The organism is Micromonospora cabrerizensis, assembly GCF_022230955.1.
In the GTDB taxonomy this organism is placed as follows: domain Bacteria; phylum Actinomycetota; class Actinomycetes; order Mycobacteriales; family Micromonosporaceae; genus Micromonospora; species Micromonospora cabrerizensis.
In genome coordinates this window covers 1-55,932 of sequence record NZ_JAKKFI010000034.1, presented here as the reverse complement: position 1 = coordinate 55,932, position 55,932 = coordinate 1, and the positions used below count along the sequence as shown (strand labels likewise).

54 protein-coding genes (1 of these 54 only partly in view) are annotated in these 55,932 nt (G+C 71.5%); 30 read left to right on the top strand and 24 right to left on the bottom strand.

The window, feature by feature from the left end:
* Both LADH09A_RS03530 and LADH09A_RS03525 read right to left on the bottom strand, forming a co-directional pair.
* On the bottom strand, window positions 1-681 hold the 5' portion of the coding sequence (locus LADH09A_RS03530) for a questin oxidase family protein (RefSeq protein ID WP_238643284.1). 360 nt of this gene lie to the left of the window's left edge; 681 of the gene's 1,041 nt are visible here — the first part of the coding sequence; the start codon lies at window positions 679-681; the stop codon falls past the left edge of the window.
* 33 nt (window positions 682-714) lie between these two features.
* Window positions 715-1,266: a phosphoribosyltransferase family protein gene (locus LADH09A_RS03525; protein ID WP_238643283.1), complete on the bottom strand. Its 552-nt coding sequence runs from the start codon at window positions 1,264-1,266 to the stop codon at window positions 715-717.
* A 187-nt stretch (window positions 1,267-1,453) separates the two neighbouring features.
* Here LADH09A_RS03525 and LADH09A_RS03520 point away from each other — a divergent pair, with 187 nt between their 5' ends.
* The 4 genes from LADH09A_RS03520 to LADH09A_RS03505 all read left to right on the top strand — a co-directional run bounded on the left by LADH09A_RS03520 (window position 1,454) and on the right by LADH09A_RS03505 (window position 5,847).
* Complete coding sequence (locus LADH09A_RS03520) at window positions 1,454-2,086, top strand: septal ring lytic transglycosylase RlpA family protein (RefSeq protein ID WP_238643282.1); 633 nt, start codon at window positions 1,454-1,456, stop codon at window positions 2,084-2,086.
* Window positions 2,087-2,190: 104 nt separating this feature from the next.
* Entirely contained in the window at window positions 2,191-3,315 is a 1,125-nt protein-coding gene (locus tag LADH09A_RS03515) for a PP2C family protein-serine/threonine phosphatase (protein ID WP_238643299.1), read from the top strand.
* Between the two features lie 130 nt (window positions 3,316-3,445).
* Entirely contained in the window at window positions 3,446-5,302 is a 1,857-nt protein-coding gene (locus tag LADH09A_RS03510; protein ID WP_238643281.1) for an acyl-CoA dehydrogenase, read from the top strand.
* Between the two features lie 275 nt (window positions 5,303-5,577).
* On the top strand, window positions 5,578-5,847 hold the full coding sequence (locus LADH09A_RS03505; RefSeq protein ID WP_030332052.1) for a DUF6458 family protein: 270 nt from the start codon (window positions 5,578-5,580) through the stop codon (window positions 5,845-5,847).
* Window positions 5,848-5,893: 46 nt separating this feature from the next.
* On the opposite strand, the gene LADH09A_RS03500 is transcribed toward LADH09A_RS03505, so the two are convergent.
* Window positions 5,894-6,433 (bottom strand): SixA phosphatase family protein, encoded by a 540-nt coding sequence (locus LADH09A_RS03500; protein WP_238643280.1) that lies wholly within the window; start codon window positions 6,431-6,433, stop codon window positions 5,894-5,896.
* A 112-nt stretch (window positions 6,434-6,545) separates the two neighbouring features.
* Here LADH09A_RS03500 and LADH09A_RS03495 point away from each other — a divergent pair, with 112 nt between their 5' ends.
* A complete protein-coding gene (locus LADH09A_RS03495; protein ID WP_238643279.1) occupies window positions 6,546-6,833 on the top strand; it encodes a DUF6458 family protein in 288 nt (95 codons plus the stop codon).
* A 197-nt stretch (window positions 6,834-7,030) separates the two neighbouring features.
* Here the strand turns inward: LADH09A_RS03495 and trhA are convergent, their stop codons facing one another.
* Window positions 7,031-7,708 (bottom strand): PAQR family membrane homeostasis protein TrhA, encoded by a 678-nt coding sequence (gene trhA / locus LADH09A_RS03490; protein WP_238643278.1) that lies wholly within the window; start codon window positions 7,706-7,708, stop codon window positions 7,031-7,033.
* A 107-nt stretch (window positions 7,709-7,815) separates the two neighbouring features.
* Between trhA and LADH09A_RS03485 the strand changes: the two genes are divergently transcribed.
* Genes LADH09A_RS03485 through LADH09A_RS03475 form a run of 3 tightly spaced genes read left to right on the top strand, consistent with a single transcriptional unit; the run spans window position 7,816 to window position 10,062 of the window.
* Complete coding sequence (locus LADH09A_RS03485; RefSeq protein WP_238643277.1) at window positions 7,816-8,469, top strand: 5-oxoprolinase subunit B family protein; 654 nt, start codon at window positions 7,816-7,818, stop codon at window positions 8,467-8,469.
* Complete coding sequence (locus tag LADH09A_RS03480; protein ID WP_238643276.1) at window positions 8,466-9,329, top strand: 5-oxoprolinase subunit C family protein; 864 nt, start codon at window positions 8,466-8,468, stop codon at window positions 9,327-9,329. The genes LADH09A_RS03485 and LADH09A_RS03480 overlap by 4 nt, the downstream gene beginning before the upstream one ends.
* The gene (locus tag LADH09A_RS03475; protein ID WP_238643275.1) at window positions 9,313-10,062 is read left to right on the top strand and encodes a LamB/YcsF family protein; all 750 of its coding nucleotides are present in this window, start codon (window positions 9,313-9,315) and stop codon (window positions 10,060-10,062) included. The genes LADH09A_RS03480 and LADH09A_RS03475 overlap by 17 nt, the downstream gene beginning before the upstream one ends.
* A 30-nt stretch (window positions 10,063-10,092) precedes the next feature.
* Here LADH09A_RS03475 and LADH09A_RS03470 read toward each other — a convergent pair whose 3' ends face one another.
* The 7 genes from LADH09A_RS03470 to pdhA form a co-directional block, all read right to left on the bottom strand.
* Window positions 10,093-11,931: an NHL domain-containing thioredoxin family protein gene (locus LADH09A_RS03470; protein WP_238643274.1), complete on the bottom strand. Its 1,839-nt coding sequence runs from the start codon at window positions 11,929-11,931 to the stop codon at window positions 10,093-10,095.
* Window positions 11,932-12,338: 407 nt separating this feature from the next.
* A complete protein-coding gene (locus LADH09A_RS03465; protein ID WP_238643273.1) occupies window positions 12,339-12,725 on the bottom strand; it encodes a hypothetical protein in 387 nt (128 codons plus the stop codon).
* An 82-nt stretch (window positions 12,726-12,807) separates the two neighbouring features.
* A complete protein-coding gene (locus LADH09A_RS03460) occupies window positions 12,808-15,528 on the bottom strand; it encodes an LppU/SCO3897 family protein (protein WP_238643272.1) in 2,721 nt (906 codons plus the stop codon).
* A 343-nt stretch (window positions 15,529-15,871) separates the two neighbouring features.
* Window positions 15,872-16,009, bottom strand: a complete 138-nt coding sequence (locus tag LADH09A_RS03455; protein WP_165435866.1) for a hypothetical protein — start codon at window positions 16,007-16,009, stop codon at window positions 15,872-15,874.
* A 218-nt stretch (window positions 16,010-16,227) separates the two neighbouring features.
* Window positions 16,228-17,691 (bottom strand): dihydrolipoamide acetyltransferase family protein, encoded by a 1,464-nt coding sequence (locus LADH09A_RS03450; protein WP_274528949.1) that lies wholly within the window; start codon window positions 17,689-17,691, stop codon window positions 16,228-16,230.
* Window positions 17,692-17,696: 5 nt separating this feature from the next.
* Window positions 17,697-18,686, bottom strand: coding sequence for an alpha-ketoacid dehydrogenase subunit beta (locus LADH09A_RS03445; protein WP_238643270.1), 990 nt, complete (start codon window positions 18,684-18,686; stop codon window positions 17,697-17,699).
* Window positions 18,686-19,861 (bottom strand): pyruvate dehydrogenase (acetyl-transferring) E1 component subunit alpha, encoded by a 1,176-nt coding sequence (gene pdhA, locus LADH09A_RS03440; protein ID WP_238643269.1) that lies wholly within the window; start codon window positions 19,859-19,861, stop codon window positions 18,686-18,688. The genes LADH09A_RS03445 and pdhA overlap by 1 nt, the downstream gene beginning before the upstream one ends.
* 522 nt (window positions 19,862-20,383) lie before the next feature.
* On the opposite strand from pdhA, the gene LADH09A_RS03435 reads away from it, so the two are divergent.
* Together LADH09A_RS03435 and LADH09A_RS03430 are read left to right on the top strand one after the other, a co-directional pair.
* The gene (locus LADH09A_RS03435) at window positions 20,384-21,340 is read left to right on the top strand and encodes a hypothetical protein (protein ID WP_238643268.1); all 957 of its coding nucleotides are present in this window, start codon (window positions 20,384-20,386) and stop codon (window positions 21,338-21,340) included.
* Window positions 21,341-21,405: 65 nt separating this feature from the next.
* The gene (locus LADH09A_RS03430) at window positions 21,406-22,029 is read left to right on the top strand and encodes a phosphatase PAP2 family protein (protein ID WP_238643267.1); all 624 of its coding nucleotides are present in this window, start codon (window positions 21,406-21,408) and stop codon (window positions 22,027-22,029) included.
* A 92-nt stretch (window positions 22,030-22,121) separates the two neighbouring features.
* Here LADH09A_RS03430 and LADH09A_RS03425 read toward each other — a convergent pair whose 3' ends face one another.
* The 3 genes from LADH09A_RS03425 to LADH09A_RS03415 are packed head-to-tail and all read right to left on the bottom strand — an operon-like array spanning window position 22,122 to window position 26,926.
* Window positions 22,122-23,345, bottom strand: a complete 1,224-nt coding sequence (locus LADH09A_RS03425; RefSeq protein ID WP_238643266.1) for a hypothetical protein — start codon at window positions 23,343-23,345, stop codon at window positions 22,122-22,124.
* Window positions 23,346-23,402: 57 nt separating this feature from the next.
* Complete coding sequence (locus LADH09A_RS03420; RefSeq protein ID WP_238643265.1) at window positions 23,403-25,088, bottom strand: GTPase; 1,686 nt, start codon at window positions 25,086-25,088, stop codon at window positions 23,403-23,405.
* Complete coding sequence (locus LADH09A_RS03415) at window positions 25,085-26,926, bottom strand: GTPase domain-containing protein (RefSeq protein ID WP_238643264.1); 1,842 nt, start codon at window positions 26,924-26,926, stop codon at window positions 25,085-25,087. Before LADH09A_RS03415 ends, LADH09A_RS03420 begins: the two co-directional genes overlap by 4 nt.
* A 220-nt stretch (window positions 26,927-27,146) precedes the next feature.
* Between LADH09A_RS03415 and dnaK the strand changes: the two genes are divergently transcribed.
* From dnaK to LADH09A_RS03390, 5 genes are all read left to right on the top strand, one after another.
* Entirely contained in the window at window positions 27,147-29,024 is a 1,878-nt protein-coding gene (gene dnaK, locus LADH09A_RS03410) for a molecular chaperone DnaK (protein WP_238643263.1), read from the top strand.
* Window positions 29,025-29,072: 48 nt separating this feature from the next.
* Window positions 29,073-29,831 (top strand): nucleotide exchange factor GrpE, encoded by a 759-nt coding sequence (gene grpE, locus LADH09A_RS03405; protein WP_238643262.1) that lies wholly within the window; start codon window positions 29,073-29,075, stop codon window positions 29,829-29,831.
* Window positions 29,832-29,916: 85 nt separating this feature from the next.
* Window positions 29,917-31,098, top strand: coding sequence for a molecular chaperone DnaJ (gene dnaJ / locus LADH09A_RS03400; protein WP_238643261.1), 1,182 nt, complete (start codon window positions 29,917-29,919; stop codon window positions 31,096-31,098).
* A 30-nt stretch (window positions 31,099-31,128) separates the two neighbouring features.
* Window positions 31,129-31,569: a heat shock protein transcriptional repressor HspR gene (locus LADH09A_RS03395; RefSeq protein WP_088952117.1), complete on the top strand. Its 441-nt coding sequence runs from the start codon at window positions 31,129-31,131 to the stop codon at window positions 31,567-31,569.
* Window positions 31,570-31,706: 137 nt separating this feature from the next.
* Window positions 31,707-31,901, top strand: a complete 195-nt coding sequence (locus LADH09A_RS03390; RefSeq protein WP_238643260.1) for a hypothetical protein — start codon at window positions 31,707-31,709, stop codon at window positions 31,899-31,901.
* 142 nt (window positions 31,902-32,043) lie between these two features.
* On the opposite strand, the gene LADH09A_RS03385 is transcribed toward LADH09A_RS03390, so the two are convergent.
* Complete coding sequence (locus LADH09A_RS03385) at window positions 32,044-32,475, bottom strand: hypothetical protein (RefSeq protein ID WP_179781609.1); 432 nt, start codon at window positions 32,473-32,475, stop codon at window positions 32,044-32,046.
* A gap of 262 nt (window positions 32,476-32,737) precedes the next feature.
* Here LADH09A_RS03385 and LADH09A_RS03380 point away from each other — a divergent pair, with 262 nt between their 5' ends.
* The gene (locus LADH09A_RS03380) at window positions 32,738-33,100 is read left to right on the top strand and encodes a GNAT family N-acetyltransferase (protein WP_238643259.1); all 363 of its coding nucleotides are present in this window, start codon (window positions 32,738-32,740) and stop codon (window positions 33,098-33,100) included.
* An 11-nt stretch (window positions 33,101-33,111) separates the two neighbouring features.
* Here the strand turns inward: LADH09A_RS03380 and LADH09A_RS03375 are convergent, their stop codons facing one another.
* From LADH09A_RS03375 to LADH09A_RS03365, 3 genes are all read right to left on the bottom strand, one after another.
* A complete protein-coding gene (locus LADH09A_RS03375) occupies window positions 33,112-34,326 on the bottom strand; it encodes a cation:proton antiporter (protein ID WP_238643258.1) in 1,215 nt (404 codons plus the stop codon).
* A 5-nt stretch (window positions 34,327-34,331) separates the two neighbouring features.
* Window positions 34,332-34,832: a cation:proton antiporter regulatory subunit gene (locus LADH09A_RS03370; RefSeq protein ID WP_030332098.1), complete on the bottom strand. Its 501-nt coding sequence runs from the start codon at window positions 34,830-34,832 to the stop codon at window positions 34,332-34,334.
* A gap of 176 nt (window positions 34,833-35,008) precedes the next feature.
* Window positions 35,009-36,145, bottom strand: coding sequence for an epoxide hydrolase family protein (locus LADH09A_RS03365; protein WP_238643257.1), 1,137 nt, complete (start codon window positions 36,143-36,145; stop codon window positions 35,009-35,011).
* A gap of 83 nt (window positions 36,146-36,228) precedes the next feature.
* Here LADH09A_RS03365 and LADH09A_RS03360 point away from each other — a divergent pair, with 83 nt between their 5' ends.
* The 9 genes from LADH09A_RS03360 to LADH09A_RS03320 all read left to right on the top strand — a co-directional run bounded on the left by LADH09A_RS03360 (window position 36,229) and on the right by LADH09A_RS03320 (window position 44,408).
* A complete protein-coding gene (locus LADH09A_RS03360; RefSeq protein ID WP_238643256.1) occupies window positions 36,229-36,873 on the top strand; it encodes a TetR/AcrR family transcriptional regulator in 645 nt (214 codons plus the stop codon).
* A gap of 85 nt (window positions 36,874-36,958) precedes the next feature.
* Window positions 36,959-39,550: an ATP-dependent chaperone ClpB gene (clpB, locus tag LADH09A_RS03355; RefSeq protein WP_238643255.1), complete on the top strand. Its 2,592-nt coding sequence runs from the start codon at window positions 36,959-36,961 to the stop codon at window positions 39,548-39,550.
* 101 nt (window positions 39,551-39,651) lie between these two features.
* A complete protein-coding gene (locus tag LADH09A_RS03350; RefSeq protein ID WP_238643254.1) occupies window positions 39,652-40,032 on the top strand; it encodes a hypothetical protein in 381 nt (126 codons plus the stop codon).
* A gap of 143 nt (window positions 40,033-40,175) precedes the next feature.
* Window positions 40,176-40,781, top strand: a complete 606-nt coding sequence (locus LADH09A_RS03345) for a DUF4178 domain-containing protein (protein WP_238643253.1) — start codon at window positions 40,176-40,178, stop codon at window positions 40,779-40,781.
* A gap of 109 nt (window positions 40,782-40,890) precedes the next feature.
* Window positions 40,891-41,715 (top strand): hypothetical protein, encoded by an 825-nt coding sequence (locus tag LADH09A_RS03340; RefSeq protein WP_238643252.1) that lies wholly within the window; start codon window positions 40,891-40,893, stop codon window positions 41,713-41,715.
* A gap of 72 nt (window positions 41,716-41,787) precedes the next feature.
* The gene (locus tag LADH09A_RS03335) at window positions 41,788-42,444 is read left to right on the top strand and encodes a hypothetical protein (protein WP_238643251.1); all 657 of its coding nucleotides are present in this window, start codon (window positions 41,788-41,790) and stop codon (window positions 42,442-42,444) included.
* A gap of 10 nt (window positions 42,445-42,454) precedes the next feature.
* Complete coding sequence (locus tag LADH09A_RS03330; protein WP_238643250.1) at window positions 42,455-43,264, top strand: SDR family NAD(P)-dependent oxidoreductase; 810 nt, start codon at window positions 42,455-42,457, stop codon at window positions 43,262-43,264.
* A 169-nt stretch (window positions 43,265-43,433) separates the two neighbouring features.
* On the top strand, window positions 43,434-43,973 hold the full coding sequence (pyrE, locus tag LADH09A_RS03325) for an orotate phosphoribosyltransferase (RefSeq protein WP_238643249.1): 540 nt from the start codon (window positions 43,434-43,436) through the stop codon (window positions 43,971-43,973).
* A gap of 57 nt (window positions 43,974-44,030) precedes the next feature.
* On the top strand, window positions 44,031-44,408 hold the full coding sequence (locus tag LADH09A_RS03320) for an ArsR/SmtB family transcription factor (protein ID WP_030332125.1): 378 nt from the start codon (window positions 44,031-44,033) through the stop codon (window positions 44,406-44,408).
* A gap of 237 nt (window positions 44,409-44,645) precedes the next feature.
* Here the strand turns inward: LADH09A_RS03320 and LADH09A_RS03315 are convergent, their stop codons facing one another.
* Together LADH09A_RS03315 and LADH09A_RS03310 are read right to left on the bottom strand one after the other, a co-directional pair.
* Window positions 44,646-45,359 (bottom strand): DedA family protein, encoded by a 714-nt coding sequence (locus LADH09A_RS03315; protein WP_238643248.1) that lies wholly within the window; start codon window positions 45,357-45,359, stop codon window positions 44,646-44,648.
* A gap of 207 nt (window positions 45,360-45,566) precedes the next feature.
* On the bottom strand, window positions 45,567-47,144 hold the full coding sequence (locus LADH09A_RS03310; protein ID WP_238643247.1) for an LPXTG cell wall anchor domain-containing protein: 1,578 nt from the start codon (window positions 47,142-47,144) through the stop codon (window positions 45,567-45,569).
* A 180-nt stretch (window positions 47,145-47,324) separates the two neighbouring features.
* Here LADH09A_RS03310 and LADH09A_RS03305 point away from each other — a divergent pair, with 180 nt between their 5' ends.
* Window positions 47,325-47,804, top strand: a complete 480-nt coding sequence (locus LADH09A_RS03305; RefSeq protein ID WP_238643246.1) for a SigE family RNA polymerase sigma factor — start codon at window positions 47,325-47,327, stop codon at window positions 47,802-47,804.
* Between the two features lie 2 nt (window positions 47,805-47,806).
* Window positions 47,807-48,871 (top strand): LCP family protein, encoded by a 1,065-nt coding sequence (locus tag LADH09A_RS03300; RefSeq protein ID WP_238643245.1) that lies wholly within the window; start codon window positions 47,807-47,809, stop codon window positions 48,869-48,871.
* A gap of 103 nt (window positions 48,872-48,974) precedes the next feature.
* Here LADH09A_RS03300 and LADH09A_RS03295 read toward each other — a convergent pair whose 3' ends face one another.
* Window positions 48,975-50,534, bottom strand: a complete 1,560-nt coding sequence (locus LADH09A_RS03295) for an LPXTG cell wall anchor domain-containing protein (RefSeq protein ID WP_238643244.1) — start codon at window positions 50,532-50,534, stop codon at window positions 48,975-48,977.
* 147 nt (window positions 50,535-50,681) lie between these two features.
* Window positions 50,682-50,894, bottom strand: a complete 213-nt coding sequence (locus LADH09A_RS03290; protein WP_238643243.1) for a hypothetical protein — start codon at window positions 50,892-50,894, stop codon at window positions 50,682-50,684.
* Window positions 50,895-51,017: 123 nt separating this feature from the next.
* Here LADH09A_RS03290 and LADH09A_RS03285 point away from each other — a divergent pair, with 123 nt between their 5' ends.
* Together LADH09A_RS03285 and fbaA are read left to right on the top strand one after the other, a co-directional pair.
* Complete coding sequence (locus LADH09A_RS03285; protein WP_238643242.1) at window positions 51,018-51,401, top strand: phage holin family protein; 384 nt, start codon at window positions 51,018-51,020, stop codon at window positions 51,399-51,401.
* 137 nt (window positions 51,402-51,538) lie between these two features.
* Window positions 51,539-52,564 (top strand): class II fructose-bisphosphate aldolase, encoded by a 1,026-nt coding sequence (gene fbaA, locus LADH09A_RS03280; protein WP_112677486.1) that lies wholly within the window; start codon window positions 51,539-51,541, stop codon window positions 52,562-52,564.
* 51 nt (window positions 52,565-52,615) lie between these two features.
* On the opposite strand, the gene LADH09A_RS03275 is transcribed toward fbaA, so the two are convergent.
* Window positions 52,616-53,809, bottom strand: a complete 1,194-nt coding sequence (locus tag LADH09A_RS03275; RefSeq protein ID WP_238643241.1) for an LOG family protein — start codon at window positions 53,807-53,809, stop codon at window positions 52,616-52,618.
* Between the two features lie 248 nt (window positions 53,810-54,057).
* On the opposite strand from LADH09A_RS03275, the gene LADH09A_RS03270 reads away from it, so the two are divergent.
* Entirely contained in the window at window positions 54,058-54,486 is a 429-nt protein-coding gene (locus LADH09A_RS03270; protein WP_238643240.1) for a DUF3151 domain-containing protein, read from the top strand.
* 45 nt (window positions 54,487-54,531) lie between these two features.
* Here the strand turns inward: LADH09A_RS03270 and LADH09A_RS03265 are convergent.
* Window positions 54,532-55,932: MinD/ParA family ATP-binding protein (locus tag LADH09A_RS03265; RefSeq protein ID WP_372492217.1), on the bottom strand; the 1,401-nt coding region annotated here is incomplete at its 5' end.

Sequence of the window (55,932 nt, the reverse complement as noted above, 5' to 3'; positions counted from 1 at the left end):
CACCAACGTGGTGAGCCCACGCTTCGCCTCGTCCGGGATCCGCGCGGGGCGCAGCGCCGCGAGCGCCGGCTCCCACCGGGGTACGCCCGGCAGTTGGCCCAGCCGATCCCGGACGCCGCCGGTCTGGTCGTCGATCCGGGGCAGCCCGGCCAACGCGGCGTCCATGCCCATCTCCTCCCGGCCGGCCGAGGTGCCGTCGAGGACACGGTCGGCACCGGGGATCGGCTGCCAGCGGGCCGCCCAGTAGCCGAGGGCCTGGGCCAGCTCGGTGAGCCGACGCGGGTTCGCGTCGTCCGTTTCGAGCGCGCGTACGGCGTGCCCGACCCGGATCACCCCGTGGGTCGCGCCGGCGGCGATGCCCGGCAGCAGGCGGGGCCACCAGGTGCCGAGCACGTCGCGCCACGGGTGTTCGCGCAGGTGCCGGTCGAAGTACGCCAGCCAGTCACCGGCCCGCTTCGGATCGCCCAGCGCCGCCCGCCAGTCGTCGATCGGGTGCAGCCCCCGGGGCAGCTCGTCGAGTCGGCCGAGATAGTCGTCGAGCCAACGGTGCACCTGTCGCTGGTGCCCGTGTCGGGTCAGCGCCTCGACGGCCATCGGCCCGTGGTTGGAGAGCCAGCCCTCGTATTCGGGGCCGGTGCGATGCAGTCGTTCGTACGCCTCGTCGAGAATCCCGTCGCTCATCCATCGATCGTCGGACCTGAAGCGAGGTTCAGGTCAAGCGTGCAGATCGGCGGCGTCGATGAGGCCGGTGATCCGCAGCTCTGCCGCGACCTCGGGCGGGCAGTCGACGGCCACCACGGCGGTGCCCAGCACCTCGGCACCACGCGCCGCACAGATGTCGTAGAGGGCATGGAGCTGCGCCCCCGTACGCACCCAGTCGTCCACCACCAGCACCCGGTCGTCGGGGCCGAGGTGCCGGTCCCGTACGGCCAGGTGGACCCGCCGGCCGCGGTAGTCCGGTGGGCTCTGCGCCCAGGTGAGCGGCCCGGCCGGCAGCCGACCGTCACCGGGTTTGTGTGCGGCCACGAAGCCGACCCCGAGGGCGGTGGCGGCCAGCGGCCCGAGCAGCAGCCCGGTGACCGCCGGGGCGAGCACCACCGTCGGGCGGGCGGCCCGGTACGGCGCCACCAGGGCCGGTCCCAGCTCGGCCAGCACCGCCGGGTCTCGCCACCAGCCGGAGATGTCGCTGACCAGGTGACTGGTGCCCGGACCGGGGTCGATCCAGCGGAACAGGGCGGCCAGGCGTTCGGTCAACTCGGCGGGCATCCGCTCATCCTGCGGCACGGTCGCTCGGCGTGCCGGCACCCGGGCCGGCCGGCCCACCCCGGATCGGATGATCGGCTACACGTACCTGTGCAAATACGGGCATACCACCATGACCACGTTGACTTCGGAAGTGCTTCTCTCGTTACGGTCCGACCCGGTTTGTTCAGTCGACGAAAGGACCGGGCCGGTGGCAGGCAAGCACTCCCGTACCCGCATCTTCTCCTCCCCGGCGGGCATCGTGGCCACCGCGGCGGTCGGCGTAGCCCTCGCCGTCGGGGGCACGTTCGGTGCCGTGCAGCTGACCTCCGGCTCCGCTCAGTCGGGCCAGACGGCCCTCGATCTGACCCCGACCACCGCCGCCAGCAGCCTCGCCCCCAGCTCCCCGGCGGCCTCCCCGAGTGCCAGCGTCTCCCCGAGCGCGTCCGCCAGCCCCTCGGCCACCCGGTCGCAGCAGGCCGCCTCCCGAGGCAAAGAGCGCACCGCGTCGCCGAAGCCGAAGCCGACCGCCAAGAAGACCACGGCCGCCCCCAAGGTGCTGGAGAGCGGCTCGTGCGGTGCCTCGTTCTACTCCGACGGGCAGCTCACGGCCAACGGTGAGTCGTTCAACCCGAACGCGCTGACCGCCGCGCACAAGACGTTGCCGTTCAACACCAAGGTCCGGGTGACCAACCCGGCCAACGGCAAGTCGGTCGTGGTGCGGATCAACGATCGCGGCCCGTTCATCGACGGTCGCTGCCTGGACCTCTCCCGCGCCGCGTTCGCCACCATCGCCTCGGTCGACGTGGGCGCGCTCACCGTCCGCTACGAGGTCCTCGGCTGAGCGGGGCACCTGACGTCGATTCGGCCGGTCAATCGGGCCGGCCGGTCAGAACCTTCTCGGACGACGGGTCAGGTTCATTCACCGTTTCACGCGGATCAGGCAAACTGTCTCTCGTACCCACGCGACTCCTTCAGCCGGGCCGTCGCCCGCTGAGCCCCGGATCCCGCGCCGCCCTCGGCGCGGCCCTCGTTCTGCTCGCGATCGTGTCCGCGGTGGAGGCGGCCGACGGCCGTTCGGCGCACTACCTCGCACTGTTGGCGGCCGTGCCTTTCCTGGCCGCAGCCCTGGCCGCCTGGCCTGTGGTGCTGGGGGTGGGCGTCGCCGCGACGGTGGTCGGGGCCGCCTTCGCGCTGCTCGATCCGGAGATGTCGCTCGTCGTCTCGGTCAACGTTGTCTGGATCGCGATCGCCACCGGGCTGGCGGTGGCGGTGACGTCGGTCCGGCAGCGACTGGCGGACCGGATCGTCGAGTTGACCAAGCTTGCCTCGGTGGCCCAGCAGGCCGTGCTGCGCCCGCTCGGGCCGCAGGTCGGCACGCTCTCGGTCGCCGGTCGCTACATCTCCTCCACCGCCACCGCCGAGATCGGCGGTGACCTGTACGAGGCGATCGACACGCCCTACGGCGTACGCATGATCATCGGTGATGTGCGCGGCAAGGGCCTGGACGCGGTCCGGCTGGCGAGCATCGTCCTCGGTTCCTACCGCCACGTGGCGTACGAGCGGGCCGACCTGCGCGCCGTCGTCGCCGACCTGGACCGCGCGGTCGCCCGCAACGTCGGCGACGAGGATTTCGTCACCGCGGCACTGGTCGAGGAGCGCGGTGGCACGCTCACGATCGTCAACTGCGGGCACCCACCGCCGCTGCTGCTGCGTCGGGGCGCGGTGATCCCGCTGGAGCCGCCGGCACCGGCACCTCCGCTCGGGTTCATGCCGGTGGTCCGCCCCCGGGTCGAGCGCCTGGAGCCCGGGGACCGGCTGCTGCTGTTCACCGACGGTCTCGGCGAGGCGCGACGTGACGGCGAGTTCTTCCCCACCGCCGACCGCGCCTGGCGACTGCTCGGCCACGGCACGGTGGCCAACGGGCTGGCCTCGCTGGAGACGGCGCTGATCGAGTGGGTCCATGGTCGTCTCGATGACGACATCGCTCTGGTCCTGATGGAGTACGTCGGTGCCCGCACCGGTGCGACCGCAGCCGTCCCCAGCTGGGAGGTCGGTGCCGCGGAGAGCTGATCTCGGTCAGCGCGGCCCGGAGGTGTGTAATCGCCGTCACTTGGGTGATCCGCTTGTCGCTGGCTACCCGCGAGTAATACAGTGGTGGTTACTGATCGGTAACACCTGTCCGGAAGCGGGGCCAGCGAGCATGACCCACTACAAGAGCAACCTGCGGGACCTTGAGTTCAACCTCTTCGAGGTCTTCGGGGCGGACCAGGCGTTCGGCCAGGAGCCGTATTCGGAACTCGACGCCGAAACCGCCCGCAGCTTCCTCGCCGAGCTTGACCGCCTCGCGCGTGAGGATCTCGCCGCCAGCTACACGGACAGCGACCGCAACCCGCCGGTCTTCGACCCGGCCACGCACACCGCGCCGCTGCCGGCGTCGTTCAAGAAGTCGTACCAGGCATTCATGGACTCCGAGTTCTGGCGCCTGGACCTGCCGCCCGAGCTGGGCGGCACCAACGCGCCCCGCGCGCTCTGGTGGGCACTCGCCGAGCTGGTGCTCGGCTCCAACGCTCCCATCTGGATGTACGCCTCCGGCCCGTCCTTCGCGCACGTGCTGCACGTCGAGGGCACCGAGCGGCAGAAGAAGTGGGCCAAGCTCTTCATCGACAGGCAGTGGGGCTCCACGATGGTGCTCACCGAGCCGGACGCCGGCTCGGACGTGGGTGCTGGCCGTGCCCGCGCGACCCAGCAGCCCGACGGCTCCTGGCACATCGAGGGCGTGAAGCGCTTCATCACCTCCGGCGAGCACGACCTGAGCGACAACATCGTGCACTACGTGCTGGCCCGCCCGGTCGGCGTGGAGGGCGTCGGTGGCCCCGGCACCAAGGGCCTGTCGCTCTTCGTGGTGCCGAAGTTCCACTTCGACGAGACCACCGGCGAGCTGGGTGAGCGCAACGGCGTCTACACCACGAACGTCGAGCACAAGATGGGCCTGAAGGTCTCCAACACCTGCGAGCTGACCTTCGGTGAGCACGGCGTACCGGCCAAGGGTTGGCTGCTCGGCGACAAGCACGACGGCATCCGGCAGATGTTCATGATCATCGAGTACGCCCGGATGCTGGTCGGCACCAAGGCCATCGCCACCCTCTCCACCGGCTACCTCAACGCCCTGGAGTACGCGAAGAGCCGGGTGCAGGGCGCCGACCTGATCCAGCAGGCGGACAAGGCCGCCCCGCGGGTCACCATCACCCACCACCCGGACGTGCGGCGCTCGCTGCTGCTGCAGAAGTCGTACGCCGAGGGTCTTCGTGCCCTGGTCCTCTACACCGCCTCCTGGCAGGACAAGGTCGCCATCGCCGAGGCTGCCGGCGACGAGAAGGCCACCAAGCTCGCCAAGCGGGTCAACGACCTGCTGCTGCCGCTGGTAAAGGGCGTCGGGTCGGAGCGGGCCTACGAGATGCTCGGGCACGAGTCCCTGCAGACCTTCGGCGGCTCCGGGTTCCTCCAGGACTACCCGCTGGAGCAGTACGTCCGCGACGCCAAGATCGACACCCTGTACGAGGGCACCACCGCCATCCAGAGCCTGGACCTGATCTTCCGCAAGATCGTCCGGGACAACGGCAAGGCGCTGATGGCGGTCGCCGGCGAGATCCAGGAGTTCATCTCCTCCGAGGCGGGCAACGGCCAGCTCAAGGAGGAGCGGCAGGCGCTCGGCAAGGCGCTGGCCGAGGTGCAGAACATCCTCGGTGTGATGACCGGTTGGCTGGGCGAGGCGCAGGGTGGCGACACCCGCTCGCTCTACAAGGTCGGGCTGAGCAGCCGGCGGTTCCTGCTGGCGATCGGCGACCTGGTTGTCGGCTGGCTGCTCCAGCGGCAGGCCGACGTGGCGCTGAGGGCGCTGGCCGGCGATGTTTCCGCCACCGACAAGGCGTTCTACACCGGCAAGGTGGCTGCTGCCCGTTTCTTCGCCCGCGAGGTGCTGCCCCGCATCGGTGCCGACCGGCGGATCATCGAGAGCACCGACCTCGACATCATGGACCTCCCGGAGGAAGCCTTCTGACCGTGTCACGGCACGGTTGACCGGTTCCGGGTCGCACCACCCGGGATCGACACCGACGGCCGGTGGGGCCCTCGCCCCGCCGGCCGTCGCCGTGTCTGTGATGGAGACCCTCCCCGGACTGCCAACTCTCCGCCCACGCCACTCCCTTCCATCCGGCCCGTCTCACGCCGCGCATTGGGCGAGCCTGGCCGGGTATGCCGGCGGCGTGGCGGGTAACCGTCGCGTGACCTCGAAAGGGAACGCCCAGAGCCACCGCACGGGGGAGTGCAGCGCATATGGGTGTCGGAAGCGGCATTTTTCTCATCGCGATCGGCGCGATCCTGACCTTCGCGCTGAGAGCCAACGTCTGGTGGATCGACGTACGGGCGGTCGGCTGGGTCTTCATCCTGGCCGGACTGGCCGTACTGCTGACCACGCTCTGGTTCTGGCAGGACCGGCGCAAGCGGGCCCGGACCCTCATCGTGGAGGAGAACCGGCTCTCTCATCCGACCGCGATGATGCCGCCGCCACCGGACCCGCCGCCACCAACCGCGCCGCCGTCCTGACCTGGACGCCTACCTCTGAGCCACCCGTCGACAAGCGGCGGGTGGCTCAGTCGCGTGCGGTGTGCCGTTCGGTGAGCGGAGCGCCCGACCGACCCAGGTCCGCCCAGCCGAGCGGGCCACGGTGCACCGCCAGTTCCGCGGTACGCAACCCTTCGTCGGTAGCGCCCTCCGGGTCGAGGAGCGCGGATAGCAGCGAGATGCCCGGGTTGTGGGCGATCAGCAGCGCCGTGCGAGCCGTCGGGTCCACTGTGCGGACCAGCGCCAGCAACTCCTCGGGGTGGGCGTCGTACGCGCCGGCCTCGTAACGAACGGTCGGCCGAGGCCCCGCCGGGCCACCCTCCGGCGGAGAACCGGTCATCCCCATCGCCACCCCGTGCCAGGTCTGGCGGGTGCGTCTGGCCGTCGAACAGATCACCACGTCGGGCAGCAGACCGTGGCGCGCCAGCCAGGCGCCGGCCGCTGCGGCGTCTGCGGTCCCGCGTGTGCTGAGCGGCCGTTCGGCGTCGTCCGCCGCGTCGCTGCCCTGCTCGGCCTTCGCGTGCCGCAGCAACACCAGCGTCCGGGTCTCGGGGTCCGCGTCCGTCATGCCCCCAGCTTGCCCGATTGGCGATCTCCGTGCCTGGGTAAGTCGATGGATGCCGCACCCCTACCGACGGCCGCGGCGCGTCGTACGCCAGGTTCGAGCCGAGGAGCGAGACATGGGCATTGGTGGCAGCATCTTCTTGATCGCGCTCGGCGCGATCCTCGCATTCGCCGTGGAGGCAGACCTGGGCTGGCTGGACCTGTCCGTGGTCGGCTGGGTGCTGATGCTGGCCGGCGTCGCCGGCCTGATCACGACCCTCTACTTCTGGAACAGCCGTCGCCGCACGGTGGTCGCCGCGCCGGTCCGCGAGGAACGCGTCGTGGCTGACCGCGTGGTGCCGGTGCAGGACGACCAGGTCATGCGGGAGTACCGCGAGGTGCGTCGACCGGGCCGACCGGTCTGAACCTCGCTCGCGAACTCCGGGGTCCCGCAGCGTCGCGGGGCCCCGGCTCGCGTCTCTACCCCGGAGCGACAGTCACCACCCGGCGAAGATCCGCGCACTTTCGGGGAAACTGCTGCCTGAAAGCCCGTCGAGGCAGCAGTTTCCCCGAAGCTGCGCGGATCCTGCGATGCCGGCCGCGCCCGTCCTGGCCGGTTGGGTCAGGCGAACAGCGCGAAGTAGATCGCGATGTGGTGGCAGAGCGCGGCCAGCAGCGTGCAGGCGTGGAAGAACTCGTGGTGACCGAAGACGGTCGGCCACGGGTTGGGCCGCCGCAACGCGTAGAAGACCGCGCCGACGCTGTAGATCGCGCCACCGGCGATGAGCAGCACCAGCGCCGCGACGCCGCCGCCGTGCAGGATCTCCGGCAACATGGCCACCGCCACCCAGCCGAGCGCCAGGTAGAGCGGCGCGGACACCCAGCGCGGCGCGTGCGGCCAGACCACCGTGAGCGCCACGCCGGCCAGGGCGCCACCCCAGACCAGGGCCAGCATCACGGTGGCCGGCCGGGGCGCGAGCAGCATCACGCAGAGCGGTGTGTACGTGCCGGCGATGAACACGAAGATCATCGAGTGGTCCATCCGGCGCATCACCTGGTAGCCGCGCTCCGACCACACCCGACGGTGGTACAGCGCGCTCGTGCCGAAGAGCCCGCAGACCGTCAGGCTGTAGATCAGGCAGCTGACCAGGGGTGCCCACCCAGGTCGGGTGGCGGCGATCGAGCAGAGCACGATGCCGCACACCACCGCGACGAAGAAGGCGTACGTGTGCAGCCAGCCGCGCATCCGGGGCTTACCGATGTCGACCGGCTTCAGGCGAAGCGGGGCGGAGGTGGTCACGTCATCAGGTTACGGCACCGTAGGTTACTTTCAAGTAGTCACGCCGGTGACACCCGGCACCGTCGCCGTGAACACCGCGACCGCCGGCCATCGGCGAAGATGAACCGATGCGGATCCGGCCCGTCGGGGCGCACGCCCTGCTGATCGACTGCACCAGCCCCGACGGCGTGCCACAGGCCGATCTGGTCGACGCATGGCGAGCCGAGCTGTGGCGGCGGCGCGAGCATGGTGACCTGAGCGCCGTCGAGATCGTGCCCGCGGCCAGCACCGTCCTGCTCGACGACCTGCCCGACCCGGCCGCCACGACCGAGCAGCTGACCCGGTGGACACCAGCCGTCGTGGCCGCCGCCGCGGCGCGTCGCGGCACGGACGAGCACGACGGTGAGGAGATCGTCGTTCCGGTCGACTTCGACGGGCCCGACCTGCCGGCGGTGGCCGAACACTGGGGCGTGGACGTACCCGCCGTGCTGTCCCGGCTCACCGGCACCCGGTTCCGGGTCGCGTTCTGCGGCTTCGCCCCCGGCTTCCCCTACCTGACCGGGCTGCCCGCCGAGCTGGCGCTGCCCAGGCTGGCCACGCCCCGCCCCCGGGTGCCAACCGGTTCGGTCGCCCTGGCCGGCCCCTACGCCGGCATCTACCCGAGCGCGTCCCCCGGCGGCTGGCTGCTGGTCGGCCGCACCGACCTGGTCCTCTTCGACGTCCACGCCGACCCGCCGGCCCGACTCGGCCCGGGCACCCCGATCCGGATGGCTGCGGCATGACCGGCCCGCCCACCATCGAGGTGCTCCGCGCCGGTGCGCTCACCACCGTGCAGGACCTGGGTCGCCCCGGCTGGGCACACCTGGGGGTTCCCCGGTCCGGTGCCCTCGACCCGGCGGCCCTGCGGCTGGCCAACCGCCTGGTCGGCAACCCGGAGCACGCCGCCGGCCTGGAGATCACCCTGACCGGCTGCATGCTGCGGCTGACCCGGGCCACCACGGTGGCGGTCACCGGCGCCGAGGTGACCGTCCACGCCGGCGACCGGCCCGGCGACACCGGGCGTCCGCTCACCGTGCCGGCCGGGACGGTGCTGCGGATCGGCCCCGCCCGTCGGGGCGTACGGAGTTGGCTGGCGGTGGCGGGCGGCATCGACGTGTCACCGGTGCTCGGCAGCCGCGCCACCGACACCCTCTCCGGGCTCGGTCCGCCCCGGCTGGGCGACGGCGACCGGCTGCCCCTCGGCGAGCCACTCGACGCGCCCGCGCCGGTGGACCTGACCGTCTGCTCCGCGCCCCCGCCGGAGCTGCACCTGAGGTTGAGCCTCGGCCCACGCGACGACTGGTTCACACCGATCGCACTCGACCGGCTGTTTGGCACCGCGTACACCGTCAGCCCGGTCAGCAACCGGGTCGGCGCGCGACTCGCCGGCGAGCCGCTGCCCCGCGCGGTCGCCGGCGAGCTGCCCAGCGAGGGCATCGTGCTCGGCGCGGTGCAGGTGCCGGCCGACGGACAACCCCTGATCTTCCTGGCCGATCACCCGACCACCGGCGGATACCCCGTCATCGGGGTGGTCACCGACGTGACCCCGCTCGCGCAGGCCCGCCCAGGGACTACCGTCAGATTCCATGGACCTCAACGCTGACCTGGGCGAGGGATTCGGCATCTGGCGACTCGGCGACGACGAGGCGCTGCTGAGCCTCGTCACCTCCGCCAACGTCGCCTGCGGCTTCCACGGCGGCGACCCGTCCACGATGCGGCGGGTCTGCGAGGGCGCCGCGCGGCGTGGAGTCGCGGTGGGCGCGCAGGTCGGCTACCGGGACCTGGCCGGCTTCGGTCGACGGCACATCGCGTACGACTTCGCCGAACTACGCGACGAGGTGACCTACCAGCTGGGGGCGTTGAACGCGTTCTGCCGGCTGTTCGGCACCCGGGTCCGCTACCTCAAGCCGCACGGCGCGCTCTACCACGCGGCCAGCATCGACGAGTCCCAGGCGGCGGCGGTGGTCGCGGCGGTCACCGGCTACGACCCCGAGCTGCCCGTGCTCTGTCTACCCGGCTCGACGCTCGCCCAGCTCGCCGTCGGCGCGGGCCTGCCGGTCGTCGCCGAGGCCTTCGCCGACCGCGCCTACCTGCCCAACGGGGCGTTGGTGCCACGTGGCACCCCCGGCGCGGTGATCACCGACCCGGAGCAGGTGGCCGAACGGGCGGTGCGAATGGCCGTCGAACGCAGCGTGGTGGCGGTGGACGGCACCGTCATCCCCTGCTCGGTCGACTCGATCTGCCTGCACGGCGACACACCGGGCGCGGTCTCCGCCGCCGAACTGGTCCGTGCCACCCTGATCGACGCCGACATCCCGCTGGCCCCGTTCGCCTGATCGGAGGGGCCCGAAGGCCCCTCCGGAACGTCAGGCGTCCAGGCCGCGGAGCACCAGCGGCAGCCGCGTCACGGCACCGTCGACCACCCGGACCGGTACGCCCCAGTCCTGCCGGGTCAGGTGGCACGCCGCGTGTTCGACGTCCGCGTCGCAGGTCGCCGCCTGGGCGGTCACCTGCAAAACCCCGGCGGTGACCTCGCCGTTGAGCACCAGCCGACGGGACAGCTCGGTGCCCGTGCCGGCACCGTCCACCAGCAGCTCCGGCGGCGACGCCGAGACCACCAACCGGGTCGACGGCCCGTACGTCTCGTCCAGCTTCTGCCCCGGCGCCGGGGTGAAGACGATGTCCAGGGTGACCTCACCGGCCGCGACGTCGGTCGGCTTGCGCTCGGTGCGGTGCCGTGGCCCGTCCACCGTGCTGGCACCCGCCGCCGACAGGGCACCCGGAGCGAGCCGGGTCAACCGGTGCGCGGCGGACTCCACCACCAGCACCTCACCGGCCGGGGTGACCACCAGATCGCTCGGCTCGGCCAACCCGTCGGCAACCGTGGAGACCTGGTTGCTGGCCGGGTCGAAGCGGCGCACCGCGCCGTTGTACGTGTCCGCTATCAACACCGAGCCGTCCGGCAGCGCGCACACGCCCAGCGGGTGCTGGAGCAGCGCCGTCTCCGCCGGGCCGTCCACGTGCCCGAAGTCGAACAGGCCCTGCCCCACGGCGGTGCCCAGCACACCGTTCTCCACGTAGCGGACGGCACTGGTCTCGCTGTCGGCGACCCAGAGCCGGGTGCCGTCGGCGGAGACCGACAGCCCGGACGGCTGCGCCATCCACGCCTCGGCCAATGGGCCGTCGCGCAGCGCCTCCACGGTGGTGCCGGCGTACATGCCGGCGGTCCGCTTGATCGGGTCGAACCACCAGAGCTGGTGGATGCCGGCCATCGCGATGATCAGCTTGTCGTCGTACCAGGCCAGGTCCCACGGGGAGGAGAGGTCCACGGCGAACGCGTCGTGGGCGTGGTCGTCGACCGAGGCGCGCCACTGTCGCCCACTGCCGGCCACGGTGACCACCTCGCCGGACTCCAGCCGTACGCCGCGCAGCAGGTGGTTGACCGTGTCGGCCACCACCAGGTCGTAGCCGGCGACCTCGGCGACGTGCGTGGGCAGCAGGCACACCCCCTGCGGCTCGGAGAACGTCGCCGCATCGGCCGGCCCGTCGGCCCGGCCCCGCTCGCCCGAGCCGATCCGGCGTACCGGCGTCTCGCCGTCCGGGGCGACCTCGACCAGGGAGTGTCGGGCCGAGTCCGAGACCAGCAGGTTGCCGTTCGGCAGCAGCGCCGCCTTACCCGGGAAACGCAGCGCGGTCTCCGGCGCCGGCGGCGGAACGTACGGACCGTCGCCCCGGTGCAGGGTGCCCTTGGCCTCGTGGGTGGCGATCAGCTCGTCGATCAACCGGGCCAGCCCTTCGGCGTGCCCCTCACCGGCCATGGTCGCCACCACGTACCCCTCGGGGTCGATCACCGACAGGGTCGGCCAGGCCCTCGCGGCGTACTGCTGCCACATGTCCATCTCAGGATCGTCGAGGACGGGGTGGTGCACCCCGTACCGCTCGACGGCGGCGGCGAGCGCGTCGGCGTCCTTCTCGTGCTCGAACTTCGGCGAGTGCACACCGATCACGACGAGCACGTCGCCGTACTTCTCCTCCAACGGGCGCAGCTCGTCGAGAACATGCAGGCAGTTGATACAGCAGAACGTCCAGAAATCCGCGATTACGATCTTGCCGCGAAGGTCGGCGAGCTTGAGATCGCGTCCGCCGGTGTTCAGCCAACCTCGGCCCTGCAGCTCTGGAGCCCGTACTCGTGCAGTCGTTCCCATGCCTGTCAGCCTGCCACGGCACGCTCGGTCAGCCGCCGTGACCCGGACGACAGACGGCTGGCGGCTTCTAGCCCGCGCCACCTTCGTTACGCTCCCGACGCTTCGCGGCGTACGCACGGACCTCTGCCGCATCCCAGATCCGGCCGACGGTCAACGTCTCGATCGGGGCCGGGAAGTCTGGGCGATCAACCAGGACCGCGGCGCGCTGACGGGAGACGCCGAGGTAGTCGGCGACCTCCGAGAGGGCAAGGCCCGCTGCCCAGGCGGGGTCACGCCCGAGGAATCGGCCGACGTGACCAGCCGTACGCATCGACGAGCCTGGTTGGTCTCACTGGGGATCGTCGCGGAGATCGGTGGCAGCTCAGCAACGCGGTATCGGGCGTGTCGAGCTGCTCAGCTGCCAACGATCAAACAGCTAGGGTGCCAATCTCGCTGATCTCGGTACTCAGGGTGGGACACGTCCAAACCGCTCGGCCGGCACGCGCCACCGCTGCCAGAGGGTGACTCGATGGATGGTGGGGACAGGGCGGCCAGTTGGTGGCGCGGCCCATCGACCACAACGACTCCACCGCCCACTCCTGAACCTGATCGGCGAGCGCGACGACCTGTGTGACGGTTGGCTGGCCCAGCTCGATCGAGATCCCCTGGCCGGAGCCGTCGGGAGCGTAGAGAAATGCGCTGGCAGTCCCTGAATCGTCCCGCCACGGCTCGTCCCGGAGATCGGGCTGCACGCCGCCTGGCCCCTCAAGATCGGACATGATCGGCTCCAGTGCCGCCGCCAGTTCGTGCTCCACAACCGGATTGTGCCCGAAGCAAGAGGCCCACGTACGACGACGGCGGGGTCACGGTCGCCCGTGAACCCCGCCGTCGGTCGAGCTACTTCGTGGCCGGTTTGAGGCAGAGCACCCGGTTGGTGCCGTCACCCGGCAGCACCACGTGCGGCTGCGTCGTGTCGGTGCACTTCTCCTTGGCGTCCACCTTCGAGACGATGGTGAAGGCGTCCGCCTCGCCGCAGTCCGCCGCAGTGGCGCCACCCTGACCGGACTGCTTCACGCAGGTGCCGACCGCCGGGTCGAACGCCGGGCCGTCGTTTCCGCCGCCGAACTTGCCCAGCAGCATCAGCAGGCCGAGCGGCACCGCCAGGATCAGCACCGCCGCGATCAGCACCGCTGCCAGCACCCGGCCGTTGCGGACCTTCGGCGTCGGCGGCTCCGCCTTCGGCTCGTCGGCGTCCGGCTTGAACGCGTCGAACCGGCCCTGGTCTGACTGGCCGGTCTCCTGGCCCCAGGACGACGTGGGCTGGTGCGCGGGCGGGAACGACGGCGGGAAGTTTCCGCCCGGCACCGGCTCGGTCGCCGGCCCGGCACCGAAGCCCGACCCGCCGGGCCCTGGGCCGCCGTAGCTCGAGCCACCGAAGGCCGGTGCCCCGTTCACGGCGGCGGCGCCGGAGGCAGACGACCCGGGGCCGCCGAACTGGTCGGCCGGTCGTTCGGCACCGGCGTGCGGCCGTGTGCCGTTCACCGGTCGGTTGTTGCCGGGCGTGTCGACGAAGGACGGCACACCGGGCGGGAACGCCGGCGGCGCCGACGGGGCCTCCCCGAACGCGTTCGGTGCGGGCTGCCGGTCGTCGAAGCGCTGATCGGCCGCCGCCTCGCCGCCCCAGCCGGGACCGGCCTGGCGCTGTGAGTCGTTCGGCCACTCGGGTGCGGCCTGCCGCTGTGAGTCGTTCTGCCACTCGGGTGCGGCTTGGCGCTGTGAGTCGTTCTGCCACTCGGGCGCGGCCGGGCGCTCGGCCCTCGGGTCGACCTGGAACGCCTCCGGCTCCGGCTCGTTCTCCGGCTCCGGTCGAGCCGGGCGGCCGTACACCCGGGGTTGTGGTGTCGCCGTGCCAGTCGGCCGGATGGCCTGGTCGGTCGGGGGCATCACCCGGCTGGCCAGCGGCACCGAAGCGCTCGCCGTGGCGCGGGCCGCCGCGCCGTCCGCCGAGTCGGCCTCCGGCACCGGCACGACCGCGCGACCCGCTCCGGACTCCGGAGAGGTACGCGGGGCGGGCACCATCGCGCCGCCACTCGCGGGGGCGTCCTCGGCGCGGCCCCAGCCGGCCGGTTCCGCCTCGTACTGCGCGGCGGCGTCCGGGGCCTCCCGCTCGGCGTACGCGGGCTGCTCGGGGATCGGGGCGAACTGGGCCTGGGGCGACGCGTAGTCGGCTGGCGGGGCGGCGGCCAGGCTGGCGCCCGGCACTCGTTGCTCCTGTGGGGGCAGCGGCACAGCGTTCGCCGGCGAGATGCCCGGCGCGGGCCCGGGCTGGTAGGCAGGTGCCTCGTCGTTTCGGTCCGCCTCCCAACCACCGCGGGACTGGGCGGACGCCTCGGCTTCGGCGCGGCCCCACACCTCACCGGGTGCCCACGGCTCGACCGCCGGCACGCCGGGGTTGGCCGGTGCCGCGTTGTCCGGGTTGGCGGCCCAGCTGGGTGCGCCGTCGTTGGTGGGCACGCTGACGCTGGCGCGCGCGGGCAGGCCGCTCTGCTCCGCCGGGGTCCACCCTCCCGGCTCCGGCCGTTCGGCCGGCTGGTCCTGGGGTGCGAGCACCCAGTCGGGCTGCTGCGGGCGGCTCTCGGCCCCGCCCCAGGCGGCCGGCTGTTCGGCCTGGTCCTGCCGCACTTCGCCGCCGTCGTTCCAGGCTGCGGGTTGTGCCTGTTGCTGTGCGGCCCACCCACCGGAGTTGGCCGGGTCGTCCTGGCTGGGCCAGTTCGCCGCCGGTGTCGGCACCTGGGCCGCGCCACGGGCGGCACTGGGCTGGGCGGCCTGCCCCCACCCGGGGGCCGGCTGCTCGGTCGACTCGGCAGGTTGGCCCCAGGCCGGCGGCGACTGCTCAGCCGGCGTCCACACCGGCTGGTCGTCGCGTGCGGCGGGGCTGCTGGCGGGCCAGCCGCCGTTGGCGGGCGCGTCGTCCTGCTGGGCGTTGCCGGACCAGCCACCGGCCTGCGGCATCTCGGGCTGCTGTGACTCGGTGCCGTGCCAGTCACCGGCGGGCGGGTTGGCCTGCGCCGCCGAACCCCAGGCGCCGGCTCGGGCCGGGTCTTCCTGGGCAGGCCAGGCAGTGGTGGCCGGCGGCACCTGCGCGGCGCCTCGCGCGGCCGGCTGGGTCTGCACCCACTCGGGCTGCTCAGGGGCGTTCGGAGTCCAGTTTGGTACGGGTGCGCTCTGCTCGGCCGGCGTCCAGGCCTGCTGCTGCGCCCCCCAGGGGGCAGGCTGCCCGGGGGCCGGTGTGCCGTCGTTGCCGGGCCAGGCGCCGGGCTGCGGCGGTTCGCTCGTGCCGCCGCCGGCCGCCCAGGCAGGCTGCGCCGGGTCGCCGGGCTGCGGGGCAGCGGCGGCACCCCAGGCGGGGGCCTGCGGTTGCTCGGACTGGGTCGCCCATGCTGGCGTCGACGGGTTGGGCCGCGTCGGCGGCGGGGGCGCCCAGCCCAGGTCGGGGCCGGCGGCGTTGTGGCTGTTGTCCGGCTGCGCCGGGCGGTCGCCGTACGGCGCCGGTCCGCCGGCGCCCGGTGACACCTCGTCCGGCTCTTGGCCGGGGCGGTGCGGGCCCTCGGACGTCATGGGTGCGCCTCCTCCATCACATGTCGGCTCGCCGGCGCCGATCGGTCTCCTCGGCGTGGCTGCCGGCGTCACCGGCGTACCGCTGTGCCGGCTCCCCGCACGGTATCGGGTGGTGGCACGGCCCGTCCAAGGAGCACCGGTCGTCACTGCGCGTGGCCGGTCGGTGTCGAGCAGCTTCTGTCAGCTCGGCCCCTGCCGGGTCGGCGGGCGGCGACCGAAGCCCACCGTACCGGGCGCTGCGGCAGGGCGGAATCCCGGTGGCCGGTGGCGGGAAACGCCGATGGCCCACCCGGCGGACCGGGTGGGCCATCGATCTGGAGGAGGTGCGGAATGTCGAGGAGCGTCAGCTCATGTGACGCTGGGCGATGACGAGGATCTCCTCGCGAACCGCCGGCGAGTTCGCCGAGCGCAGCGCGTGCTCGATGGCACGGGCGCGGCGGGTCGCGTCGCGGTGGTTGCGGATTCGCTCGATCATGCTCATTGGTGGGTCCCCCTAGCTATTCGGTTGTCAGCCCCTGATGTGTCTATTCAACCGCAGAACCCGGCCAACTTCCATCGATTATTAGGTGAGCTGAGACACCTGCCTAACAATCAAAGGTCAACAGCCGGTCTGGCTGACGTTTCCGTCGCCCAAACGACACGGCCGGTGTGCCGGGCGTTAACCCGTGGCACACCGGCCGTGGCTGGCGTTGCGGACGATCAGGTCCAGGCGAGCAGGGCCGCCTCCGGATCGGCGAGGAAGTCGCCGATGTCGCGCAGGAACTTCGAGCCCAGCTCACCGTCGATGATCCGGTGGTCGAAGCTCAGCCCCAGCGTGGTGACCTGACGCGCCCTGACCTTGCCCTTGTGCACCCAGGGCATCTCCCGTACGGCGCCGAAGGCCAGGATCGCGGACTCGCCCGGCGGCAGGATCGGCGTGCCGGTGTCCACTCCGAACACCCCGACGTTGGTGATGGTCAAGGTGCCACCGGACATGTCCGCCGGTGAGGTGCGGCCGGACTTGGCCGTCTGCACCAGGCCGTTCAGCGAGTCCGCCAACTCCCGCAGCGAGAGCCGACCGGCGTCCTTGACGTTGGGCACGATCAGGCCACGCTCGGTGGCCGCCGCGATACCGAGGTTGACGTAGTCCTTGACCACGATCTCGTCGCCGGCCCAGGTCGAGTTGACCATCGGGTGACGCTTCACCGCCAGCAGCACCGCCTTCGCCACCAGCAGCAGCGGCGAGACCCGTACGTCGCGCCACTCCCGTCGGGCCCGCAGTCGGTCCAGAGCCTTCATCGCCCTCGTGACGTCGACGGTCAGGAACTCCGTCACGTGCGGAGCGGTGAACGCCGAGCGGGACATGTTCTCGGCGGTGAGCTTGCGAACCCCCTTGACCGGGATGCGCTGTTCGCGGTCCGCGCCGAAGCTCGCGACGCTCGTCGTCACCGACGAGGTCGCGATCGGCCCGGCCACGGCACCGCTCGCCGCCTGCTGCACGTCCTCCCGGGTGATCGAACCCAACGGGCCCGAACCGGTCAGCGTGCCGAGGTCGACCCCGAGGTCCTTGGCGAGCTTGCGCACCGGAGGCTTGGCCAGCACCAGCCCGCCCGTCGCCGTCGCGGCCTGCCCGTCACGAGCCGGAGCCACCACGGGCGCGACCACCGGCTGCGGAGCCGGTGCCGCCGGAGCGGGTGCCGCCGCGGCCTGCGCCGGGACGGCGCCCTTGCGCGGGCGACGCTTCGCGGCGGTCGTACGCGGGCCGTACCCGACGAGCACCGCGGTCCGCCCACCCGGGGCCGCACCGCCGATCAGGCCGGGCTCCACCATGCCCTCGGCCGGCGCCACCTCCACCGCCGCCAGCGAGGCCGCCGACGGGGTGGGCAGGTCACCGCTGGGCGTGGCCGTGGTCGACGGCGCCTCCAACGGGCCGGCGCCCGGGTCGGTGTCGATCGCGATGATCGGCGTACCGACCTCGACCGTGGTGCCCTCGGGGTGGTGGATCGCCTGCACCTGGCCGGCCCACTTCGCGGGGATCTCCACCGCCGCCTTGGCCGTCTCCACCTCGACGATCGGCTGGTTCAGCTCGATGGTGTCGCCGACCTTGACCAGCCAGGCCAGGATCTCGCCCTCGGTCAGCCCCTCGCCCAGGTCGGGCAGGTTGAACGTCTTGATCCGGGACATGTCGATCACCAGCCGAAGGTGCGGTCGACGGCGTCGAGCACCCGGTCGAGGTCGGGCAGGTACTCCTCCTCCACCCGGGCGGCCGGGTAGGGGGTGTCGAAGCCGGTCACCCGCAGCACGGGCGACTCCAGGGAGTAGAAGCACTCCTCGGTGATCCGGGCGGCCAACTCGGCGCCGAGACCGATGTTGGACGGCGCCTCGTGCACCACGACCGCGCGGCCGGTGCGCTTCACCGACTCGTACGCGGCGCGCAGGTCCAGCGGGGACAGCGAGCGCAGGTCGATGACCTCCAGCTCCCGGCCGTCCTCCGCGGCGGCGGTCGCCGCCTCCAGGCAGGTGCGCACCATCGGCCCGTAGGCCAGCACCGTCACGTCGGTGCCGGGCCGCACGACCCGGGCCGAGTGCAGGGGGTACGCCTCGGACAGCGGGGCCTCCAGGTCGACCTGACCCTTCTCCCAGTAGCGCCGCTTGGGCTCCAGGAAGACGATCGGGTCATCCGAGGCGATGGCCTGCTGGATCATCACGTACGCGTCCTGCGGGTTGGAGCAGGTCACGACCTTCAGGCCGGCGGTGTGCGCGAAGTACGCCTCCGGTGACTCGGAGTGGTGCTCGACGGCGCCGATGCCGCCGCCGAAGGGGATCCGGATCACCATGGGGATGCTGAGCCGCCCGCCCGAGCGGTAGTGCATCTTCGCCACCTGCGACACGATCTGGTCGTACGCGGGGTAGACGAAACCGTCGAACTGGATCTCGCAGACCGGCCGGTAGCCGCGGATGGCCAGACCGACCGCGGTGCCGATGATGCCGGACTCGGCCAGCGGGGTGTCGATCACCCGCTGGTCGCCGAAGTCCTTCTGGAGCCCGTCGGTGATCCGGAAGACGCCGCCGAGCTTGCCGACGTCCTCGCCCATGATGATGACCTTGGGGTCGGTCTCCAGGGCGCGGCGCAGGCCGGTGTTGAGGGCCTTGCCGAGGGTGAGCGTCTCCGTGGCCATCAGTGGGCGCTCCCTTCGAAGGACTCCATGTAGCGGTTGAACGTCGCGCGCTGCTCGTCGAGCAGAGGGGACCCGTTGGGGTAGACGTTGTCGAACATCGTCACCGGCTCCGGGTTGGGCATGTTGAGCACCCGCTCGCGCAGGTGCACCGACTCGCGGCGGGCCTGCTCGTCGACCTCGGCGAAGAAGGCCGCGTCGGCGATCTGCTGCTTCTCCAGGAAGGCCTTGACCCGGGTGATCGGGTCCTTGGCCTGCCACGACTCGACCTCGCTGGCGATCCGGTAGCGGGTCGGGTCGTCGGAGGTGGTGTGCGCGCCCATCCGGTAGGTGTACGCCTCGATCAGGCTCGGGCCCTGCCCGTGCCGGGAGTTGTCCAGCGCCGTGCGGGTCACCGCGTACGAGGCCAGCACGTCGTTGCCGTCCACCCGTACGCCGGGGAAACCGAAGCCGGCGGCCCGCTGGTAGAGCGGAACCCGGGTCTGCCGCTCCAGCGGCTCGGAGATCGCGTACTGGTTGTTCTGGCAGAAGAAGACCAGCGGCGCGTTGAACACGCTGGCCCAGACGAACGCCTCGTTCACGTCGCCCTGGCTGGTGGCCCCGTCGCCGAAGTACGCGATCGCGGCCTCGCCGTCGTCGGTGCCGATCTTGCCGTCCATGGTGATGCCCATGGCGTAACCGGTGGCGTGCAGGGTCTGCGCACCGATGACGATCGTGTACATGTTGAACTTGAACTCGTTCGGGTCCCAGCCGCCCTGGTCGACACCGCGGAACAGGCCCAGCGGCATGATCGGGTCGATGCCCCGGCAGTAGAGGACGCCGTGCTCCCGGTAGGTCGGGAAAGCCATGTCCTGCGAGCGCAGCGCCCGCCCGGAGCCGACCTGCGCGGCCTCCTGGCCGAGCAGGCTGGCCCAGAGGCCCAGCTCGCCCTGGCGCTGGAGGGCGGTCGCCTCGGCGTCCAGCTTGCGGACCATCACCAGATCGCGGTAGAGGCCGCGGTACTCCTCGTCGGTGAAGTCCACGCGGTACTCGGTGCCGTCCGGCCCGGTGGCGCTGTCGATCCGCTCACCGTCGGGGGTGAGTAGCTGCACCAGCTCCGGATTACCGGCCGCGCCCTTCTTGGAGCGGGGTGCAGGCCGCCTGCTGCGGGTGGTGCCCCCGGGGTCGCCCTTTGCCATCGGTCTCTCCCTGTCGTGTCTGCGTCGGCACCGGGGGGTCACCCGGCCGCGCAACTCGTGCGCCTGCCCGGCTGCTGCCGGACCGGTTCCTGGCGGCCGCGCCTAGCCCCGGTGGGGGTTGCCGCACGGCGTGAGCCGGGTTCTGGCCGAACCCGGATCGGGAGTGCCGGCGCTCAACCGCGCCTGCCGCGAGGGTGCGCGGAGGTCACGGCTGCGTTGCCGTCGTGCTCCATATTCGCAGAGCAGGTGAGCGCGCCCACAGTACGCCCGCCCCGCATTGCGACCGCCCACGCTTTGCCAGCGTTTGTCGCCATCATGCCGGCCTGCGTTTCGAGGGCGTTCCGGCGATGATTCGTCACCGTTCGGTCAGCACCGCGTGTCGACACGCGGTGCATGTTGGACGACGGAGGGTCACTACGTAAGGCTGATTCCCGCAGGATCGCGCCTATCGAGTTAATTGCCGGCTTCCGGGCTGGCGGCGTCCATCCATGTCCTCCGACGGCTGACGACAAGGGGTGTGCGGTGCACGAGCCAGGTGACGGTCCCGGCACACCAGCTCTCGGCCGGCACCGGTCTCCGGGCGGGTACCGCCGGGTGGTCGGTGTGCACCGCGCCCCCGGCGCCGGCGGTCCCACCCGGGGTTACCTGCTCACTGTCGCGCTGCTGGCCGGCACCGCGTCGATGCCGATCCTCGCCGCGATCAGCGCCGGCTCAGCCACTCCGGGCAGCACCGCGCTGCCGGACAGCAGCATCCCGTTCATCCCGACCCCGTCGGTCGGGCCGGTGCTGATCCCGCTGCCGATGACCAGCCAGCCGGCACTCGCACCCCCCGGCACCCCCAGTGTCGGCCCCACCAGCGGCTGGCTGCCCGCCGCTCCCCGGCGTACCCGGGAAGGGCCGGGGTCGGGGCCCACAGTGACCGACCTGGGCCCGGCCCGGCGGGCGCCTCACCCGCCGGTGGCGCCGAAGCCGCCCCGGGGCACCTCACCGGCCGTCACCCCGCCCGTCCCCCCGTCGTCACCCACCGGTTCGCCGACCGACCCCGGCACGACCGAGCCGGACCCGACCGGCTCGCCGGGCACCGATCCGACTCCGAGCCCCAGCCCGACCCCGACCGTGACGCTGGACCCGACGCCCACGCTGGATCCGACGCCCACGGTGGACCCGACGCCGACGCTGGATCCGACGCCGACGCTGACTCCGACCTCCACGCTGGGGCCGACGTCCACTCCGACGGACGCCTCGACCGCCACCGCCGTCCCGACCTGCACCCGGTCCGTGCCGGTCACCACCCCCGTGCCGACCAGCACCTGGTCCGTTCCGGCCACCAGGCCCGCGCCGCCCGCCACCCCCGCCGTGCCGACGAACCGGCCCAGCCCGGTGGTCCCGTCGTCTCCGACCGATCTTCCGACGTTCGCGGTCGGCCTGGCATCGCTGGCCGGACCGGCGCACCCCACGGTGTCCCCGGCGGTACGGTGACGAACAGGCGCGGCCCATCCGGTGCCGGCGGTGTTCGGCGGTAGGCGCATACCGGAGGGGGTGGCGTGGGCGGCGGTACCGAACTCCGCCCGGTCACCAGCCCACCCGGCCCGGGGCGGCGGATCGCCCGACTGGTCACCGAGATGACCGCGCCGGCCGTGCTCGTGTCGTTGCTGATCATCACGGTGAGCTGGCACAGCGCACGCCGCCCGGGTCAGGGCCTCGTCTGGGGTCTGCTCGCCACGATCTTCGTCACCGGCATCCCGTTCGCCTACATCGTCGGCGGGGTACGTCGTGGCCGGCTCACCGACCATCACATCGGCCGTCGGGAGCAGCGCCGGGTGCCGCTGCTGGTCGGCCTCGGCTCGGTCGCGGGAGGGCTCGCCCTGCTCACCGTGCTCGGCGCACCCCGCCCGTTGCTGGCGCTGGCGGTGGCCGGGCTGGTCGGCCTCGTGGTCGCCGTTTCGGTCAGCCACTGGTGGAAGATGTCGATCCACTCGGCGGTGTCCGCCGGCACCCTGGTCATCCTGACGGTGACGTTCGGGGCGCGCGTGCTGGCCGCCGCCCCGCTGCTGGCGTTGGTCGGCTGGTCCAGGGTGCGGCTGAGGGACCACACGGTGCCGCAGGTGCTCGCCGGTGGTGTGCTCGGCGCGCTGATCGCCGCAGCGGTCTTCGGCCCGCTGCGCTGAGACCGCCCCGCAGGCGCTGGGCCGGGCCGCTGAACCGGCCGCAGGCGCCGGGCCGAGGCGGGCGGCACGTTGCCGCCCGGCCTCGGGTGTCGTCAGGCCCCGTCGTCGGCGAGGCGGTGCCGGTTCGCCTCGATCCACGCGTCCAAGGCGGCCGGGTCGTCCGGGTCCACGCCGTCGGCCATCAGCTGCGCCACCGCGGCGGTGGCCGCGCTGCGTCGCTCACCCGTGGAGTACAGGCGCGCGAACTCCGGCACCATCTCCTCGATCGCCTCGTCGGTGCGCGTCGCCGCCGCCTCGGGCAGACCACGCTGGCGGGACGCGTACCGCGCCCAGGCCCGCAGCACCCGGGGCAGCATGGCCGCGTCGTCCATGTCCAGCACGGCACGGCGGTGCACCCAGTCGAGCAGGAAGAGGCCGGACACCGCCGGGCTCCAGCGCATCGGGTCGGCGTCCGGGAAGGTCGCCGAGTGGTCCAGCAGCAGGCTCAGGCAGAAGTGCAGCGAGGCCAGCTCCGGGCCGTCGACGGAATCCAGCCCGAAGCGGGTGGCCTCCGGCGCGGCGAGGAACCGCCGGACCAGGTCGGTGCGCTCGGCGGCGGTGGGTGGCTCGACCTCCGCCGGGCCGGTCGGGTCGGCGGCGGTGGGCAGCAGCGCCAGCCGGGCGCCGACCAGCGCCCGGTCGGTGGCGAGGGAACCCTCGCCGGGCAGCTCGCTCAACTCGTCGGTCACCGCGAGGTGGCGGGCCACCTCGCCGCGGAGCCGGGCCGGATTCTCGGTACGGAACCAGGTCAGCTCGTCGTCCGCGCACATCTGACGGACCTGGTCCAGGATCCGTTCGGCCGGCCCGCCGACGAAGATGTCCTTGGTGATCCCGATGTTGTGGTCCACCAGGGCCACCAGCGCGTGCTCCGAGCCGCCGGACGCGTCGTCGTAGGCGAACGTGGCGAGGTAGGACGTCTGGTCGCCGTACACGTCGCCGTACGCCCAGGTGCCGGTCAGGTGCACCCGGCCGAGCTGACCGGCCCAGCTGGGTGCCTGGCTGCCCGGACGCACCCGGTCGGTGCCCTCGGCGTCCGGGACGAGCGTGGCGAAGACCTGCCGGATGGTGGTCGCGGCCGCGACCCGGCGACGGGCGGTGGCGGCGAGAAACCCGGTGACGAACTCCCGTACGGCGGTGTCGCGGTCGGTCTCCGCGATCGCGTAGACACTGCCCAGCAGCGCGCTGCCGAGCATCTCGGCGTCGAGGGCGGACTCCAGCTTGGTCACGTCGCGTGCGGCGTGCAGCACCGCGTCGTAGGGGGTCTGAGGCGTGGCCATGCTCCGACCCTACGCCGCCCGGGGCGTACAACGAGGGGTAGCGAGTCGTGCGGAGCGTCAGCGGCGGGCGGCATCCTTCAACGCGTCGCGTGCCTGCGCGTACGAGCCGAGCACGACCCGCACGGGTGTGAGCACGTACTCCTCGCCCACTCGGGCGACCTTCGCGGTCAGGCGTTGCTCGGCGCGCGCCCGCGCACGCCGGGCGGCCCAGCGCACCACCGGTCTGGTCAGCGCCGCCAGCAACAGCCCGGCCAGGAGGCCGCCGAGCAGCAGCAGGGTCGGCAGTGGCACCTGCCCGACCATCGGGTTGTCCAGTGCGGGCAGGCCGAGTGCCCGCAGCGCGTAGCCGAGCACCAGCCAGCCCAGACCGACCACGGCAGCCAGGGTGACCAGCCACTGCACACCGCCGACGACGCGCCACCACACCGGTCGACGGCCGAGGCCGAGGTCGGTGCCGGCGATCGTGCGGTCCAGCGCGTCCGGCAGGTCGCCGAGGCGGGACCGGGCGGCGGCGGTGACCGCGCCGGGCCAGGCGGCGGGCAGGTCGGCGGCGGCCCGGTCGGCGACCGCGCGGATCGCCAGGCCCAGGGCGGAGCGTTGGGCGGCCGTCGGGTCCGGCACGGCGGTGGCCGCGACCAGGCTCTCCGCCGGGTCGGCCCCGGCGTCGACCGGGCCGGGCAGGTGCAGCCGGCGCAGCGGGTCGGGTCGCAACCGCCGCCAGCCCCGGACCAGGGGCCAGCCGGTGGCCGCGACGGCCCGGTGCCGGTACGCCTGCTGCACCGCCTCGGTCACCGCCGGCACGCCGGCAGCGCCGGCCAGGGCCCGGTTCAGCCCGTCGACGGTCGAGTCGTCCGGCCCACCGGCCGGTCGGGCCGAGCCGACCAGCTCGTCGAGCCCGGCGACGACCGTGTCGACGTCACCGGCGAGGCGACGCAGCGCGGCCTGCCGCTCGGCGACGGTCCGCTCCAGGGCCCCGCGCAGCCCGACCATGCCGGCCGGGTCGATGGCCGTGGTGGACAGCAGGGGCACCCCGGTCAGCCCGTCCGTGTCGAGCAGTCGGCGCAGGTCGTCCAGGACTCGGGGCACCTCCGCCGGGGGCAGCCGGTCGGCCTGGTTGAGCACGACCAGGGTGACGTCGCGGTGGCGGTGGAACTCGCGCAGGTAGCTGTCGTGGATGACCCGGTCGGCGTACTTCTGTGGGTCGACCACCCAGACCACCTGGTCGACCAGGCCGAGCAGCCGGTCCACCTCCAGTCGGTGGGACCGCTGCACCGAGTCGAAGTCTGGCAGGTCGAGCAGGATCAGCCCGTGCAGCGCCGTCTCGTCGTCCGCGTCCAGGGCGCTCTCCCGGACGAAACGGTGTCGGGGCAGCACGCCGATCCAGTCGAGCAGCCGGTTGGCGCCCTCCAGTTGGCCCCACACGCAGGCGTGGGTGACGCCGGTGGTCGGCCGGCGGACCCCGACCGGTGACAGCTCCAGCTGGGCCAACGCGTTGAAGAGGCTGGACTTGCCGCTGCCCGTCGCGCCGGCCAGGGCGACCACGGTGTGGTCCCGGGAGAGCGCGAGTCGGGTGCCGGCCCGCTCGACCAGGGTGTGCGCGGGCACCAGCTCGGCGTCCGGCAACAGGCCGTCGACAGCGGTCAGGAACCGGCGTACCGCGTCCAGTCGGGCGATCAGCGCGTCGGCGTCGACCCGCTGGTCTCCGCGGAACGCCTCGCGTACCCGGCCGGTGATGTTCGTCACCGCGAACCCTCCTCGTCGGTGACCGGCGGGGTGTTGCCGGCGGCGGAAAGGCCGCTGCGGTGCCGGGCCAGCTCGACCCGCCCCGCGGCCCGGCGCAGGCCGTCGCCGACGTCCGCGGCGGGGCGGGCGTCCGCGGTGCGGCTCAGGAAGCGGTCGGCCTCCGCGTCGAGCAGCGTCCGCACCCGGTCCAGCAGGTCGGTGCGGGCCTTGGCGGCGAGGGTACGCACCGCCTGGTCGCCGAAGATCGCCTGGAGTACGGCCTGCGCGGCGACCGTGGTGCCGGCCCCGGTCGCCACCTCCAGCCCGGTCGGGATGAACGCGGTGGAGGCGAACACGGCGATCATCACGGCCAGCCCGGTGGCGTTGACCGCGTACGCGGCGGTGCGGGCCACGAACCGTTTGTCCCCGCCCTCGACCCGGACCAGCTCCAGCACGCCGCGCTGCCAGTCCCGGACCATCCGCTCGGCGCGTTCGGGCAGGTCGGCGCTCGGGTGGGCGAGCGCGGGGTCGAGCAGGTCGGTGCCCGCGGGGTGTGCCTTCCACCCGGTGTACGCGGATTCGGCGGCCTCCGAGGCCACCCCGCGCAGCAGTGTCACCAGTTGCGACTCGATGGCGTTGCGGAGTTCGACGGAGGGTGCCGGCCGGCCGGTGACGGCGGCCACGACCCGGTCCCGCAGGCGGCCGATCCGCGCCTCCAGGGTGCGGAACAGCTCGCCGGTGCCGACGAACTCCTGCCAGCGGGCGAGCACCTCACCCCGGAGCAGCCGACCGTCCTGGAGCCCCTGCTCGACGGTGCGCTCGGCACCCCGGTACGCGGCCCGGACCCGTTCGTCCAGCCCGTCGGCGGCGGCGAGCTGCTCGTCGGCGGCGTCGGCCAGCTGCTCGACGGCGGGGTGCAGGGCGGCCAGCGCCCCGTCCAGCGTCTGACGGACCACGGCCGCCCGGGCGTCGGCGTCGCCGGCCAGCCGGGCGAACCAGTCGGCCAGCGACGCGGTGACCCCCTCGGGCAGCAACCCCTGCCCGTCGACCCAGGTCTCCGGCAGCACGAACAGCGGCGCCCGGCCGAGGCCCTGGTCGGCGAGCATCTCGGTCAGGTGCGCGGCGATCTCGTCGGTGGCCTCGGCGGGCACCCGGTCCAGCACCATGGCGATCACCGCGCCTCGCGCCCTGGCGCTGCGCAGCAGCTCCCAGGGCACCGCGTCGGCGTACCGGGCTGCGGTGGTGACGAAGAGCCAGAGATCGGCGGCGGCGAGCAGTTGGGTGGCGAGCGCCCGGTTGGCGTCGACCACCGAGTCGATGTCGGGCGCGTCGAGGAAGGCCAGCCCGGCGGGCAGGGCCGGCGCGGTGACGAGGTGCAGGGCGCGCGGATCGTCGCTCGGCTCGGTGGTGCGGGTCAGGCCGGGCAGCAGGTCACCCTGTCGAAACCAGGCCGCGTCGGACGGGTTGCAGACCAGCACCGGCGACCGGGTGGTCGGTCGGAGCACCCCGGCGGCGCTGACCCGGGCCTTGACCAGGCTGTTGACCAGGGTCGACTTGCCCGCGCCGGTGGAGCCGCCGACCACCACGAGCAGCGGGGCGTCCAGTCGGGCGAGCCGGGGCAGCAGATAGTCGTCGAGCTGGTCGGTGAGGGCGGTGGCGTTGTGCCGGGCGGGGCCGGCGGAGGGCAGCGCGAGGGGGTACCGGGTCGCACCGATCGCCTCCCGGAGACCCGACAGCGCGCCGGGGAGGCTGTCGTCCCCGGTGGTGGCGGGCGGCTCCTCCGCGGCGTCCGGCGGGCCGGTGCGGGCTGCGACGGCGGGCGCGCCGGAACGGGTGGCGGAATCGCCGGGCGTCGTCACCGCTAAAGCGTGCCCGACCGATGCAAGGGAAGACAACCGGACGGTAATAACGGGTGGGTTGCGTCGGGTTGACTCAACTCAACTTGACGATTGGCCAACGCGTGGCACTATTGAGTCAAGTTCACTCAACTTGTGGTGGGGCCCGCTGCGGGCGGTGCTCGCCAGGCAGCCGCGGGCAGTGCCCGTCACCTGCACAACCTTACGAAGCGAGGAAGCGAACATGGCACGTGCGGTCGGTATCGACCTCGGCACGACGAACTCCTGCGTCAGCGTTCTCGAGGGCGGTGAGCCCACCGTCATCGCCAACGCTGAGGGGTCGCGGACGACTCCGTCGATCGTCGCGTTCGCCCGCAACGGCGAGGTGCTCGTCGGCGAGGTCGCCAAGCGTCAGGCAGTGACCAACCCGGATCGGACGATCCGGTCGGTCAAGCGCGAGGTCGGCACGAACTGGTCCGTCGACATCGACGGCAAGAAGTACACGCCACAGGAGATCTCGGCCCGGACGCTGATGAAGCTCAAGCGGGACGCCGAGGCGTACCTGGGCGAGCAGATCACCGACGCGGTGATCACCGTCCCGGCCTACTTCAACGACAGCCAGCGCCAGGCCACCAAGGAGGCCGGTGAGATCGCCGGCTTCAACGTGCTGCGGATCGTCAACGAGCCGACCGCGGCCGCCCTGGCGTACGGGTTGGACAAGGGCTCCAAGGAGCAGACCGTCCTGGTCTTCGACCTCGGCGGCGGCACCTTCGACGTGTCGCTGCTGGAGCTGGCCGAGGGCGTCATCGAGGTCAAGTCGACCAGCGGTGACAACCACCTCGGTGGCGACGACTGGGACCAGCGGATCATCGACCACCTGGTCAAGACGTTCCGTGGTGAGCACGGCATCGACCTCGGTCAGGACAAGATGGCCCTCCAGCGCCTCCGTGAGGCCGCCGAGAAGGCCAAGATCGAGCTGTCCGCCGCCACCACGACCAACATCAACCTGCCGTACATCACCGCCGGCGCGGCCGGCCCGCTGCACCTCGACGTGACGCTGAGCCGCGCCGAGTTCCAGCGGATGACGCAGGACCTGCTGGACCGCTGCAAGGGCCCGTTCGAGCAGGCCGTGAAGGACGCCGGGATCAAGATCTCCGACGTCGAGCACGTCATCCTGGTCGGCGGTTCGACCCGGATGCCCGCCGTGACCGACCTGGTCAAGCAGCTCACCGGCCGTGACCCCAACAAGGGCGTCAACCCGGACGAGGTCGTCGCCGTCGGCGCCGCCCTCCAGGCCGGTGTGCTCAAGGGTGAGGTCAAGGACGTCCTGCTGCTCGACGTGACCCCGCTGAGCCTGGGCATCGAGACCAAGGGCGGCATCTTCACCAAGCTGATCGAGCGCAACACCACTATCCCGACCAAGCGCTCCGAGGTCTTCACCACGGCGGACGACAACCAGCCGTCGGTGCTGATCCAGGTGTTCCAGGGTGAGCGTGAGATCGCGGCCTACAACAAGAAGCTCGGCACCTTCGAGCTGACCGGCCTGCCGCCGGCGCCGCGCGGCGTGCCGCAGATCGAGGTCGCCTTCGACATCGACGCCAACGGCATCGTCAACGTGCACGCCAAGGACCTGGGCACCGGCAAGGAACAGAAGATGACGATCACCGGCGGCTCCTCGCTGCCGAAGGACGACATCGAGCGGATGCGCCGGGACGCCGAGGAGCACGCGGAGGAGGACAAGCGCCGTCGCGACGACGCCGAGACCCGCAACGTGGCCGAGGCGCTCCAGTGGCAGACCGAGAAGTTCCTCGCCGAGAGTGGCGACAAGCTGCCCACGGAGAACCGGGAGCAGCTCAACGAGGCGCTCGGCGAGCTGCGAGGCGCCCTCGGCGGCCAGGACATCGAGAAGATCAAGTCCGCGCACGAGCGGCTGGCGCAGGTCTCCCAGCAGGCCGGTTCGCTGCTCTACTCCCAGCAGGCCGAGCAGGGTCAGCAGCCGGGTGGCGAGCCCGGCCCGGGTGCGGCCGGCGCGGCCGGTGCGGCCGGCGCGACCGGCTCCCAGACCGGTGGGGCCGACGACGTGGTCGACGCGGAGATCGTGGACGAGGACGGCAAGAAGTGACCACCGGCCTCGGACACGTATCCACGGCGAAGGGGATGAGGTAGCCGCATGACGCAGAAGCCACGAGCCGCCGACCCGGCCGACACCGGGTCGACGCCGGGTGGCTCCGCGCCCACGGAGCCGACCAACGGCGACAAGGAGCGGGTCGTCATCCGCAACAACCGCAAGCTCATCGACACGTCGGAGCCTGAGGGCACCGCAGCCGACGCCGAGACCGGCGTACCGGCCGAGGGCCTGGTCGAGGACGCCGAGGTGGTGGTCGACGAGATCGAGGTCGAGGTCAACGCGACCGACGGTCCGGAGCCATCCGGCCCGGCGGTGGTGGACGCCCCGGCGCAGCCGGTGGACGGCGGCGGCACGGGCACCTCGCTCGGCGCCGAGCTGGAGGCGCTCCGGGCCGATCTGGACGAGCGCACCAGGGATCTGCAGCGGGTGTCGGCGGAGTACGCCAACTACCGCAAGCGGGTCGACCGGGACCGCAGCCTGGTGCAGGAGCAGGCGACCGGCTCGGTTCTGGCCGCGCTGCTGCCGATTCTGGACGACCTGGACCGGGCCCGGGAACACGGCGACCTGGTCGGGCCGTTCGGCACGGTGGCGGAACAGCTCACCACCGCGCTGGGCAAGTTCGGCCTGAACGCCTTCGGCGAGCAGGGCGACCCGTTCGACCCGACCCGGCACGAGGCGGTCGCGCACCAGACCTCGGCCGACGTCAGCGAGCCGACCTGCGTCCAGGTCATGCGGCGCGGCTACCAGCTCGGTGAGCGGCTGCTGCGCCCCGCGCTGGTCGCGGTCGCGGATCCGGAATAGTGCCAGACAGTGACCGGGCCGTCCCGCCCACCGCGCAGCGGTGGGCGGGACGGCTGGGCCACGAGGGTCGAGAGGAGGTGGACCGGTGAGTTCGAAGGACTGGATCGAGAAGGACTTCTACGCCGTGCTCGGCGTGGACAAGGCCGCCTCCGCGGATGACATCAAGAAGGCGTACCGCAAGGTGGCCCGGGAGTCGCACCCGGACCACAACCCGGGCGACCCGAAGGCCGAGGAGCGGTTCAAGGCCGCGTCCGAGGCCTACAACGTGCTGTCGGACACCGGCCGCCGGCGCGAGTACGACGAGATGCGCTCGCTGTTCGGCTCGGGGGCGTTCCGGCGCAGCGCCCGGGGCGGAGGCCAGCCGGGTGGTATGCCGTTCGACGTCTCCGACATGTTCGGCGGCGGTGGAGGCGGCGACCGTCGCTTCGGGGGCGCCGGCTTCCAGGACCTGTTCAGTTCGATCTTCACCGGTGGTCAGGCCGGTGGTCAGGCCGCCCCGCGCGGTCCGGCCCGCGGTCGGGACGTGGAGACAGAGGTGGCACTGGACTTCGGTGACGCCGTCCGCGGGGTGACGCTGCCCCTGACGCTTCGCGCACCGGGAGTCTGCGAGACCTGCCACGGCAACGGTGCCAAGCCCGGCACCCAGCCGCGCACCTGCCCGGTCTGCCACGGCGCCGGGGTGACCACCCGCGACCAGGGGGCGTTCAGCTTCTCCGAGCCGTGCCGCAACTGTCAGGGCGTCGGCACCGTGGTCGAGGAGAAGTGCCCGGAGTGCCACGGCAGCGGCGGGGTCACCAAGACCCGCACCATGAACGTACGGTTCCCGGCCGGGGTGGCCGACAGCCAGCGCATCCGGCTGGCCGGGCGCGGTGAGCCGGGCGAGCGCGGCGGCCCCGCCGGTGACCTCTTCGTGCACGTCAAGGTTCGGCCGGACGAGCTGTTCGGGCGTACCGGTGACGATCTGACGCTGACCGTGCCGGTCACCTTCGCGGAGGCCGTGCTCGGCACGGACCTGCGGGTGCCCACGCTCGACGGTGCGGTGACCCTGCGGGTTCCGCCGGGAACGCCGAGCGGGCGGGTGCTGCGGGCGCGCGGCAAGGGTGTGGTCCGCCGCGACGGGCAGGCCGGTGACCTGCTGGTCACGTTGGACGTGGTGGTCCCGGCCCGACTGTCGGACGAGGCGCGCGCGGCACTGGAGGCGTTCGCCGAGCAGAGCCCGCCGGCGGCGCGGGAACATCTCGACGCTCGGGTGCGTCGGGTCGGTTAGTCCGATGGAATGGACGCGGAGGTGAGCGGCATGTCGGGCGAGTTCCTCGGTTCGGGTGACCCTGCCTACGAGGCCAAGGTTCTGATGATCTCGGTCGCGGCCAGGATGGCGGGGATGCACCCACAGACCCTGCGCCAGTACGACCGGCTGGGGCTGGTGCAGCCCGGCCGGGCCGCTGGTGGCGGGCGTCGGTACAGCGTCCGCGACGTGGTGTTGCTGCGCGAGGTCCAGCGACTCAGCCAGGACGACGGGATCAACCTGGCCGGCGTCAAGCGGATCATCGGGCTGGAGCGGCTGCTGGAGCAGGCGCAGCAGCGGGTGGCCCGGTTGGAGGCGGAGCTGGACGCCGCGTACCGCAGAGTGGCTGAGCTGGAGTCGCTGGCCCGCTTCCCGGGCCGGGACCTGGTGCCGACCAACCGCACGTCCACCGCGCTGGTGGTCTGGCGACCCCGCCGGATGCCCGATCGCTGACCAACCGCTCACCCGGCGCTGCCTCTTTGGCCCGGACCGTACCGGATTTCCCGGCGCGGTCCGGGCCGCTTCGGTTAGCCTGTCGATACGGGTCCAATCGGCTTAATACGGACCTACCGGCATGGCGAGGGGGAGCGATGGCGGAACCGGCGAAGAAGGTCGCCCAGCAGACGGAAGAACGGTTGGAAGACCTGGCCGAGACCGTCCGCAAGAAGTTCGACAAGGTGACCGAGGGGACCTACCGGGACCGGGTCGTCGGAGGCCGGTTCGCCGAACAAGGCGACCACGGCGGCGACAAGGGACGAGCCGAGACGGAACGGCAACAGGACTGACCGGCGACCGACGTGCGGGCCGGGACCCACGGGGGGTCCCGGCCCGTTCGCCGTCATGAGTGCGGGCCGGGACACGGTGATGCCAGGGCGGGGGTCCCGGCCCGTTCGCCTGAGGTGAGTGCGGGCCGGGACGTTGCCGACCTCAGCCGAGGCGGCGGTTCTCGCGGACCAGGCCGCCCTCGCACCAGTCCCGGTAGACGAACAGATCCGGTCGGGCCAGCAGCACCCGGCCGTTGTGCGCCCAGATCTTCATCAGCTCGTCGCCGTCCCGCTCGGCCTGTTCGACGAGCTTGCGGAAGCGACGCTTCGGGTGGGCGCGGAAGTTCGTCCGGATGCCGTCGGCCGCGTAGATGTAGAGGCAGTGCAACGCGAAGCGCCGCGCCGGGCAGGACGGGTCCATCGCCAACTCGAAGAGCGTCAACACCAGTCGATCGCCGGAGACCAGCAGGTCCCAGTCGGGCGGCATCGACGCCAACGGCACCGAATCAGGTTGGTACGCCCAGGCTCGCAACTCCGCCGGACTGGGATCGACGGGGTTGGCGAAGCCGTGGAACGTCGACTCCTGCACGCTCACCGGCCAACCTTCCGCTCTCGCCCGCGGTGGCACCGATCGCCTGCGGACCCTGGCTGCTGGGGCGAAACGGTAACCCGCCGTCGAGCAGTGCGGTAGTACCCGCGAGGAGCAATTCCGCAACCGTTGGCACGGGCGGGTCCATTGCATCGACAGCGCAGCCGATGATGCTCCTATGACAATCCACGTTAGACGGTTACAGCGGGGCGCCGAGGAGTTCGTCACGGGGCTGGAGTGGCTTTTCGCCCCTCCCGGTAGCCGTCCCGTGGATTGGGACCGCGATCGCGCCGTCGAGCGCACCACGCAGCTGCTCGCCCACGAGGACGTCGCGCTCTTCGAAGCCCGGTCACCTGACGACCAGTTGGTCGGGGTGGCCAGCGTCTACCTGGACATCCTCTCGGTGCGCTTCGGCCGCCGGGCCTCGGTCGAGGATCTCGCCGTGCACCCCGAATGGCGTTCCCGGGGTGTGGGCTCCGGCCTTCTGGCGGCGGCCCGGGCGTGGGCACACGAACAGGGTGCCGACTACGTCTTCCTTGAATCCGGCCTTGGGCGCACCGAGGCGCACCGCTTCTACCTACGCGAGGGTGCGACCCACGCAGCCGCCGCGTTCAGGTGGACCAGTCGCTGACGTCGTCCGGATCAGTGCAGTGAGTCGACGACCGGAATCTGCTCCCGCCGCTGGGCCGCCGCGCGGGTGCGCAGCCACCGCTTGAACCACGGGAAGTCCGGCAGTCGGGCGAGGATCGGCCCGGTCACCACGGTGATCAGGACGTACGTCGCGGCCAGCGCCGCCAACTGCGGCTCGACGCTCCCGGCGGCGACCGCGAGCCCGGCGATGACGATGGAGAACTCGCCTCGGGGTACGAGTGCGAGGCCGGTCCGCCATCGGCCGGGTTCCGCGATGCCCACCCGACGTGCCGCGAGGTAGCCGGTGAGCGTCTTCGTCGCCATGGTGACCACGGCCAGGGCGAGTGCCGGCAGCAACACCGGCGGAATGTCCTGCGGGTCGGTGGTCAGGCCGAAGAAGACGAAGAACACCGCGGCGAACAGGTCCCGCAGCGGCGAGAGCAACTCGGTGGCGTGGTGCGCCACCGGGCCGGAGAGGGCGATGCCGACCAGGAACGCGCCGACCGCCGCCGACACCTGGAGCGACGCGGCGAGGCCCGCGATCAGCAACGTCAGACCGAGTACGCCGAGGAGCAGCGCCTCCGGGTCCTTCGCCGACAGGGCGGACGAGATCAGGTGGCCGTACCGGATGGCGACCACCAGCACGATCAGCACCGTGCCCACCGCGACGGTGAGCGCGATCCCGCCGCCGAGCAGGCCGGTGCCGGCCAGTACGGCGGTGACGAGCGGCAGGTAGAGGGCCATCGCCAGGTCCTCGATGACCAGCACCGAGAGGATCACCGGGGTTTCCCGGTTACCGAGCCGGCCCAGGTCGGCGAGGACCTTGGCGATCACTCCGGAGGAGGAGACCCAGGTGATGCCGCCGAGCACCAGGGCGGCGACCCAGTCCCAGCCGAGCAGCAGGGCGAACCCCGCGCCGGGTAACGCGTTGAGGACGCCGTCGATCAACCCTGCCGGTGCCGCCGAGCGCAGGTTGCCGACGAGCTCGTTGGCCGAGTACTCCAGACCGAGCATCACCAGCAGAAGGATGACGCCGATCTCGGCGCCGACTGCGAAGAACTCCTCGCTGGCGTCCAGCGGCAGTAGCCCGCCGTGCCCGAACGCGAGCCCGGCGAGCAGGTAGAGGGGAATGGGAGAGAGGCCGAAGCGCCGGCTGAGCCGGCTGAGGAGCCCGAGCAGCAGCAGCAGCGCACCGACTTCGATGAGCAGCGTGGTGAAATCGTGCATCCGCCTCAGCCGTCCGGGTCACTGTCGGCGAGGATGGCGGACACGCCGTCGAGACCCCTACGGGTCCCGACAACGACCACCACATCGCCGGCCGCGAAGCGGAAGGAGGGGAGTGGCGAAACGATCACTTCGCCTTCGCGCAGCACTGCCACGATGGAGGCGCTGGTGCGGGTACGCGCCTTGGTGTCGCCGAGCTTGCGGTTGACGTACGGGGACCCGGCCGTGATGGCGATCTGCTCGGTGAGCAGACCGGCGGCCTGCTCGCGCAGCCCGGAGAGCTGGCCGAGCATCAGCGACGCGCCGAGGATGTCGGCCAGGGCCTCAGCCTCGTCGTCGGTCAGCGGGATGTCCGACTGGCAGGCGTCGGGATCGTCGGGGTCGTACAGGACGAGATCACGGCGGCCATTGCGGTGGGAGACAACGCCCAGGCGGCGTCCGGACTCCGTCACCAGATCGTGGCGTACCCCGATCCCGGGTAGGGCGGTCTGCTCGACACGTACTCGCACTCTCCAAGGCTACCGCTTCGTGAACAGAACGCAGATCTTGGAGTAACCGCGCCCTCCGACCGTCCCGAACGCGTCCCAACGGACATGATCGACTCCGGTTCATTGAAGTCGGGGCATCCGAACCGGCAGGACACCCCGACTTTCAGGAACCCGAGTCGATCAACCCCGCGACCCGCTCAGCGGAGGCTGGCGAAGAACTCACGGATGTCGGCGACCAGGACCTCGGTGGCCTGGTGGGCGGCGTAGTGACCGCCGACGTCACCGCGGCCCTCGACGTCGTTGTCGTACACGGTCCACCGGACGATGTTCGCGTGGTCCCGATCGGCGAAACGGCGGATCGACTGGAAGTCACCGGGGAACATGGCCAGCGCGGTCGGCACGGTGGTGGGCGTGGTCGATGACTGCTCGGCGTGCGCGTCCTCCCAGTAGAACCGGATCGCCGACGCGGCCGTGCCGGTGAGCCAGTAGAGCGCCACGTTGGCCAGGATGAAGTCCGCGTCCAGGCCCTCGTCGAAGAGCTGCGCGTTCCAGGCGAGCAGACCGACCGGGGAGTCGGCCAGCCCGAACGCCAGGGTCTGCGGCTGCTGGCTGTGCACCTGGTTGAAGGAGAACTTGTTCTCGTAGAACCACTGGAGGTGCCCGAGCGCCGCCTGGTCCGCCTCGGACAGCCCGGCGAACTCGGCCGGGTCGCCGGAGGGGAACGAGAAGAGTTGGGTGACGTGGACGCCGCGCACCCGCTCCGGGTCGACCCGGCCCAGCTCCGGCGCGACCATCGAGCCGGCGTCGTTGCCGACCGCGCCGTAGTTCGCGTACCCCAGGCGGTGCATCAGCTCGGCCCAGGCGCGGGCCGTGCGGAACCGGTTCCAGCCGGCGCTGCGGGTCGGGCCGGAGAAGCCGAAGCCGGGCAGCGACGGGACGACCACGTGGAAGGCCGGCGCGTCCGGGTCGGTCGGCTCGGTGAGCGGGGCGATCACGTCGAGGTATTCCAGCACCGAGCCGGGCCAGCCGTGGGTGAGCACCAGCGGGGTGGCGTCCGCCCGGGTCGACCGGACGTGCAGGAAGTGGATCCGCTCGCCGTCGATCTCGGTGACGAACTGCGGGTGGGCGTTCAGGCGGGCCTCCACGGAACGCCAGTCGAAGCCGTTCCGCCACCGGTCGGCGAGGGCGCGGACCCGGTCGGTGCTCATCCCGTACGCGTCGCCGGCGCCCGGCAGCTCGGCGGGCCAGATGGTGCGGCCCAGCCGGTCGGCCAGGTCGTCGAGGGCGCTCTGCGGGATGTCGACGCGGAACGGGCGGATCGCGGTGCCGGTCATCGGAACTCCTTCGGAACGGAATGTTTCGTTCTGCAATCAGAGTAGCAGACCGGAACGATCCGTTCCACTGGTAGTGTGGGGTCATGCCGAATCCCCCCGCCAAGACGCTGGCCGGCCGCCGCGCCCAGGCCGCCCGCAACGACGAGGTCATCCTCGAAGCCGCCCGCGCGGTCTTCCTGGACGACCCGAAGGCGCCGATCGCCGCCGTCGCGGGACGCGCGGGCGTCGGCATCAGTGCCCTCTACCGGCGGTACGCGGGCAAGGAGGACCTGCTGCGCCAGCTCTGCCACGACGGGTTGCGCCGGTACGTCGCCGAGGCCGAGGCGGCCCTCGGTGAGCCGGACGACTGGACCGCGTTCAGCGCCTTCCTGGCCCGGGTGGTCGACGCCGACGTGCACTCGCTCACCGTCCACCTGGCCGGCACGTTCACCCCGACCGAGGAGATGGGTCGGGACGCGATGCGCGCCGGCGAGTTGGCCGCCGCCCTGTTCGAGCGGGCCCGCGCCAGCGGGCGGCTGCGCCCCGATGCGGTGGTGCAGGATCTGGGGCTGCTGCTGGAGGCGTGCGCCGCGGTGCGCGTACCCGATCCGGAGCGGACCGGGCAGTTGCGCCGACGCCAGCTCGCGGTGCTGCTGGCGGGTCTGTCGACCGTGCCGACCGCGGACCCGCTGCCCGGCCCGGCGCCCGCGGCGGGAGAGTTCGACTGGCGGTGGCGTCGCCGAGAGTGATGGGCATCACGCGCTAAGGTTGAGCGGAATACGCTCAACTCTGGTTGTGTCCAACCCAGTGGACAACGCCGATCCGGGGGAGCCCATGAACACCGAAAAACTCACCACCAAGAGCCGCGAAACCATCACGGGCGCCGTCGCGCTGGCCAACCAGCGTGGTCACGCCACCGTGGAGCCCTGGCACCTGCTGCTGGCACTGCTGGACACCGAAGGTTCGACCGCCACCGGTCTGCTGCGCGCCGTCGGGGCCGACCCGACCGAGCTGCGCCGGGCCGCCCAGCGCGCGGTCGACGGCCTGCCCGCCGCCCGCGGCTCCAGCATCGCCGAGCCGACCCTGGCCCGGGAGTTCGTCAACGCCATCGGCGCCGCCGAGCAGATCGCCCGGCCGTTGGGCGACGAGTACACCTCCACCGAGCACCTGCTCGCCGGCCTGGCCCGGGTGGGCGGTGCCGTCTCCGGTGCGCTGAAGACGGCCGGTGCCACCGAGGAGGCCCTGGTCGCGGCCTTCCCGACCGTGCGGGGTGGCGACCGTCGGGTCACCACCGCCGACCCGGAGCAGACCTATCAGGCCCTGACCAAGTACGGCGTCGACCTCACCGCCAGCGCCCGGGACGGCAAGATCGACCCGGTCATCGGCCGTGACTCCGAGATCCGCCGCGTCATCCAGGTGCTCTCCCGGCGTACGAAGAACAACCCGGTGCTGATCGGCGAGCCCGGCGTCGGCAAGACCGCGATCGTCGAGGGGCTGGCCCAGCGGATCGTCACCGGTGACGTGCCCGAGTCGCTGCGCGACAAGAAGCTGATCTCGCTGGACCTCGGCGCGATGGTCGCCGGCGCGCAGTACCGGGGGCAGTTCGAGGAGCGACTCAAGTCCGTTCTGGAGGAGATCAAGAACTCCAACGGGCAGGTCATCACCTTCCTCGACGAGCTGCACACCGTCGTCGGCGCCGGCAAGGGCGAGGGCTCGATGGACGCCGGCAACATGCTCAAGCCGATGCTGGCCCGTGGTGAGCTGCGGATGGTGGGCGCCACCACGCTGGACGAGTACCGCGAGCACATCGAGAAGGACCCGGCTCTGGAGCGCCGTTTCCAGCCGGTGCTGGTCGGCGAGCCGACGATCGAGGACACCATCGGCATCCTGCGGGGGCTCAAGGAGCGCTACGAGGTGCACCACGGCGTACGGATCACCGACGCCGCCCTGGTCGCCGCCGCGACGCTGTCGGACCGCTACATCACCGACCGGTTCCTGCCGGACAAGGCGATCGACCTGGTCGACGAGTCCGCGTCCCGGCTCCGGATGGAGATCGACTCCCGGCCGGTCGAGGTCGACGAGATCGAGCGGGCGGTCCGCCGGCTGGAGATCGAGGAGATGGCGCTGGCCAAGGAGCCGGACGCTGCCTCCGCCGAGCGGCTGGAGCGGCTGCGCAAGGAGTTGGCCGACAAGCGCGAGCAGCTCACCGTGCTCTCCGAGCGCTGGCAGACGGAGAAGAGCCACATCACCAAGCTCTCCACGGCCAAGGAGGAGTTGGAGCGCCTCGGCGGCGAGGCCGAGCGCGCCGAGCGCGACGGTGAGCTGGAGCGCGCCGCCGAGCTGCGCTACGGCCGCATCCCCGCCCTCAAGGTCGAGCTGAAGCAGGCCGCGGAGGAGCTGGCCCAGCTCCAGGCCGACGGCGCGATGCTCAAGGAAGAGGTCGGCGCGGACGACATCGCCGCGGTGGTCGCTTCCTGGACCGGCATCCCCGCCGGCCGCCTGCTCGAAGGCGAGACGGCCAAGCTGCTGCGGATGGAGGAGTCACTGGGCGGCCGGGTGGTCGGCCAGGCCGAGGCGGTCGGGGCGGTCTCCGACGCGGTACGCCGTGCCCGGGCGGGTATCGCCGACCCGGATCGCCCGACCGGCAGCTTCCTCTTCCTCGGCCCCACCGGTGTCGGCAAGACGGAGCTGGCCAAGGCCCTCGCCGAGTTCCTCTTCGACGACGAGCGGGCGATGGTCCGCATCGACATGAGCGAGTACGGCGAGAAGCACTCGGTCGCCCGTCTGGTGGGCGCCCCGCCCGGTTACGTCGGCTACACCGAGGGCGGCCAGCTCACCGAGGCGGTGCGCCGCCGGCCGTACTCGGTGATCCTGCTGGACGAGGTGGAGAAGGCCCACCCGGACGTCTTCGACGTGCTGCTCCAGGTGCTCGACGACGGTCGGCTCACCGACGGTCAGGGCCGTACGGTGGACTTCCGCAACGCCATCCTCGTCCTCACGTCCAACCTCGGTTCGTCGGTGATCGGCGACCTGACGCTGGCCGAGGAGCAGCGCCGGGAGGGCGTCCTCGCCGTGGTGCGGTCGCACTTCAAGCCGGAGTTCCTCAACCGGCTGGACGACATCGTGGTCTTCGCCTCGCTGCGGGGCGACGACCTGCGTTCGATCGTCGACATCCAGCTGGACCGGATGCGGCGGCGGTTGGCCGACCGCCGGCTCGGCCTGGAGATCACCGACGCCGCCCGGGACTGGCTGGCCGAGCACGGCTACGACCCGATCTACGGCGCTCGCCCGCTGCGTCGCCTGGTCCAGACGGCGATCGGCGACCAGTTGGCGAAGGCCCTCCTGTCCGGCCAGATCCGCGACGGCCAGACGGTGAAGGTGGAAAGGAACACGACCACCAACACCCTGGCGGTAACCCCCGCCTGAACACGGTGATCAAGAGGTTTGCGTCATGGTGTCGTCTTCTCATGACGCAAACCTCTTGATCAACAGGGTGGAGTGGAGGCCGGCGGGGAAAGGGTGGGGGCATGTTCGGGATGCGGAAGGCCTGGGAGCGGGAACTCGGTGCGGCTGTCGACACGTTGGTCGCGGCCGACACGCTTGCCTTTGGTGGGGTCGGCTTCGCCGGCAAGCTGTTGCCGGTGACCGAGGCGTACCAACGCGTCGAGGCCGCCCTCGACGACCACCCCGAGGAAGTACGCCGGCAGCTCGACCGGGTGCTCGCCGACGGCACACCCGCCGGCCGGGCGTACGCGGCGACGCTGCTGGAGCGGATCGACCCGGCGGCGGCCCGAGCGGCCTGGACGTCGCTGCGCGACGACCCGAGCGAGTTCACCACCTTCGTCGGCTGCGTCATGGACCGCGAAACCATCGGCAACTACGCCACCCAGCGCCTCGCTGCGGCGTGAGTCATCCGCAATCCACAGTGCGATGGTGCACACCGGGCGACACCACGGGTGCCGTCGGTAGCTGAGCCGTCCGTCACCGTACGGGTCCGGAAGGTGCCGACGGTTGTTACCGTCTGCCCCGACGTACCTGGGGAGGTGGTCGGGTGAGCGGGTCAGCGATGTACCTGGTGGGGGCCCTTGCCGTACTCGTGGCGGCCGTGGTCGTGATCATCGTGCGAGCCCGGCTGCGAGCCGCGGCCCGGCCCGACGGCGCGCTGCCACCCGGCCGTTCGGCGGGGCAGCCGGGTGGCGGCCCACTCCGCCTGGCCCCGGGCGACCGGGTACGGATCCAGGCCCGGGAGTACGTGGTGAGTGGGACGGTCCGCCTGGTCGAGGGCGACTGGAGCTGGGTGCAGCACCTGCTCGACGACGACTCCGGCACCCGCCACCGGCTCTCAGTGGAGGACGGCCCGGAACTCGAGCTGGTGCTCTGGACGGCCGAGCCGGGCGCGACCGTCACCCCGGGCGCCCCGACCATCGACCTCGGCGGGCGGCGCTACACCTGGGCCGAGACCGGGCAGGCGCGCTACACCGCCACCGGGGAGACCGGGCTGGCGTCGGCCGGGACGATGCGCTACCACGACTACCAGTCGGGTGGCACCGCGCGGCTCTCCTTCGAGGCGTACGGCGAAGAGGGCTGGCGAGTCGCCCGAGGTGACCTGCTCGACCCCGCCGACCTGACGATCCGTCCCACGTCCGGGGAGCACTGACGTCCGGGGTGCACTGAGCCGAACCGGGTGGGACGCGCGGGGTCGTCACGGCATGCCGAAGTGGCCCGTTGTCGATACGGTGTGGGCGCGATCTTAGGGAAGGAGAATCGTGGTCGATTCCCAGAGCACGCCGGCCCGTCAGCGGCCATCCATTGTGTCGATTTCCAGCTACCTGCTCTTCCTGTTCCTGGCGTGCCAGGTGATCACTCTGATCATCACGCTCAGCACCATCGGTAAGACGCGCGACGCCCTCCGTGACGCGTACGCGGGAAGCAACGTCGAAAACGCCGACCAGGTGGGTGACGTCTTCTACGCCATCGGCCTCGGCAGCGCCATTCTGGTGCTGCTGCTGGCGGTCGTGCTGGGCGTTCTGGCCCTCTTCAACAACCAGGGCCGCAACGGTGCCCGGATCACCACCTGGATCGTCGGCGGCATCATGGTCTGCTGCGTGGGTGGTGGCCTGCTCAGCAACGCGGCCGGTGGTTTCACCGCCGGTGGCGACACCGGCGCCAACGGGCCGAGCAGTGAAGAGGTCCAGCGCCGGTTGGAGGAGGCCCTGCCCTCCTGGGCCACCGCGGTGAGCCTGCTGCTCGGTGTGGTCAGCCTGATCGCGCTGCTTGCGGCTCTGATCCTGCTGGCGCTGCCGAAGGCGAACGCGTTCTTCCGCAAGCCGACCGCGGCGTGGGCGCCGCCGACCCCGGGCGCCAGCTACCCGCAGGCCCCGGGTCAGCCCGGCTACCCGCAGTCGTCCGGTGAGCCCGGCTACCCGCAGTCGTCCGGTGAGCCCGGATACCCGCAGTCGGGTGGGGAGCCGAGCTACCCGCCGCCACCGGCCACGAACCGGCCGGACGACACGCCGCCACCGGCCACGAACCGGCCGGACGACACGCCGCCCGCGGACCGTCCCGGGTCAACCCCGCCGTCGACGAGTTGACCGACCGATAAGCACGACGCCGACGATCCCTCCGAGTAGGTTGCAACCCGACGCCTACCGGAGGGATTCGTCGTGTCGTACCCGGAATCGGCATCGGCCCGCCGGCCCGCCGTCGTCCTGATGGCTGCGGGCGCGCTGCTGGTGATGGCAGTTGGTGCCCTCGCGTACGCCGTGGTCGACCTGGTGGTGCTGGGCGGGACGGTCGACGCGTTCCGCTCCGCTGCCCGGGACACCTCGGCCAGCCCCGAGCAGATCGACGACGTGGTGACCCTGCTCCGCGCGTCCGCGGTGCTGTCGGCGGTGGTGGCCGCGCTCAGCGCGCCGGTGCTCGCCGGCCTGGCCCTGGGGTTGCTGGCGGGTCGCAACGGCGTCCGGGTGGCCACCTGGGTGGTCAGCGGGCTTGGTCTGCTCGCCGGCTGTTGCAGCGTGGCGGTGCTGATCGGCGAACGAGCCGCGCCACTGCAACTCGGCTCCGGTGAGCAGGCCGTCGCCGAGTTGCTGGGACTGATCGGCGACGCGTACCCGTCGTGGTGGATTCCGCTCAACGCCGGGCTTTCGGTCGCGCAGGGGCTCGGTTACCTTGTAGTAGCTACGCTGCTGGCCCTGCCGGCGGCGAACGCCTGGTTCGGTCGCCACCGCTCGACCGCGCCGACCGTCCCGTCCGCACCACCGGCGTTCCCGCACGCCCCGCACCAGCCGCCGCCCGCGCCCCCGTACCCGCCCAGGTGAGGACCACCCCGTGACGCTCGACCCCACGACTGCCGAGCGCCGGGCACTGATCACCGGGGCCACCGCAGGCATCGGCGCGGCGTTCACCCGGCGGCTGGCCGCCGACGGCTGGCACCTGGTGCTGGTCGCCCGTGACGCGGCCCGGCTGACCGAGCTGGCCACCGAGTTGGGCTCCGCCCACGGCCGCCCGGTGGAGACGATCCCGGCGGATCTGTCCACCGACGACGGCTGCGCCGTCGTGGAGCGACGGCTCGCCGACGGCAGCCCGGTGCACCTGCTCGTCAACAACGCCGGCATCAGCCTCAACAAACCGTTCCTGCGCTCCACCGCAGAGGACGAGGCGCGCCTGTTGCGGCTCAACGTGCACGCGGTCATGCGGCTGACCCTGGCGGCGTTGCGACCGATGACCGAACGACGGAATGGGGCAGTGATAAATGTCTCTTCGGTTGCCGGTTTCGGCACGGCGATGCCCGGCTCGACCTACTCGGCCAGCAAGGCGTGGGTCACCAACTTCAGCGAGTCCGTCGGCCTTTCGGCGCGGCCTTTCGGCGTCCGCGTGATGGCCCTGTGCCCCGGCTACACCCGCACAGAGTTCCACCAGCGGGCCGGCATCAACATGTCCAAGACGCCGGAGTGGCTGTGGCTGCGGGCCGAGGATGTGGTCGACGAAGCCCTGCGTGACCTGCGCAAAGGCAAGATGGTCAGCGTTCCGGCGTGGAAGTACAAGATGGTCGTTGCCGGCATGCGGCACGCCCCCCGCCGGTTGCTCCAGGCGGTCGCGAGGGACACCCGCGGCCGGATCGGTCGCGACGAGGGCTGAGCCTCGACCGGCCCACCGGGCCCCGGAGGTCGTCGGGATGCTGCTGGCGCGCCGCTATCGAGCCAGTTGCTGAGCGTAGTCGAACATCGCCAACCATCGGTCCCCCACCGGGCTGATCAGGGTGGACCCCACACACGGCGTTCAGAGTTGCGCAGTAACCTCTATCGCCATGGGGGACCACGACGACCTGCGTAAATTCATTACCGACCTGGCTGTGGTCCACGGACGGGTCGTGCTCTCCTCGGGGCGTGAGGCAGACTGGTACGTGGATCTGCGGCGCGTCACGCTCCATCACCGGGCCGCTCCTCTGGTCGGCCGGGTGTTGCTCGACCTCACCGCCGACTGGGAGTACGACGCCGTCGGCGGCCTCACTCTGGGCGCGGATCCTGTCGCGCTCTCGATGCTGCATGCCGCCGCTCCGACCGGTCGGGCCCTGGACGCCTTTGTGGTGCGCAAGGCGGGCAAGGCCCACGGTCTGCAACGGCGGATCGAAGGACCGGAGGTGGCCGGCCGTCGGGTGTTGGCGGTGGAGGATACGTCCACGACAGGCGGAAGTGTGTTGACCGCTGTCGAGGCACTTCGTGAGGCCGGGGCGGAAGTCGTAGGCGTGGCGGTTATTGTTGATCGAGGCGCCGGCGACGCGGTGCGAGCCGCCGGATTGCCATACCGGGCGGCCTATACGTTGGCTGACCTCGGCCTTGTGGCGTAAAAGTTTGCCGATTCGGATCTGCTGATATGCAGGCGGATCGATGCTGCTGGTGGAAGGATGGAATACGTGGGAACTGCGTTGGCCGAAATGACTATGCCTCAGATCTCGCCGCTTAACGGCGAGCCGATCGAACGTGCCGATGCCGAGCGTCTCGCCGGGGTCCTCAAGGCCCTTGCTGATCCTGCTCGGTTGCGGCTGCTCAGCCTGATCCAGTCGGCCCCCGAGGGCGAGGCGTGCGTCTGTGACCTGACGGCGCCGCTCGGCCTCTCTCAGCCGACGGTCAGTCACCACCTGCGCATCCTCACCGAGGCAGGCTTGCTGCAGCGGGAGAAGCGCGGTGTCTGGGCGTACTACAGCCTGGTCCCGAGTGCGATCGCGACGATCGCGGACCTGCTGACCCCGCCGCGTAAGCGGGCCACCAAGAAGGCTCGCTGACATAGGCGCTGCACGTCGTCCCGCGCCGGGACGGCGTCCGGTGGCGAGCCAGGGGTGGCGCCATCGGTGAGTGACACCTGCTCGTCCCCGGCCGCACCGCCGGAGGCCGGGTCCGACATGCCGACGGCCGACCCCCGCACCAGGGGGCCGGCCGTCGTCGTCGTAGTACCGATAGTCCGGTGCCATCCCCACCGGGGAGGGCACCGGACGGCCGGCGCCGGGCCGGCCACGACAGGGTCAGTGCTTGCCGTAGTTCTGGCGGGTCTCCCGAATGGCTTCCTCGGCTGCGGCGCGCTCCGCCGCGGTGGTGCCGCGCTTGGCCGCCATGCGGGCCCGGAGCAACTCGACCGCGATCGGCACCACCGAGATCGCCACGATCGCGATCAGAATCAGCTCGATGTTCGCCTTGACGAACGGGAGCTGGCCGAGGAAATAGCCGAGCACCGTCACGCCGGTGCCCCAGAGCACCCCGCCGATGATGTTGTAGGTCACGAAGGTGCGGTAGTTCATCCGGCTGACGCCGGCCACGATCGGCGTGAACGTCCGCACGATCGGCACGAAGCGGGCCAGCACGATGGAGCGCGCGCCGTACTTCTCGAAGAACTCGTGCGCCTTGATCACGTTCTCCTGCTTGAACAGCCGGGAGTTCGGACGGCGGAACAACGACGGGCCGACCTTCCGGCCGAACGCGTATCCCACCTGGTCCCCGGCGATCGCCGCGAGGGTGATCAGCAGGCAGACCAGCCAGAGTGGGTAGGTGATGTACTTCCCGTCGGCGGTCAGCAGACCAGCTGTGAAGAGCAGCGAGTCTCCCGGCAGGAAGAAGCCGATCAGCAGGCCGGACTCGGCGAAGACGATGACCAGAATGCCGAGTAGCCCGAACGACGAGATCAACACCTCCGGATCGAGCCAGTCCGGGCCCAGGGCCAGGGTGGTGATGGGCGTCGACACGAGGCGACCTCCGAAGTGTCTACCGGGTGGGGTGTGGTTAGTCGCCCTTGGCGACGGCACGACCGTAGTCTAGGTGCCCCGCCGATCCGCCCGGTGCTTGACGTCACGGTACGGGCGGGCTCGGAGCCGCCATCGGCAGCCAAGGTTCCGACAGGACGATGCCCCGCCAACCAGAAGGTCGACGGGGCACCGGTGGTGCGAGATGGGTCAGGCGACGAAGCGGGTCCGGCGGCGCTTGGCCACCAGGTAGCCACCGACGCCCGCGGCGAGCAGCAGCGCGCCGAGGCCGGCGATCAGGCCGGTGGACTGACCGGTGACCGGCAGACCGCCACCGTCGCCGTTGTCGCCGCCGCCGTTGCCACCGCCCGTGCCGCCGGCGTTCACCAGGATCTTGGCGGTGTCGTTGGCCGGCTTCAGGTCGGCGTAGAAGCCACCATCGCACTTGCACGGCACGTTGACCTTGACCGTGCCGGTGGCGTTGGCGATCACCGTGTCGATCCGGAACTTGAACTCGCCGGTCAGCTCCTCGCCCGCGGGGGCGAACGGGCCCGAGTAGCACCGGTATCCCGCCGCGCCGGGGGTGCCGGCCTCGTCCCACTCGGCGTCGTTGCCGGTACGCGGAGCACACTCCAGCGGCACCTCGACGGCAGTGGTGCCGTTCGGCACGGTCACGTCGACGAAGGTCACGTCGGCCTCGTCGCGGATGCGCTCCAGCGTTGCCGGACCGTTGTTGCGGAAGCCGAGCGCGGCGGTCAGCACCGCACCCTTCTTGCCGGTGAGCGTGGCACCGACGGCCTCCAGGTCGGCCCCGTTCTTGCCAGTGACCTCCACCCGCACGGAACTGTGGTTGTTGCTCGGGTCGGTGTCCGTCTGCAGGGCTCGGGCACCACGAGCGCCGGCCAGTGGGGCCAGCGAAAGCTTCTTGCCCGCGCCCTTGCGGGCTGCCTTGGCGCCAGCCTTCTCGCGTACGTCGTTGAGGTCCGCGAGATCCCCCGGGGTGAGCAGCCAGATGCCGCCGCCCTGGGTGCCCGGTGCATAGGCGTCCTTGGCCACCTCATAGTTGATGGTCGTCGTGCCACCCGTGCCCGCTGCGATCGTCTGATCGAACTCGCAGGCGAAGAGGAAGTCCTCCTCGTAGTAGCAGTTCTCGAAGCGCTCCTTGGTTCGGATGCCGTAATCGGTGTCGAACAGCGCCACGACACCCTTGACGTCGGTCTTGCCGACGTTTCGGACTACCAGCGGAACCTCGAACGCGCCACCGGGTGCCGCCTTCACCCGAGTGTCAGGCCCACCCGCCAGGTCGACGCCCTCGCCTACCTGGATCCGGGAGGTGAAGCTGGCGACGGCCTTGTCCGCGGACTTGACGCTGATCTTCAGCTCACCCGCGTCGCCAACGGCCGCCTTCTCCGTCGGCACGATCAGTACCTCGTCGAGAGATCCGCCGAATACCTCGTCGACGACGAGTGGGAAGTGCTTCACGCAGGTGAGAACCCCGGCACCGTCGGGGGCGCAGTCATTGCCGGTGCCGCCAGCCAGCGTGACCTTGCCGGTCAGCGAGCGGTAGTCGTAACGGACCGTGACCTCGTTGAGGACGGCCGGCGCCGAGCTGTACAACTGCGCGCTCGCGACCACGCCAGGCGAGTCGGGGGCGACGGTGACGTTCTGGAAGTACAGGCCGTACTCAGGTGCCGGAGCGGCGGCTCCGGCGGGACCGGCGGAGGCTGCGACGAACGCGCCTGCTACGCCCAGTCCGGCAAGCCAGCGCCGGGTGGAGTGGGTGAGCATGAGGGAGGTTCCTCCAGGTGAGGGTTCAGGTGGAGCGTGTGGATCTTAAGGAACCCTTAAGGCTGGCTGCAGCCCCGGAAACCGCCTGTCCAGCAACATCAACCAAAAGGTTGATCGGCGTCGCCGCAATGATCGGTCGGTCCGCTCCCGTCATGTGAGGCAGGAGACCCGGGAGGTGCAGTGACGTACGAGGAGTTCGCGGACACGCGGCTGGCCCCGCTACTGCGGTACGCGGTGATGCTGACCGGCGATCCGCACCAGGCTCAGGATCTGGTTCAGGAAACCATGGTCCGGGTCCAGCTCAACTGGCGTCGGGTCGCCCGGGCGGACTCACCCGAGCGATACGTGCGCCGCATGCTCACCAACCAGTACGTCGACTGGCGGCGCGGCTCCTGGGTCCGCCGGGTGCTGCTGCGCGGCGAGCCCGACTCGACCGTGCCGGTGACCACCGACCACGCCCAGTCCGCCGTCGACCGGGACGAGATCTGGTCCTGGCTGTCCCGGCTGCCGCGTCGGCAGCGGGCCGCCCTGGTACTGCGCTACTACGAAGACCTGCCCGACGTCGAGATCGCCGACATCCTCGGCTGCGCCGTCGGGACCGTCCGTTCGTCCATCTCCCGGGCCCTCGCCACGCTCCGGGCCGAGTACGTGGAGGCGTGAACATGATTGAGGACGACCTGCGTGCCGCGTTCGTTCGGCACGAGCCGTTGACCCCGTCGACCGGCCCGCTGCGGGCCGCCATCGACCGGCTGGCGAGGCGTCGGCGGCAGTTGCGTCGACGCTGGCAGGCCGGTGGCACGGCCCTGGCCGTGCTCGGCGTACTGGGCATCGGGGTGCCTCTCTTCACCCCGGAGAGCGCCGGGCCGCCGCAGGCCGCCGGTCTGACCGGTGCGTCGGATCGGCCGGTGGCGGCGGGTGCGGTGAACGTCCTGCTCGTCGGCATCGACAACCGGGGGTCCGTCCCACCGTTGGCCGACTCGGTGCTGCTGCTGCACATCCCGTCCGACCGCAGCCGCCCGTACCTGGTCTCACTGCCCCGCGACCTGAAGGTGCCGATCAACGGCCATGACACCGACAAGCTGAACGCGGCGTTTCCGCTCGGTGCGGGCCATTCACCACCGGATCTGACCAAGGGTTACGAGCTGACCCGGCAGACGGTGGCGACGCTGACCGGCGTCCGCATCGACACGGGAGTGGTGTTGACGTACTCCGCTCTGCGCACGCTGACCAACGAGGTCGGCGGCGTGCCGGTCTGCCTGCCCGAGCGGGTGCAGTCGGCCCACACCCAGCGGGTCTTTCCCGCGGCGTGCCAGCGGCTCGACGGTGCTGCCGCGGTCGACCTGCTCCGCCAGCGGTACGGGCTGCCCGACGGCAGTCAGGGCCGGGACCGCAACGCCCGGATCTTCGCGGCCGGGCTGGTCCGGTCGGCCTCCGACCAGGGTGTGCTCACGAATCCGGTACGACTCGCCAAGCTGCTGGGTGCCGTCGGCCCGGACCTCGCCGTGTCACCGGGTGAGGCCACCATGCTGGATCTGATGCGGCTCGTTCCGACGCTGCGATCGGTGGACCCGGTCGGGCTCAGTCTGCCGGTCGGCGAGCCGACCGGGTCCAGTCACTTCGTGCAGGCCGACCCGAAGCTCGCCCCGGAGTTCCTGGCCGCGTTGCGCGAGGACCGGCTGGGCGACTGGGTGGCCCGTCACCCCGGGCAGGTCAGCCCCACTCGCTGACGGCGACATCGCCGCGCGGTGATGCTCATCATCGGTCCGTGCGGACCACGACGGCGCCCCGTCGGCCTGGTACGGGTCGACGGGGCGCCGGTCGGTGGGTGGATCAGACGACGAGGCGGTCGGTTCGCCGCCGGGCGAGCAGACGGACGCCCACGCCCGCGACGAGCAGCAGGCCACCGATGCCGGCGATCAGGCCGGTGGGAGAACCGGTGATGGGCAGCGCGCCACCGTCACCGTCACCGCTGCCCTGGCCACCACCACCGCCACCGCCCTGAACAGCGTTGACCACGATCGTGGCCCGGTCGTTGACCGGTTTGGTGTCGTCCTCGAAGTTGCCGCCGCCGGGGCATTCGCAGGGCGCGTTGACGTGCACCGTGCCCCGGGCGTTGGGGATGACCTTGTCGATGCGCAGCCGGAACGTCATGGTGTAGGTCTGGCCGGCCACCAGGAGCATCTCCGAGGCGCACTGGTACGTGCGGGTGCCCGGCCGCAAGTGACAGCTGGCGGGGATCTCGACGGCGGTGGTGCCCGGTGGCAGCTCGACGACCGTGTGGGTGGCTGCCTCCCAGTCTGCGTTCGTCTTGTCGAGCGTCGCGGGGCCGTTGTTCCGGAATCCGACGGTTGCCGTGACGACGGCGCCGGCCCTGCCCCTGAGCGTGGCTCCGATCGCCGCGAGGTCGGTGCCGTTCCTGCCGCTGACCTTGATGGTCCAACCGGTGTAGTTGTAGCCCGGGCCGACGTCGGTCTGGTCGGCCTGCCGCATCCGGCTGGGTGCCTCGGCCAGGGTCAGCTTCGGGCCGCCCCCGCGGGTGGCCGCGCGAGCGCCGACGGCTTCCCGTACGCGGGTCAGGTCCTCGAAGTCGGCAATGGTCATGAACTCGGCGTAGCCGGTCTGGTTGGTCGGGGCGTAGGTGTCCTTGGCGAGTTCGAAGTTCAGTGTGGTGGCCAACCCCGAGCCCACCGGGATCTCCTCGTCGAACCGGCAGGAGAGCAGGTGGTCGCCGGAATAGAGGCAGTTGCTGAACCGGTCCTTGGTCCGGATCGAATAGCCGAGGTCGAAGACCGCGACGAACCCGGTGACGGGCTTGTCGCCGACGTTGGTCACGGCCAGCGGCACAGTGACCTTCCCGCCCGGCTTTGAGGAGTGGGTGGTGAACGGCCCGCCGGCCAGGTCCACCCCCTCGCCGATGCGTACCTGCGAGGTGTAGCTGCCCCGCTGCCCGCCGGCCGCCTCGAAGCTGACCACGACGTTGCCGGAGTCGCCGACCTGCGCGTCCTGGGTGGCCGCCATGTCCACCCGCTTGGTCACGCCGCGGTGGATCCCGCTGCCAAGAGGCGGCAGCTCGCTGAGGGAGACGCCAAAGGGCTCCTCGCAGACGAGAACGCCGGGCTCCGGTGCGGCGCACTCCTGCTGATCGGCGGGGACAATGGTGATCTTGTTGGCGAGGGAGCGGTAGTCGTACCGCACGGAGACGTCGTTGAGGGTCGCCGGCTCATCGGAGTACAGGAACAGACGGGTGTTCTTCGTCGAGCCGACGGCCAGGGTGGTGTCCTGGACGTAGGGCTCGATGTCGGCAGCGGCGACGGCCGGGGTGGCGGAGGCGGCGACCAGCGCGCCTGCGACGCCGAGCCCTACCAGCCAGCGGATCGAGTGCTTGAGCATGGGGGTCCTCCCGTGGGGATACAGGTGGCGCCCGTCCAACCTAGGGAGGCCCCGGCTCTTCCGGTGGCCTTTTAGGATCGATGTCCGTCTAATGACCCGAACGGCTGAGCAGCTCTGTCGCAACGGACAGTCGACTCTGCGACCGGGTCAGCGGTAGTCGTCCTCGTCCCCGGTGACGACCCGGGCCTGCTCCATCGCGTCCCAGTCGCCGACCTCCAGGCCACGCTGGGGCTCGCCGTCGGCGTCGGCGGGGCCGACCACCGTGGCCTGCTCGACCGCGTCGGCCGAATCGGCCTCCGGGTCGCGCTCGTCCGGGGCGAGGTGGTCGCCGGGGATGAAGTCCTCGTCGGGCTGACCCATTGTCCCTCCCGGGGTCTCGGGGCACGGTTCCCACCCACCGTACGGGTTGGGCCGGCACCGCGCCCGGAAGCGGAGTAGGCGGAATCAGCCCTCGACGACGCGACCCGATGCCAGGATGGGGCCGTGGGCTTCCTCATTCGACTGGCGATCACCGCGGTCGCTCTGTGGATAACCACCCTGATCGTGCCCGGTGTCGACGTGCACGGCCGCTCGGGTGGCAACACCGTACTCACCCTGATCGTGGTGGCACTGATCTTCGGCGTGATCAACGCCGTGCTCAAGCCGTTGATCAAGGTCGTCGGCTGCGTGTTCTACCTGCTGACCCTGGGCCTGTTCGCGCTGGTGGTCAACGCCCTGCTGTTCCTGCTCACCGACCGGATCGCCCGCGGGCTCGACCTGCCGTTCCAGGTGGACGGTTTCTGGGCGGCGTTCTGGGGAGCCATCGTGATGACCGTGGTCACCTGGCTGATCAGCGTCATCGTGCCGGACAACCTGGACCGCCGGTGAAACGGCTGGCACCCGGGTCGGTTGTTCCGGCAGACCCCACCTACGGGATACTGCCGGGCGGAGGACAGCGCGGTCCGGCGCACAAATGAACAACAGCGGCCAGCACGGCCGAGAGTGGTAAGTAAGGAGCGTTTAACATGCCCATCGCTTCCCCCGAGGCTTACGCGGAGATGCTGGACCGCGCCAAGGCTGGCCGGTACGCGTACCCCGCGATCAACGTGACCTCCTCCCAGACGCTGAACGCGGCGCTCAAGGGCTTCGCCGACGCGGAGAGCGACGGCATCATCCAGGTCTCCACCGGTGGCGCCGAATACCTCTCCGGCCCGTCGATCAAGGACATGGTCACCGGAGCGGTGGCGTTCGCCGCGTACGCGCACGAGGTGGCCAAGAAGTACTCGGTCAACATCGCCCTGCACACCGACCACTGCCCGAAGGACAAGCTGGACAAGTTCGTCCGTCCGCTGATGGGCATCTCGCAGGAGCGGGTGAAGCGCGGCGAGGAGCCGCTCTACCAGTCGCACATGTGGGACGGCTCGGCCGTGCCGGTCGCGGAGAACCTGGAGATCGCCGCCCAGCTCCTCGACGAGGCCGCCAAGGCCAAGATCGTCCTTGAGATCGAGGTCGGCGTCGTCGGTGGCGAGGAGGATGGCGTCGAGAACGCCATCAACGACAAGCTCTACACCACCACCGATGACGGCCTGGCCATGGTCGAGGCGCTCGGCCTCGGCGAGAAGGGCCGCTACATGGCGGCGCTGACCTTCGGCAACGTGCACGGCGTCTACAAGCCGGGCAACGTCAAGCTCCGTCCGGAGATCCTCAAGCAAATCCAGGACGCCGTCGGCGCCAAGTACGGCAAGGACAAGCCGCTCAGCCTGGTCTTCCACGGCGGTTCGGGGTCCCTGCTGAGCGAGATCCGCGAGGCCCTGGACTACGGCGTGGTGAAGATGAACATCGACACCGACACCCAGTACGCCTTCACCCGGCCCGTCGCGGACCACATGCTCCGCAACTACGACGGCGTGCTGAAGATCGACGGCGAGGTCGGCAACAAGAAGCAGTACGACCCGCGCGCCTGGGGCAAGGCCGCCGAGGCTGGCCTGGCCGCCCGCGTCGTCGAGGCGTGCGAGCACCTGCGCTCCACCGGCACCACGATGACCAAGTAACGACGTACCACCGACGGCCGGCTTCCCTCGCGGGGAGCCGGCCGTCGTCGTTCACGAGGTGAGCAGGCGAACGGCCTCGCGCACGTCGTCGGTGAGGTGGATCGTCGCCGACAGGTCACCGAACGGGGACGCGGCCAGCAGCGGACGCAACAACGCCTCCACCGGCAACTCCGCGGTCCAGTAGGCGCGATCCAGGAAGACGTACGCGCCGCTGGCGCCGTCGGTGCCGTAGTAGGTCTTCGTGGCCGCCTGGAACACCTCCTGCACCGTGCCCGCCCGCCCCGGCGCGAAGACGATGCCGCCCCGGGCGAGTCGCAGGATGGTGTCCTCCCGGATCGCGTTGGAGAAGTACTTGGCGATCCGCCCGGCGAACAGGTTCGCCGGTTCGTGCCCGTACAGCCACGTCGGGATGGCCAGCCCACCGGCTCGCGCCCAGCCCAGGTCGTCGCCCCGCTGCCGGGGAACGCCCGCGTACCGCTGCCGGACCGTCAGCGCCGTGGCCGTGTACCGGTGGTGGTCGGTGAAGTCCGGTGCCGTGGCCAACAGGTCGATCGCGGCTGTCACGTCCGTCGCCGGCCGGTCCGCCAGGTAGGCGCCGAGGTTCGCCGCCTCCATCACCCCGGGCCCGCCGCCGGTCACCACCAGGCGGTCGGCCCGCGCCAGCTCCCAACCCAGCACGGCCGCCATCCGGTACGCGGGACTGCCGCGCCGCACCGCGTGCCCCCCCATGATGCCCACCACCGACTGCGGCCCGTGCCCGGCCAGCCAGGCCCGGGTGGCATCCGCCAACGCGTTGTCGACCCCGTGGTCGTGCAGCCGCTGACCCAGCGCCTCCTTGACGTCCGGCAGCGCGCCGCCGTGCGCGCGGTAGTGGTCGTACACCCGGGTGTCGTACATCCCGGTGAACCCACCCTCGGCGAAGCCCGCAGCCAGGTCCTCCGGGGTGTAGAGGTGTGTCGGCTGGGTCGGGTACGGCAGCCCCGAGAACGGCGGCACCACGTTCGCGCCGCGTCGGACCAGGTCGGCGCCGACGTCCCGGGACGCGAAGCGGCAGCCTACGAAGAGGGTGCCGGCGACGTCGATGCCGGTCAGGTCGGGCACCGGTGCGAGGTCGAGCCGCAGGCCCTGCACGGTCAGCCCACTCAGCCGGCCGGTGGCCAGTTGGCGGTCGAACTCGTCCCGGGTCTGGATCTCGCCCGCGTGCAGGTGCGGCTCGATGACGTCCGCAGGAGGTGGGGTCGGCACCGGGCCATCCTGCCCCTGTCCCGGGGGCGGCCAAACCTCGGGCCCGGGGTGAAACGACAGGAACCCGGTGGCCGTGGCCACCGGGCTCCTGCGTTACCGGTTCCTGGGGAGGCTCCGGACCATTAGTTGTAGTGGAAAACACCTGGCAGCGGCATAGGCCGCAGGCGTGACCAACTCCTCAGCCGTTCAGCGGAACGTGTCGGCCGACCCGCTCGCGTGTCGCCCTGTCCAGCGGGTTGAATGGGGCGATGCAGAACCTTTTGCCAGAGCCCCCGGCCACCCGCCTGCCCGCGAACGACGAGGCCGACGCCGCCCTGGCTGCCGCCGAGGAGGCCGGCACCGATGAGGCGTTCGCCAGCGTGGCGGCCGGCTTCCCCACCTACAGCGCGGCCTGGGCGGAGCTTGCGGCCCGGTCCTTCGCACAGGACCAGGTCGTGACGGCGTACGCCTACGCGCGCACCGGCTACCACCGGGGCCTCGACCAGCTGCGCCGCAGCGGGTGGAAGGGGCACGGCCCGGTGCCGTGGTCACACGAGCCCAACCGGGGCTTCCTCCGGTGCCTCTACGTGCTGACCCGAGCTGCGGACGAGATCGGCGAGGCCGACGAGGCGGCCCGCTGCGCCCAGTTCCTGCGTGACTGCGACCCGGAAGCGGCCGACGCGCTCGCCAGCAACTGACCCCGGTCCGACGGCCGGCCCGACATCGGGCCGGCCGTCGGCCGCTTACAGGCCTTCGGCAACCGCGGCGGCGATCTTCAGCCAGGCGTCCCGGGTGGCCGAGGAGAGCCCGCCGTACCGGATCGGCTCACCCGTGTCGATGAGCCGCTCGTACGGGGCCAGCAGCACCGCCCGGGTGCGGGCCGCGAAGTGCTCCTGGATGGCCGGCAGGTCGATCTCCTTGCGGGACGGCGGCATCGACACCACCGTCACCGCCTGCCGGACCAGCCGTTGCCGACCGCTCTGCTCCAGGTGGTCGAGCATCCGGGCGGCCGTCTCCGCCGAGTCGTTACGGGCCGACATGGTGACCACCAACTGGTCGGTGGCGTCCATCGAGGCCTGCCAGTTCTGCGCCCGCACGTTGTTCCCGGTGTCCACGAAGATCAGTTTGTAGAACCGGCTGACCACCTCGCGGATCTCGGCGAACGCGGCCGCGGTCAACATCTCGCCACCCGTGGCCGACTCGTCCGAGGCCAGGACGTCGAACATCCCCTCGCCCTGGGAGCGGACGTACTGCGACAGGTCGCCGACCCGCCCGTGCGCTCCCTGGAACTGCCCGAGGTCACGCAGCATGTCCCGCACCGTGCGGGAGTGGAAGTCCTGCTGGGCGCGCATCCCCAGCGTGCCCTGGGTCTCGTTGTTGTCCCACGCCAGCACGTAGCCACCGCGCTTTTGACCGAACGTCATCGCGAGCAGCAGGATGGCCACCGTCTTTCCGGCGCCGCCCTTCGGGTTGACCACGGTCACCTGCCGCAGCCCGCCGAAGTTGCGGCGCACCATCTCGATGTCCCGCTTGAGCTCCTGTTCGTGTCGCCCAGGAGAGAGCTTGAGCAGGCCCATCTTGTTGACCACCGCGCGGACGCCCATGGTCGCCACCGGGTCGGCGGGCCGGACCTGCCGACGCTTGCTGAAGTCCTCGGCGGTCGGCACCGCCGTTGACTCCGGCGTCCAGCTCGCGTCCGGGTATCCGGTGGCGTCCGGGTATCCGGTGGTCGGCACCTGGGCCGTCCCCTCGGCCTCCTGGTAAGGCTGACCAGGAGGTGCGCCGGGCGGGCCCTGCTGCCAGGGCGGTGGGTACCAACCAGGGGACGGCGGGAACGGCCCGGGCGGCGCGGCCTGCTGGGGCACCTGCGGTGGCAGGTTGCCGAACTGCGTCAGGTCGGGCGGGGGTGGGATCGGCGTCGGGCCAGCCTGACCGGGGATCGTCGGGTCGAACGAATGACCGGCCGGACCGGGGCCGGCCTGCGGGAGGCCGGCGTGCGGCTGCGGCCCCGGCGGGGCCGGGATCGGAGGGGTCGCGGTCGCGCCCTCGTCCTGCGTCGGTGTGGGGGCGCCGGCCGGCCGCTGCGGCGGGTACGCCCACGGCGACTCGCTGGCCGGCCGTGCCGCCCCACCGGCGGACCCGTC

What these genes read in the sequence shown, in the direction of transcription:
- LADH09A_RS03470 (WP_238643274.1), bottom strand. Translation starts at nt 11,931, where the DNA reads ATGGGAACGACTGCACGAGTACGGGCTCCAGAGCTGCAGGGCCGAGGT.
- LADH09A_RS03450 (WP_274528949.1), bottom strand. Translation starts at nt 17,691, where the DNA reads ATGTCCCGGATCAAGACGTTCAACCTGCCCGACCTGGGCGAGGGGCTG.
- LADH09A_RS03350 (WP_238643254.1), top strand. Translation starts at nt 39,652, where the DNA reads ATGTTCGGGATGCGGAAGGCCTGGGAGCGGGAACTCGGTGCGGCTGTC.
- LADH09A_RS03425 (WP_238643266.1), bottom strand. Translation starts at nt 23,345, where the DNA reads ATGGCCACGCCTCAGACCCCCTACGACGCGGTGCTGCACGCCGCACGC.
- pdhA (WP_238643269.1), bottom strand. Translation starts at nt 19,861, where the DNA reads ATGGCAAAGGGCGACCCCGGGGGCACCACCCGCAGCAGGCGGCCTGCA.
- fbaA (WP_112677486.1), top strand. Translation starts at nt 51,539, where the DNA reads ATGCCCATCGCTTCCCCCGAGGCTTACGCGGAGATGCTGGACCGCGCC.
- LADH09A_RS03500 (WP_238643280.1), bottom strand. Translation starts at nt 6,433, where the DNA reads ATGACGGACGCGGACCCCGAGACCCGGACGCTGGTGTTGCTGCGGCAC.
- LADH09A_RS03310 (WP_238643247.1), bottom strand. Translation starts at nt 47,144, where the DNA reads ATGCTCACCCACTCCACCCGGCGCTGGCTTGCCGGACTGGGCGTAGCA.
- LADH09A_RS03505 (WP_030332052.1), top strand. Translation starts at nt 5,578, where the DNA reads ATGGGTGTCGGAAGCGGCATTTTTCTCATCGCGATCGGCGCGATCCTG.
- LADH09A_RS03525 (WP_238643283.1), bottom strand. Translation starts at nt 1,266, where the DNA reads ATGCCCGCCGAGTTGACCGAACGCCTGGCCGCCCTGTTCCGCTGGATC.
- dnaK (WP_238643263.1), top strand. Translation starts at nt 27,147, where the DNA reads ATGGCACGTGCGGTCGGTATCGACCTCGGCACGACGAACTCCTGCGTC.
- LADH09A_RS03270 (WP_238643240.1), top strand. Translation starts at nt 54,058, where the DNA reads ATGCAGAACCTTTTGCCAGAGCCCCCGGCCACCCGCCTGCCCGCGAAC.
- LADH09A_RS03295 (WP_238643244.1), bottom strand. Translation starts at nt 50,534, where the DNA reads ATGCTCAAGCACTCGATCCGCTGGCTGGTAGGGCTCGGCGTCGCAGGC.
- LADH09A_RS03455 (WP_165435866.1), bottom strand. Translation starts at nt 16,009, where the DNA reads ATGAGCATGATCGAGCGAATCCGCAACCACCGCGACGCGACCCGCCGC.
- LADH09A_RS03390 (WP_238643260.1), top strand. Translation starts at nt 31,707, where the DNA reads ATGGCGGAACCGGCGAAGAAGGTCGCCCAGCAGACGGAAGAACGGTTG.
- LADH09A_RS03485 (WP_238643277.1), top strand. Translation starts at nt 7,816, where the DNA reads ATGCGGATCCGGCCCGTCGGGGCGCACGCCCTGCTGATCGACTGCACC.
- LADH09A_RS03375 (WP_238643258.1), bottom strand. Translation starts at nt 34,326, where the DNA reads ATGCACGATTTCACCACGCTGCTCATCGAAGTCGGTGCGCTGCTGCTG.
- LADH09A_RS03495 (WP_238643279.1), top strand. Translation starts at nt 6,546, where the DNA reads ATGGGCATTGGTGGCAGCATCTTCTTGATCGCGCTCGGCGCGATCCTC.
- LADH09A_RS03480 (WP_238643276.1), top strand. Translation starts at nt 8,466, where the DNA reads ATGACCGGCCCGCCCACCATCGAGGTGCTCCGCGCCGGTGCGCTCACC.
- LADH09A_RS03460 (WP_238643272.1), bottom strand. Translation starts at nt 15,528, where the DNA reads ATGACGTCCGAGGGCCCGCACCGCCCCGGCCAAGAGCCGGACGAGGTG.
- LADH09A_RS03395 (WP_088952117.1), top strand. Translation starts at nt 31,129, where the DNA reads ATGTCGGGCGAGTTCCTCGGTTCGGGTGACCCTGCCTACGAGGCCAAG.
- LADH09A_RS03365 (WP_238643257.1), bottom strand. Translation starts at nt 36,145, where the DNA reads ATGACCGGCACCGCGATCCGCCCGTTCCGCGTCGACATCCCGCAGAGC.
- pyrE (WP_238643249.1), top strand. Translation starts at nt 43,434, where the DNA reads ATGGGGGACCACGACGACCTGCGTAAATTCATTACCGACCTGGCTGTG.
- LADH09A_RS03360 (WP_238643256.1), top strand. Translation starts at nt 36,229, where the DNA reads ATGCCGAATCCCCCCGCCAAGACGCTGGCCGGCCGCCGCGCCCAGGCC.
- clpB (WP_238643255.1), top strand. Translation starts at nt 36,959, where the DNA reads ATGAACACCGAAAAACTCACCACCAAGAGCCGCGAAACCATCACGGGC.
- LADH09A_RS03320 (WP_030332125.1), top strand. Translation starts at nt 44,031, where the DNA reads ATGGAATACGTGGGAACTGCGTTGGCCGAAATGACTATGCCTCAGATC.
- grpE (WP_238643262.1), top strand. Translation starts at nt 29,073, where the DNA reads ATGACGCAGAAGCCACGAGCCGCCGACCCGGCCGACACCGGGTCGACG.
- LADH09A_RS03300 (WP_238643245.1), top strand. Translation starts at nt 47,807, where the DNA reads ATGATTGAGGACGACCTGCGTGCCGCGTTCGTTCGGCACGAGCCGTTG.
- LADH09A_RS03290 (WP_238643243.1), bottom strand. Translation starts at nt 50,894, where the DNA reads ATGGGTCAGCCCGACGAGGACTTCATCCCCGGCGACCACCTCGCCCCG.
- LADH09A_RS03510 (WP_238643281.1), top strand. Translation starts at nt 3,446, where the DNA reads ATGACCCACTACAAGAGCAACCTGCGGGACCTTGAGTTCAACCTCTTC.
- LADH09A_RS03445 (WP_238643270.1), bottom strand. Translation starts at nt 18,686, where the DNA reads ATGGCCACGGAGACGCTCACCCTCGGCAAGGCCCTCAACACCGGCCTG.
- LADH09A_RS03475 (WP_238643275.1), top strand. Translation starts at nt 9,313, where the DNA reads ATGGACCTCAACGCTGACCTGGGCGAGGGATTCGGCATCTGGCGACTC.